This window comes from Dyella jejuensis, from assembly GCF_044904675.1.
Lineage (GTDB): Bacteria > Pseudomonadota > Gammaproteobacteria > Xanthomonadales > Rhodanobacteraceae > Dyella_B > Dyella_B jejuensis.
This window is the reverse complement of sequence record NZ_JADIKJ010000001.1, coordinates 341,970-390,176: the sequence shown is the minus strand read 5'-3', so window position 1 is coordinate 390,176 and position 48,207 is coordinate 341,970. Positions and strand designations below refer to the sequence as shown.

The window sequence follows — 48,207 nt, the reverse complement described above, 5'->3', positions numbered from 1 at the left end:
GCCAGCTCATGGGTATCTTGCAGGTAGGCTTCCAGTAGCATCGGTCTGCCTTCGGCATCGCGTGCCGCTCTATCAACAGACTCATACTCTACAAAACAGCAAAGGCCCCGCAGGGCCTTTGCTTAACTGAGCGGCATTGCCCAGAAGGGCGGCTTTTCTGTGTGAGGCGGGTTTAGTTGGCTGCCGGCAGGCGGGCCAAGCCGTCCTTCGGATGAGGGAATGACAGGGATGCAGAAAAAAACAGCCGGTCCCCGAGGAGCGGGACGAACCAGGGGTGGGCCATTTTCCGGCGTGGTAGACTTCGGCCCAGCAGCCCAGGGCTGGCCCGGTGCCGGGCAAGTTGGTCCGACTTCGACAGCGCACACGAACACCCCTTGCGACCTCCATTGCGTCGGCCACAGGGACCTTAAACGGACCGTACCCGCCGGCTGACTCGTGGAGTTCCCGTGTACGTCAAGAAACTTGTCGACGACATTCGTCTCGATTTCGACTTCAACCTTTCCCTCAACCGTTATCGCGATCTCATCGCACGGATCATCTTCGGTCGCCCGTACTCGGCGGCCATGGCCGCCGAGCAGGCGGGCAAGCTGGCAACCTCCAAAGTCGATGATGAACTCGTAGAGTCTCTTAGGGAGGACTATGGGCGCGCCGTATCGGATCTTGCTCGCGTGGCGCATCGCCATGTCAACGCGCTGACCTTTGCGTTCTCCTATCTGCGTCCCATCGCCGTGTTTGAAATCGCCTCGATTTCCGCTCAACGAGCGGCAGTTCGTGCCCCGGATGAATACCGAATCGATGACTATTTCAATGCGCCTCCTGATTCGCCATTTGCCCAAAAAGGCCGACTGGGAGACGACCTGGAGGAGCGCATTGCTCAACTGGATTACGACGCCCAGTTGGAGTTGCAGGCGTTGATGTTTCTGGGCCGTGGAGACAGCGGCGACGACTACGCAGGCGCCTTGGAATACGCCAAGAAGATGCGCGACCGACATATTCCCGACTATCTGGCGGCAAAGCAGACGCTTCACTGGATGCTTGCCGATGGCTTGCGTATGGTCGGGAAGCCCGGAGAAGACATCTTGGCCCTCTACCCAGCGATGCAGCAGTGGTCGCGCTATCACGCCACGGAAGAAGAGGATGACGAATCTCTTGGGCTTCAGCCCATCGGCTCACTCCTCTGACGCTCTTTTACGAATCGGTGGTGTTCTCGATCTGGATCAGTACGCCTGGTCCAGATTGAAGAAGTTGTCGTGCTGTTGGGTGCCCCAACCTAAGTCAACGTGCTGGCCCATGGCCGTTCGTTTCTTACGCGCGATCTTCCAGTTCCCCAATGGGAGATCCAACGGACGCTGGATCGCATCGAGAAGATCGCCGATGGGCCGCACGGCCGGCCCGGTGGCCATGGCATCTAGGTTTGTGGTTGCGGGGTTGCCCTTGCGTATGTATAGCAATGTATGATGAGGCTAATCGTCTCAACCGGCGCTGCGATCAGGGGTTTGGGAATTTCGAACTTTTCGGGAATTTGTATCCTCGACCTAGCCAACGAATGAGGATCTCGTTCTTCTCGATGGCAATTGTCGGCAGGAAGTACGGGCGGCATCATTGAAGATGCCGCTGGTGCGGGCGTCTTCGAAGAGGTCCTGCCGAGGACGTTGACCTAAACGGACGAGATGAGATGGATTTACCCAAGCGCGATAAAAACCATTCGTTGGAAGCAAAGGCGGAAGCCGCATTCGAGAAGCTCATTGCGGATTCGGAATGCTTTTTTGTTCAGAGCCGAGACCGCAAGGATTACGGGGTCGACTTCCAAATCGAGGCGGTCCGGGACGGTTCACCAACAAACGTGCGAGTTCATGTCCAGCTGAAGGGGACCGCGAAGGCCATCAATGCGGATGGTTCGATCAGCGTGGACATCGCAATGGCCAACCTGAACTATCTCATGATGCAGGCGTATTCCTTTTACGTCTGCTATCACCAGCCCACAGGGAGTCTGAAATTCAGGTCTGCCGAGGCCGTTACGCGGCAATACCAGCATGGCGAAGGTGACTGGGCGCAGCAAAAGACGATCACGGTGAACTTCACCGATCCTTTGACGCTTTCGGTGCTTGAACGCCTGGCTGGCCTGGCAAGCGCGACTGCGTTCGCACAACACGACCATCGGTTTAGCCAACTATCAGCTCAATCGAAGGACTTGCCAGAACTCCTTAGAGCTACCCCGTCGAGTGTCCATGTGCCGGACGACAAGAAGGAAGCATTTGACGTGCTGAGGAGCCTATCTGATTGTGGAATGGATGCTCACATCAGCGCGGCATTCGAACGGTTCGCTGGCGTATTTGGGCCCGATGATAACGCCATGCTGATGTGTTACTTGGCCGAGATCAATCTGGGTATGGACGGCCGTAGTCACAATCCAGGACGTGTGGAAGATGCCATCGCGTATTTGGTCACGCATCTTGATAAAGGAATTTATCATCCCGGATCGCTTCATTACTGCATTGGCAATGGACTGGCGGCGCTGAATCGGCACGACGAGGCTGTGTCCGCTTATCAATTGGCCATTCCCCACCTGGCGCAACCTGATGACAAGCTTCACAAAGCTCGGTGCCTAAAAAATTTAGGGTCGAGCATCGAAAATCTAGGTCGTGAAGATGAGGCTACAAATTGCTACAGAGAAGCACTCTCTTGCGATCCCGGACTTGCCGAAGCTCATTTGGCGATCGGGCGTGTCCATCACCGCAAAGGGGAATACAGCGAGGCGCTCAAACATTTTGACGAGGCCATATTTTTGGAGCAACGCCCTGGTGCTGTTTCAACCGTCGATGGATGGAGAATCAACGTTCTGTTCAACCTGGGCGATGGTAAGGGCGCCTTCCGCCAAATCAACGCGCTTCTTAACAGCGCCGAGACCGAAAAATGGATATGGCCCTGGTGTGGCCGTCAGGTCGCCATGTTCGGGCGAACGTCGCTGGATAATGCACGTCAAGCTGTGACCTTTTGGAACCGGTTTCTTCGCGTGCATCCTGATAACTCGGTTGGAGTCCGTGAATCCTTGTTGGCAACGCTCTACGTGCGGTCAAATGGCGGGGACATTGGTATGTCCTATGCGAGCTTTAAGGAAGAGTTTGAAGCAGGCATTGTGTATGTAGACCAAGATGCGCAAGCTCATCTTTGGGACAGGCTTGGGCACTGGGCCCAGGACGAAGAGGACTGGGCAGAGGCCGAGGTTTGTTATCGACATGCTTATAACCTTGAAGGCGGCGACTATGGCTACTGCCTTGGGGTTGCACTCAACCAGTTGGGGCGATTTGAAGAAAGCCTGCCCATCCTTATGGTCCAGGCCAAAGAGATTCAACCCGATGCTTTGAGTTGGTATCACGTTGCTACTGCGCACGAGAATCTGGGGCAGGCGTCTAGTGCTATCAGCGCCTATGAACAGGCTATTGCCTTAGATCCCGATTATGCGCCTGCCTGGTTCGACCTCGGTGGCATTCATTGGAACAGTGGGGATCAAGCCAGTGGTGTCAATATATGGAAAAAGGCGGCCGCACGCTTTCCTGAGCATGAACTGACATCCGTGCTTCGTCGGGATTTTTCAATTCTGTTCGATGAGCCAAAGTCTCGCGATTTCGAATAGCCATGGGTTTAGGCCTATTCAAGCATGCGATCACCCCAGCAGATCCATCAGCACCGGCACCAGTCCATCAAGCCAGCCGAGATCAAACTCTTGCTGGAGCAGGCATCCTAAGGCATGCCCGCCGCGGCATGTGGGGGCATTTCCATCAACGAGTCCAAAGGGAGCAGAGGGAATGACGGTCACTCGAAGCCAGCACTACGTATGGCGCTATTACCTGCGCGCATGGGCGCCCCAGGAAAAAGTGTGGTGCTTGCGGGACAAAGAGCCTTTTTCGGTCAGCTTAATGAACATTGCCCAAGAGAGCTATTTCTACGAGGTCAAGGAGATCTCCGACGACGAGGCCAGTTTTCTCGAAAAGGTCTTTGAGCAACCGAATCAGTCACCGGTGCTCAAACAGATCAACCAAAGCTGGGTCAAAACTTATAAGCAGCTTTCAACGCTCAAACGCGAGTTGGAAAGTAGGCAATTGCTCGAAGGCGAAATTGCCCAAACGTTGAAGGATGCCTGCCGACAAAGCGGAGAAAATCTTCAAGGTGCTATCGAGAATATGGGGAAGCCTGGCCTCGATGCGTTGAAGAATGGTGATGTTTCGTTCTGGAACAACGAGGACGACCGAATGGCGTTCCAGATCTTTCTGTGTTCACAGTATTTTCGAACCAAGAGAAGGCGCGAAGCGGTCTTAACTCAAACCAAGGACGCCGCGCCAAGCTATGTCAACGTCGAAAACATTGTGGACCCTCTCATGCATATGGCCGCCACGACGTTGGCGTTTTCCATGTTGCGAAAGCCTCTCGACGCATACCTGCTGCGCAACGCGACCTCCGAACCGTTGATCACTGGTGATCAACCCGTCATCAATACCCATGCGAACGATTTAGGTGACGATGAGGAGGTTACGCAGCTGGAGCTCTATTACCCCATTGCCCCCACGCTCGCTGTCCTGCTTTCGGAAAAAGCCCCGGATAGTTCGGATCTGACTTTGGAACAGGTTCGTGACTACAACCGGCAGATGCACATCCAGGCCCACTCTCAAACGTTTGCGAACTCCGGTGCGGCGTTGTTGCCCTTCAAAGGCGTGGAGCGACAGGGTGTCGCCGGAGCGGCAGCCTAAGCCTGATCCTGAGGGAGGGCTACCCCAGCCAGGTATGGACGGGGACGGCGCCGTGGGCGCATACCAAGGGGCCGGCCACTAGGGCGGCTCCTGCGGAGGGCCTCCCTGGGGCTGTGCCCGACACGAGGGCTGGTTCGACGTCCCCCCGGTTTTGAGTAGCGCAACGATTTGGAGTCCAATCCCTCAACGAACGGAGATTGGACGTGAAGAAGCGGTTTACCGAAGAACAGATCATCGGCTTCCTGCGTGAAGCCGATGCCGGCCTGCCGATCAAGGAACTTCCACCTTGGCGTAAACCATCCAGATAGTCTGCCCAGGCTTGCGTCATACGCTTTCGCTCATCTAAGTATTGCGCTCGGTTATAGGCAGCGCGCACTTTGTTCTTTTCGGTATGAGCTAACTGGCGCTCGATTACATCCGGTGTCCAGCCCATTTCGTTGAGACGGGTTGAGGCCATAGCTCGAAAGCCGTGGCCGGTCATGGTGTTCTTGTCAAACCCCATTCGGCGTAAGGCAGCATTGATGGTGCCGTCTGACATGGGGCGTGCGCGACTACGCTCGCCAGGGAATACGTATTGTCCGCGTCCGGTCAGTGGGTGTAACTCGCGCAATATGGCTACAGCTTGAGCGGGTAAGGGGACGATATGCTCTCCACGCATCTTCATCTTTTCGGCCGGGATGCGCCACTGCGCGGCGTCTAGGTCAAATTCAGTCCACTCGGCTTGTCGAAGTTCGCCAGGGCGTAGGAACACGAGCGGCGCCAGCTTCATGGCAGTACGTACTACAAAGCTACCGGTATAACCGTCGATGGCATGCAAAAGCTCACCGATCTTCGCCGGATCGGTAATGGCTGCACGATGGGTCACCTTTACCGGAGTTAGCGCGCCACGTAGATCTGCGGTGGGATCATGCTTTGCACGACCAGTGGCAATCGCATAACGGAAGATTTGTCCGCAGCGCTGCTTAGTGCGGTGAGCGGTCTCATGGGCACCGCGATCTTCTATACGGCGCAGCAATCTCAGCATTTCTGGAGCATCGATTTCGCTGATGGGGCGGCTGCCGATCCAAGGGTTAACCAGGTCATCCAGTGTCCACTGCGCTTTTTCCATCGTGGCGGGCGCCATACGCGCTGTCTGTTTGGCTAGCCATTCTTGCGATTACGGCAAAAACTGTTAGCTGCGCGCTCCTCCCCAGCGGCCTTCGCAACTTTGCGTTGCACGCCGGGATCAATGCCTGTCGCAAGTAGTTCTCGGGCCTTATCGCGCCCTTCGCGGGCCTTGGCTAGGCTTGTGTCTGGGTAGAGCCCAATGCCAGCCGTTTTTCCTTGCCTTCAAACCGATACTTGAGCCGAAACAGCTTGCCACCTGAAGGAGCGACTTCTAGGTACATCCCTTTCTCGTCATACAAGCGATATGGCTTGTCAGCGGGCTTGGCCTTTTTGATCGAAATATCGCTCAGGGGCATGGTTGTACCTTTGGGGGCATCGAAATTCACGATGGGCTATATGCCCCCAAGAATGCCCCCGATAAGGGCTGGATTGCAATGGATGCCCCCGGACATCATCGGACACAAAAAAAGCCGGAACCTTTGCTAATGCTAGGGTTTCCGGCCTTCGTTGGACTTGCTTGGACTACTAACTGGTGCCGGAAATAGGAATCGAACCTACGACCTACGCATTACGAATGCGCCGCTCTACCAACTGAGCTATTCCGGCGGAGCCGCTTAGTTTAAGGGGAGGTCCGCGAGGCTGCAAGGTACCCATGGGCGGGTGGGATTCGGACTACGTGGCGGGTGGATGGCCGACTGGCGTGGGCAGCTGCGGCGGGCCAGAGTGCTTGCGGGATCACAGGGAACGTCCTCCATGCTGCCTGGACCGCGCCAGCGGGGTGTTACGTTGATCGAAGTGCTGGTGGCCATGCTGGTATTCGGCATCGGCCTGCTGGGAGTGGCCGGCCTGCTGTTGCTGTCGGCGCGCGCCAATCATGCGGCCTATCTGCGCACGCAGGTCACTTTCCTGGCGCAAGGCATGGCCGATCGCATGCAGGCCAACCCGGTTGGTGTCTGGAATGGGGATTACAACGGCGTTTATCCGGATACGGCGGCGCAGGATTGCGCGGCCGGCTGCACGCCGCATCAGCTGGCCTTGCACGACCGTGGCCGGTGGAGCAGCCAGCTTGCCACGTTCCTGCCGCCCGATGCGAAGGCGGATATCGCCTGCGATAGCCACGGTCTCGCCTATGTGCCGAGTGCGGAACAGCGGCTCCTGCGGCCGCCTTTCGGCGGCAACTGCGCCATGACGATTACCTGGACCGAGCAGGGCGTCGGCGCCGGAGCGTCCGAAGCAGGCGACCATGCGCCGCAGACCTTCGCCTGGACGTTCCAGCCATGAATGGCCGCCGCCAATACGGCCTTTCGCTGGTCGAATTGCTGATCGCGATGGTGATCGGGCTGCTGGTCAGCGCGGGCATCATCGGCGTATTCATTGCCACCTCCAAGGCCGAGCGCGCGCAGGCGCAATGGGCGCGGCTGCAGGAGGAAGGACGCTACGCCATCACGCAGATCAAGCACGACCTGGCCATGAGCGGCGCCCAGTACTGCACCAATACGGGTGGCGACGTCCATGCCAGCGCCAGCGGCCTGTATCTGGACGCATGGCGTGCGCCGACTGTCTATGCCAGCGATCCTGGCGTACTCATGTCCGCGCTGAACGACGTGACCACGCCGTGGGGCCATGCCTATCCGCCGCCGAACCGGCCTTATTCATGGCCATCGTTCCTGGTGATGCGCGGCTACGACTGCACGGTAGAGCTTTGCACGCCGATGGATCCCAGCAATAAGCGCGATGCGAATGGCTTCGGCATTCCCGCCATGGGTACGGCCGTCGACGATCGCGTGGTTGGCGCTTCGGTGATCACCGTGCGTTATCTCGATCCCGCGTCTGGCTGGACGATCGCCACCGAAGAGGGTGAGCCGGGCAGCACGCTCGAACGCCATGCGGATGGTTCGCTGAGCATCGCGCTGAAGCCGCAGCCGGGCGAGCCCGATAATTTCGATCTTGGCGATCCGCTGGCGATGTTGGCCGATTGCTCGAATGCACAGATCTTCGCGGTGTCAGGGCAGAAAACCTCTGTGCTTGTTTCGACCGGAAACAATTTTATCCAGCCCGATGTTTTCCAGCATGGCGCGGCGCCCAGGCTGTTCGATCTCAGCCGCGATATGCAGACTGTTACCTATTTCCTGAAAGTGGTGGATAACGGCGACGGCATGGGACATACCACGGGCGCGCTGGTGCGCCGGGTCAACGGCGGCGATACCAGGCTGCGCAAGGGCTCGTCGGAGGAAATCGCCCGCGGCGTGGAGCGCCTCGATTTCAGGTACGGCGTGCAACGCGCGGACGGCACCTTGCGCTATTACACGGCGGCGCAGGTCGATGACAGCACGCGCGCGGATTGCACGAGCGTGCCCCTGCCGATTCCAGGCAGCGACGATCGCGGTTGCCTGTGGCGTTCGGTCAGCCTGATCGAGGTCAGCCTGCTGATGGACGGCCAGGAGCCGCTGTATACGCTGAGCCCGGATGAACTGGCGTATGCCTACACCGTCGATCAAGCAACCGGCGGCGCAAGCAGCGTGCAAGCGCCGAACGCCCCGAATCGCCATGTGACACCGCTGCAGCAAGGCTTTCCGTTGGCGCTGTTGCGCCGCGAATTCAGCGCGGTGGTGGCGGTACGCAACGTCAACCCATAAAAGGACGAATGGCAGGGAAGCCCCTATGCACAGCTATCGCAACATGCCACGCGCGCATCGCAACGCGACGCGCCACAACCAGCAAGGCTTCGCGCTGCTGGTTGCACTGATCTTCCTGCTGCTGATGACGATGCTCGCCGTGGCCGCATCGGAACATTCGCTGTTGCAGGAGCGCATGGCCGGCAGCTTGCGCAATGCTCAGCAGGCACGGATGAGCGCCGAGACCGCCTTGCGCGGGGCGGAATACAAGTTATGGTCCATCGCGAGCCGTGCTGGCGCCACGCTCCATTGCCAGCAAGACCGCCTTTCGCAAGACGATGGCTGCGTGATCTATCGACCGCTCGGCACACCCTATGGCGACCATGGCGAGGTAACGCAATTCCGCTCGGCACCTGGCTGGATATCCGGCATGGGAGTGCCTTATACCGGTCCCGCGCATGCGGGATATACCGGCCAGGTCAGCCAACCGACGGCGGCGTTGGCGGAAAATCCCAGGTACATCATCGAAGACCTAGGCAGCGAGCGTCCGCCGTTGGCAGGTAGCCTGCATGAATCGGGCAATACGGGTCCGAACAACCGTGGGCAAGGCGAGGCCGACATACACGTTTATCGCATTACCGCGCGAGCCACGGGTGGCAACCCGAACGTGGTGAGCGTGATGCAGAGTACGTTCGATGCACCGGCCAGCCGCTGACCGCATCCGCATGGCCCCGCGCATGTCCACCGTGCTGCTGTCGTTTGCACTCTTGCTGATGCTTGCCAGCCATGTCCAGGCATCCGCTCCGGCAGGAACGGTGGAATTGAGCCCGGTGCCGCTGGATCGAGCGCAAGCCGTACCGCCGCTGGCCGTATTGGGCTTGAACAGCAGCGTGCTCGGCCAAGGCTCGCTTGCTTTCGAGGGCGGCTATGACGCCGCCGACTGGTCCGGCGTGCTGAAAGCCGTCGCGCTGAATGCGGATGGCACGGATGGGGACGTCATGTGGAACGCCGGTGCCATGTTGTCCGACGCGGCCACATCGCCACCAGCCGGCCGCCGCATCCTTAGCGCGAGCGCGGATGCAACGGGCAAGGTCTTGGCCATCGCCTTCGAACCCGAGGCCCGTTTCGATGCCTTCGAATCGAAAGGACTGATGACGCCGGCATCGGAGCATCCGTCCGACATGCTCGCGGCGCGTGTGAACTATCTTCGCGGCGAGCGTGCGCAGGAGCGCGACGGCACCATGCGCGTGCGCGGCAGCCTGTTGGGAGCGATCGTCGATGCGCAGGCGGTCTATGTCGATGCGCCCACCGGAACCTATCGCGACAGCTGGCCGGCCATCAACGGTGTATCCGCAACGGCGCCCGAGTCCGCTCCCAGCGCGCAGACATACGCCGCGTTTCGCGCCGAGCATGCCGATCGCCCGCCCATGCTTTATGTCGCGGCCAACGATGGCATGTTGCATGCGTTCAACGCGCCGGTGCCGGTGTGCAGACAGCAAAGCCCGGCAGGCGATTGCCTTGTCTACGACGCCGGCGCGAACGCCGGCAGGGAACGATGGGCCTACATACCGCGTGCCGTGTACGGCAACCTTGGCCGTCTTACCAGCCTGAGTGGATTCCAGTTCGAGCCGAGCGTGGACGCCACGCCGGTCGTCCGCGATGTGTTTTTCAGCCAGCGTGGCAGGCACGAGTGGCATACGGTGTTGGCGGGCGGGCTGCGCCTGGGAGGCCGCGGTGTGTACGCCTTGGATATCACGCATCCGGATGCAGTCAGCGAGAACTCGCCCGAGAATACTGTGCTGTGGGAATTCGATGCCGATGCGCCCGCCGGTGATGCAATGGCAGGAGGCCGCTACGATCCGGCCGACCTGGGATATACCTACGGCCAGCCCGCGGTCGCGCGGCTCGCGGATGCACGCTGGGCGTTACTGGTTCCCGGCGGCTATTTTCCCGATTGCAACCAATCGGATCGGCCCACGCCGTGCGATACGGCAGCAACGCCGCCTGGCTATAGCGCGTTATTCGTACTGGATGCACAAACCGGCGCCGTTATCCAGGAATTGAAAACGCCAACCAGCATGGAAGGCGTAAGCAGTTATGGACTCGCCACCCCCGTCCTTGGCGATTACAACGATGACCAGATCGACGATGTTGCATTCGCCGGCGATCTGGCAGGCAACCTGTGGCGCTTCGATCTTTCCTCGCCAAGGCCGGCCGAGTGGAAAGTGACGCTTGCCTACCGGCCCGCTGTGCAGGGCACGCAACCGGTCACCGTGATGCCGCGTCTTTTCCCCGATCCGGCTACCGGCCGCTTCATGGTCGTGTTCGGCACCGGTAAATACCTGGGCGAGGGAGATAAGGCCGTGACCGGCATGCCGACGCAATCGGTGTATGGCATACGGGATATGGTCGATGGCAATGGGCATGCTGTTACCGTCACGCACGACAGCTTGCAGTCGCAGGCGCTGCGCCAGGAAACCGTGGATGGCGCGATCGTGCGCACGCTTACGGATCGTCCGCTGTCGGACAGCGCGGGAGGCTGGCGTATCGATCTCGACGTCGTGCCTGGCGAACGTGTGGTCACCACGCCGATGGCATTGTTCAACAGCAACACCGCGCTGGTCAGCACGCTGGTACCGGCCGGCGATGCGCCATCCGGCGCAGTGCTGGCGGTGAATGCGGCGAATGGCGGGCCAGGCAATGGCTTGTCGTTCGGTGGGCATGTGTATGCGGGCGCCATGGTGGAAAAGCCGCTCACTGCCGGCAGCTTGCCCGCGGCAAGCGTCATCGGTGGCGGCAAATTGGTGCTGCCCGGCGTTGCCCTGAAAGGCAAGCACAGCGATCTGGCGCTGCCGCTTTCTTTCGGCAGCCTGCTCTGGCGCCGGCGTTCGTGGTCGATGCTCACACCGGATAATTGAAAGGAGAGATGCGATGGAACGCTGCCGTGGCTTCAGCCTGCTTGAGTTGATCATTGTCACCGCGATCATCGCGATCCTGGCGGCACTTGCCACGCAGTCGTATGCGCGCTACGCATTCCGCTCGCGCCGCTCGGACGCGCAGCAGATGCTGATGGCAATCGCCCATGGACAGGAGCGCTGGTACGCCATCCATAATCGCTATACCGATGACCTGAGCAAGTTCGGCTACAACGATCCGGCGATATCGCCGCACGGCTATTACGAAGTAACCCTGGCGGTGGCCGGCTCCAGCGCGCAAGCATTTATCGCAACGGCAGCGCCGATCAACAGCCAGGTCGGCGATGTGTGTGGCAGCCTGTCGATCGACAATGCCGGCAACAAGAAACCAACCCGGACGGATGGGATGGCGAATGCGAATGGCGGTTGCTGGTAGGCACGACGCGGTTCCGCTGGAAATGCGGAGCCTGCTTCGCAGCGAGGCAGGCCGCTGGAAATCGCCAGGCTCACTATGGGGCGTTGCCCATCGACAGCAAGCGCTCGGCAAGGCCTGAATAACGCCGCGTGCGTTGCGCCAGCGCCTGTTCGATGCTGGCCCGCGTGCCGATCAGGCTCAGCCAGCGGCGCGCGCGGGTGATGCCGGTGTAGAGCAGTTCGCGGGTCAGGATGGCCGACGTGTCGTCCGGCAATACCAGCGCCGTGTGTTCGAACTCCGAACCCTGCGACTTGTGCACGGTCATGGCGTATACGGTTTCCACGTCGCCCAGGCGAGAGGGCAGGACGCAGCGTACCTGCGCGTCGTGTCCTGCCGCGCTATCCTGCGTCGCGCCGCGCGTCAGCGGAAACGCGACGTAGAGCCGCAGCGCATGGTCTGTGCCGCGCATGCGCAGCGCGATACCTACATCGCCATTCATCAGGCCGAGGCTGTAGTCGTTGCGAGTCATCATTACCGGCCGGCCTTCGTACCAGCCGCGATCGCTATCGATCAATCCCGATTCCAGCAATTTGGCCGCGATCTCCCGGTTGAGGCGCTCCGTTCCGGCCGGGCCTTGCCGTACCGCGCACAACACCTGGAAATGGTTGAAGGCGTCGAGCACGGCCCGCGCCCATTGGCGATAGGCTTGGGCGTCGGATGCCAGCGTGGGGCGATGCCGGTTCAGATATTCCAGATAAAAGCGAAATCCCCGCGGTGCATCGCCAGCGGCGGTTGCCGCGAAACATTCGGCATCGCCAGATACCGCCAGATCGGCAACGGAAGTATCCGCGGCACCGAGCCAAACGATGTCGTGCGAGTGTGCGCCGAGCATGGCGCTTACCTGCGCCACGTCGCCCAGGTTGACAGCGGCCGCCAATCGACCGATGCCGCTGGCGGCATCGAAGCGATGGCTGGTGCGCAGCATTGCGATGTGCTGGTCGAGCGGCTGCGCATCGTCGCGCACCAGGGCGCTCACATCATCGCCGCTGGTCGCGCGCAGCCACTGTGCCGTCGCCGCGCTGTAATGGCCCTGTTCCGCGCGTTGGCCGAGATCGCCCAGTACTGCGCCGGCCTCCACCGACGAAAGCTGGTCCTTGTCGCCAAGCAGGATCAGCCGCGCATGCGGCGGCAGGGCGTCCAGCGCCGCCGCCATCATTTCCAGGTCGATCATCGAGGCTTCGTCGATCACCAATACATCCACGTGCAGCGGGCGCCGGCGGTCGTGGGCGTAGCGGCGGGTGTCCGGGCGTGCCCCCAGCAAGCGGTGCAGGGTTTCCACTTCGAGGGGAATGGCCGCGCGCACCTGGTCCGCCACGTCCAGCAAGGCAAGATGCCGCGCTATCGATGCATTGAGTCGTGCCGCGGCCTTGCCGGTTGGCGCGGCCAGCCGCATACGCAAGGGAAGGGGATGCCCGCGCAGATGCAAGGTTTGCAGCAAGCCGAGCAGGCGCACGACCGTGGTGGTCTTGCCGGTGCCGGGGCCGCCGGTGATCACGCTGAAGGCGCCGCGCGCGGCCAGCGCGCAGGCTGCTCGTGGCCAATCGATGTGATCGAGCACCGTGGGAAACAACCGCTGCAGTTCCTCATGCAGGTCCGTGGCCGGCGCGGCGTCGTGATGCAGCCGCATGGCGATGCCGCGCGCCACGCGGCATTCGTCGTGCCAGTAGCGGCGCAGGTAAAGCCGATGCCGATCCAGCACCAGTGGCGCATTGGCGGGCAGTCCATCGGCGGCCGCCAATAACGGCGAGGCGGGCGGCGGTGCGTTCTCGAGCATTGGCAGCCAGGATTCGGGCCACTGCTGCGCCTGCGCAAGCGCACCAAGGGCGTGCATGTCCAGGCAAGGATGGCCGTCGCCCAATTGCCGGCTGGCCAGCGCCGCCATCAACAGCAAGCAGGGTTCGGCCTGCGGATCGCGTTCGGCGATAAACCGGGCGAAGGCCAGGTCGAGCGTGCGCAACAGGCGTTGCGAAACGGCCTCGGCAAGCATGCCCAGCATGGCGTCATGCGACATCGGCATGCGCCCCGTGTGCGAACAGCCGGTCCATGGCATCGACCAGTGCGAACGGCAAGCGTTCGGCATGCACGCCGTGGCCGGCCCGGTCGATACCGCGCAGGTAGAGATAAAGCACGCCGCCGACATGGCGTTCGTAGTCATAGTCGGGCAGCCGCGCGCGCAGTTGACGATGCAGCGCGAGCGTGTAGATGGCGTATTGCAAATCGTAGCGGGACTGCAAGGTGGCCTCGCGCATGGCGTCTGGCGTGTACGCGGCAGTGGTATCGCCGAGCCAGTTGGATTTGTAGTCGATCACGTAATAGCGGCCATCCTGTTCGACGATCAGATCGATAAAGCCCTTGAGCATACCGTTGACGTGATGGTGCGGCAGCGCCGGACGCGGCGCGCCACCGAGCGTATGGCGGCTGACCAGCTGATCGAGCTGGCGGGTATCGACCCGGATGGCTTCGAACCAGAATTCGAGTTCCGCCTGATAGCGCCTGCGATCATCCAGCCGCGCCAGTATCAGCGATCCGCCCCACGGCAACGCCAGCGGCGTATGCAGCAGCGCCGGCAACCATTGGCTCAACGGCATGATCCACGCCTGCCAGCCACGTCGCTGGCAGCGGCGCGCGATCTCCCGTTCCAGTGCATGGGTATCGCGTGCACTGGAAGCGAAGCCGGTTTCCGCCAGCCATTCGAACAGGTCGTGCAGGAAAGTGCCGGGTTCTGCGCCGCGTGGGAACGCATGGATGCCATAGTCGGTAGCGGTCGCAGGCCCTTCGCCGGATTCGCGCGTCGCTTCGGCGAGCACATCCTGGGTGGCGGTTTCGGGCGCGGCCTGACGCGCCGTGTCGTTCGCGCCGTGCGTCAGCGCGCTGTAGCTGGCAATCCACCATGACTCTGGCGGCGTCAGTGTATAGATGCGCGCCCGATCGGCATGGCGCGCGGGTTGCGCCGGGCGGTAGATATGCATGCCGGCGGGTTCCTCCGGCCGATGCACATGGATGTCAGGCAAGCCGTTGCGAAGTGCTTCCATGCGCGGCGCCAGTTCACCGGGTTCGATCGGTTCGCCGCCGGCCAACACATAGCCGAACGCCGAGCGATGTAGCAGCGGCGCCTTGCTGCGGCCATCGGCAACATAGGCCACGCCCAGCCAGCAAGCGTGCTCGGCGCGGGTCAGCGCGACGTAGAGCAGGCGCAGGTCTTCCTGCAGGCGTTCGCGTTCGATGCGCGAGGAAGCGTCCGCGTTCGGCTGCAAGTCGATCCAGCTTCGTCCCTGATCGTCGTGCCAGGACGGACAACTGCCTTGCGACGCTTCCTGGAAGCGGCATACGAAAGGCAACATTACCAGCGGATATTGCAGGCCCTTGGACTTGTGGATGGTAACCACCTTGACCAGGTCGGCTTCGCTTTCCAGCCTAAGCACCAGGTCTTCGGGGGTCTCCGTATCGCGTTCGATAGCGCGCGCGATCTGCTGTGCAAGGTAGCGGATCAACGCATATTCGCCATCGAGGCCGGCGGCGGCATGCTGCAGCAGTTCGGCCAGGTGTTGCAGGTTGGTCAGCACGCGCTCGCCATGTGCCTTTGCCAACAGGCGCGCGGGCAGGTCGAACGCATGCAGCAGGTTGTGCAGCATCGCCAGTACGCCGTGCCGTTGCCAGGTTGCCAGCAGCTTGCGGAACTGCTCGCCGCAGTGTTCCCAATAAGCTTCGTCGTGGTTGAGCCGGTCCAGTTCGTCCAGGCTGCGGTCCATGCTGAGGCTGGCGAGCGCTGCGCGCATGCCACGATCTGAAGCCGGCATGGCGCAGGCTTGCAGCCACAGCAGCACATCGGATGCTTCGCCGGTGGCGAACACCGAATCGCGTTCCGATAGATAGACGCTGGCCACGCCGCGCACGCCGAGCGCGCGACGGATGCAGGCAGCCTCGCGTCCGTTGCGTACCAGCACAGCGATATCATGGGGACGCAGTGCCGCGCGTGCGCCATCCGTGCCGACGAACGCGCAGCGGTCCGCCTGGGCGGCATCGAGCAGCGCCACGATGCGCGCCGCTGCGTGGTCGCTCGCGGTTTCCATATAGGCGCCGGCGGCCAGCGGCGCACCGTCAGCCAGCACATCGATCTGCATCGCGGTAACCGGCTGGCCATCGCACACCAACGTGCGCGCGGTGCCGGCTGCGTGCACCGGCGTAAACGAAAGCGCATGCGCGCCATGTCCAAACGCAAAAGCGCCGGGCGGCCAGCCATCGGCATGCTGGAACACGCGATTCACGGCATCGACCAGCGCCGGCGTGGAACGATAATTCGTGGTCAGCGTCCAGGTGGGCGCATCGGCCTGGTCGCGCGCCTTCAGGTAGGTGTGGATATCGGCGCCGCGGAAGCCATAGATCGCCTGCTTCGGGTCGCCGATCAGCAGCAATCCGGTAGACGCCCGGTTGGCGTAGACGCGCTGGAAAATACGCCATTGCAGCGGATCGGTATCCTGGAACTCGTCGATCAGCGCGACCGGATATTGCGTGGCGATGGTGTCGGCAAGCTGCGCGCCATGCGGGCCGTGCAGGGCGGCATCGAGCTGGCGCAACATGTCATCGAAACCGGGTGTGGCCTGGCGTTGGCGAATCTGTTCGATGCGTGCGCCAATCCACGGTAGCGCATGGGCCAATAGCAGGGGAGCGAGTGGCGGTTCGGCCGCCCACGCATCGAGCAGCCGCTGGATGGCGGCGAACGCCTCGTGCGAGGGCGGTGCATTGCCTTTGCTGGTAGCCGCATCGAGCTTGGCTTGCGTGTAGCGCGCCAGCAGCGCCTGCTCGGCGGGCGCGCCATGCGCCCACGCGCGCAATGCGCTCAGCTCGCGTTCCACGCTATCCGGCTTGAAGATATTGTTCTTCAGCGCCTTGGTCCGTACTGCTTCGCGCAGACGTTGTTCGATTGCGTCTACATCGCCGCGCCACAGTGCGCGTGCGGCCTGCTGCGCATCGCATCGTGGCGCTTCGTGCTGGTGCAACGCCCGGGTCAAATCGTCCACCACTGGGAGCGGCTTGCCGTCTACGCGCACTTGCTGGATCGGCTGGCGCAGCAAGGGCCTGAGCCAGCGCTGCAAGGCTTGCGGATCACGCCATTGCGCAGCGACGCATGCCGCCTCGGCCGGCTCGAGCTGGGTATAAAAGCGGCGCCAGTAATCGCGCACGGCTTCGGCCAGGCGCGCGTTTTCATCGGCGACGTCGTCGCTGGATTCGCTGCCTTCGAACGCATGCTGGGCGAGCATGCGCTGGCACCAGCCGTGAATGGTGTAGATGGCCGCTTCATCCATCCATTGCGCGGCAAGTTCCAGCTGGCGCGCAGCGGCGGCGCGTTCATCGGGATTCGCGTACTCGCCGATCAATCGTTGCAGCAACGCATCGGCCGCTTGCTGGCCGCGAAAAGCCGCTGCCGCGGTGGCGAGACGTTCGCGAATACGCTCGCGCAGCTCGGCCGTGGCGGCGCGCGTGAAGGTGACGACCAGGATCTGCGCCGGCAACTGCGGCGCTTGTCCGCCGTGCCCGAGCACCAGCCGCAGGTACAGTGACGCCAGCGTCCAGGTCTTGCCGGTACCGGCGCTGGCCTCGATCAGGCGAATGCCTTGCAGCGGCAAGGACAGCGGATCGAGCGGAGCCATCGCGCTCATGCGGAGCCTTCCAGGGTGGCGGCGTCGAGCAGCGGACGATACAACGCCAGCCAGCGTTCGAAGCCATCGGCGTACAACGCATCGAAGCTTCGCCAGGTGCGTGCGAGGCCCGGTTCGCGGTCCATCTCGCCGGGCGGCGCCATCGGCGCGTCGCTGCCTTCGTAGCAGGTCCGTGCGGCATCGTGAGGGTTTTTGTCGTTGCGCTCGGCAAGCAGCCACGCATAGGCGGTTTGCCGCGCGATCGGCAGCGGTGCCTGCATGCCTTCATGCCACGCATCCAGCACGGCGCTCAACTGCGCGGACGCTTCCGTGGATGCCTGGGCTTTCAGCATGACGGTAACGTCGGTGCCGAAAATATGCGTGGCGAGCGCGATCCCGCCGGCATTGGCGAACAGCTGCAACAACCATGCTTGCAGCAGTTTGTCGTAGCGGATCGCCTTGCCCTGGCACAGGTTGCCGGCGATCGGCAGCAATCGCGCCGGGGCCTGTCCGGGACCGTTGCGCACATCGTCCAGCCAGCCTTCGACCCGCACGCCGGCATGCGCGAAGTGCAACTCTTGCGCATCGCTACCGTGCGGCCAGCGCGCGATGGCCGTTTGCCAGCGAGCAAGGATATGGCGAACGTCCGTGCTGACCTCGTCCAGGATCAGTGCACCGAAGCCACCGGAAGGCAGCACGCCTTGCTGGCGCAAGCGTTGGGCTGCCTCACCAAGCGCACTGGCATCGTCGGCCGCCAGGGCATGGTGCAACAGGGCGGAAGTCGCCGCATGGTTTTCCAGCCGGTCAAGTGCGAACGGCTCGTCGTCATCGGGGCCGGCATCGGTTTCGCCGAAGCGTACCTTCAGCCGTTCCGCGTAGAAGCTGGCCACAGGCCGCGCCAGGAAGCGTTGCAAGCGGGCGATGTCCAATACTGCCGGCGCTTGCCAGGGCGATAGCGGTAGCGACGCGGCAGCCGGAAGGTCGCGACGCGCGCGCGCCCACTCCGAGGCATAGGTAAATAGCCGCGCATGTCCACCGCCGAGGAAGTAGCGAGAACTGAATGCCTGCAACGGATGGACGGTGGTGACCGCGGCGAGCAGGTGCTTGCGTGCATCGGCATCGTCCATTGCGGTACCCGGCGGTCGCCAGCCCGCTGCCAGATAGTCGCGCAGTTGGCCGACCAATACCGACGGCGGCAGCTCGCTATTGTCGCGCACGCTATGGCCGACCCAGCTGATGTGCAGCACGTCGCGCGCGGACAGCAACGCTTCCAGGAACATGTAGCGATCGTCCTCGCGCCGCGAGCGGTCGCCTGGCCGATGCTGGCCGATGCGTGCCATCAAGTCGAAATCGGGCGGCGACACGCGGCGCGGATAGTCGCCATCGTTCATGCCAAGCAGGCAGACCACGCGAAACGGAATCGCGCGCATCGGCAGCAAGGTGCCGAAATTCACCGCGCCGCCCATGAAACGTTGCGACAGGTGGTTCTGGTCGATCGCCTGCAACCATTCCTCACCTACGATGCATATTGGAATGGCTTGGGCGAAGCCGGCTTCGCCGCACGCATCCAGCCAGGTATCCAGCGCGTCTTCGAGGCGGCCAAGCCGCAGCGTGTCGGCTTGGTCGTCGCGCGTATCGAAGCAATCGCGCAGCAGGCGGCGCAGGCGTTCGCTCCATTGACTCGGCGTGGCCGGCGTGGCGAACCATTGCCAATAGCGTCGCAAGGTTTCCAGCAGTTGGCTGAGCGGCCCAAGCAGCGCAGCGTCGAGTCCGCCGATTTCCGCATACGGTGCGATGCCGTCCAGGGCGGGGCCATCGCCTACCGCATAACCGAGCAGCATGCGGCGCAGGCCGAAGCGCCAGCTGTTCTGCTCGTCGGGCGGCAGTCCAAGCGTCTGCTTCTGTTCGCCATCCAGCGCCCAGCGGATGCCGGATTCGCCGATCCAGCGGCGCAGCATGGGCAGGTCGTCTTCCGCAATGCCGAAACGACGGCGCAGCGATGGCACGTCGAGCAGGTCGAGCACGTCGCTGGCGGTGAAGCGCGATTCGGCCAAGCCGAGCAGGCGTTCGAGCGCCACCAGCATCGGCGACGCGCCACGGCCGGGCTGGTCGGCCACGCTATAGGGCAGGTAACGCGGGTCGTCCGGCGCCATGCGGCCGAACACCGCCTGCACATGCGGCGCATAGGTGCGGATATCCGGCACCATCACCATCACATCGCGCGGCGACAACGGCTGCCCTTCGCGCGCGGCGCGCTCGAACAGATCGAGCAGTTGGTCGTGCAATATTTCGACTTCGCGCTGCGGACTGTGCGCGATGTGGAAATGCAGCGAGCGATCGCCGTCGCGCAACCGCTTACGCCGCGACGGATCGGCAGGGATCGGCTCCAGGTCCAGCACGGCCTGTTGCACTTGATGCAACAGCGCACCGTTGCCGATATCCCGGAACACATCGATGCTGCGCTTGATCGACGCGAAGTGCTGGCGATAGCGTTCGGGCTGGTCGAATGCGTCAAGCTGGCGGATGAAGTCGCGACCTTGCTTGCCCCAGGCGGCTAGCAACGGGTTCGCGTGCAGGTGCAGGTCTTCGTAACGCGGTTCGGGCGGAAGCCCGGGCTTGCCGGCATGGCGGCGCTGCCCGGCCATCAGCAGTTCGCGGTCTTCGATGATATCGGCCCAATAGTGCCGGCACGGATTGGTGACCAGCAACAGCACCTGGCTGCAACGCGCCAAGGCCGTGAGCGCTTCCAGCACCTGCTGCGGCAGCGAGGTAATGCCGAACACCACGATGCGGCGGGGCAGCGTATCGGCGTGAAAATCCGGCGCCTGCAACTGCTGCATGAAACGCTGATGCACGCCCGCGCGATGACTGTCGCGCTGCGCCGCCGGAACGTCCTCCAGCAACAGGCGCCAGAGCTTCGGTTGCCAGCGTTGCGCGGCGGGAAGTTCGACCACCCGGTGGCGCAGGGTGTCGCGCAATACGTCGTTGCGATGCTGCCAGTCGTCCAGCCAGTCGGCGCGGAACACCTGGTACTGGTCGAACAAATCGGCCACCTGCAGCGCGAGCCGGTAGCGCCGGCGCCAGTCGTCGGCATCGCCCAGCAGGTTGCGCAGCGGCGCGAAAACCGCATCGCCCAAATGCTGCGGCAGCAGCCGCAACAGCCGCCACGCGAGGCGCGATTTGTCGAACGGCGAGGTAGCCGGCACCGCGGTCTCGCCAAGTACCGCACGATACGCCTGCCACAGGAAGCGACCCGGCAGTTGCACTTCCACCGCGGCACTGACGCCCAGGCCGTCGGCCTCGATCGGCCGCGCCAGCGCCAGCTTCAGCCACTGCGCAATGCCGTTGCTCTGCACCAGCATCACTTCGTTTTCCAGCGGGTGCAGCGGGGTGCGCCGCAACCACGCCACCAGCAGATCGCGCAGATCTTCCTGGCGATTGCCATGGATCACCATCAGGCCGGGCTCGATCGGATTGGTTGAGGGCGTGATATCCAGTGCGGTCACGATCGGTTGCGTCGGCAGGCAGTCATGGATGTCGCGCTTCACATGAGACGATTTGGCAAGTTTGCCCGATTCGCGTCGCAGCGGGTGCGACGCTCGGGATCGGATGACCCGCTTTCGTGTGGCGAAGTAGAAAACGTTTCAGGTACTCATTGACACTAGGCGCTACACCGATACTGCAAAGAAGATGGTGTGCATCAAAGCAAACAGCGCTTCACGCACGAGGCGTAAAGCGGTTCGTGCGTGTCTGGGAAACTCTGACCGGTCCAGCACATGCGCAGCTCTGACCGTGGCCTGGCTTTTGTCTATTTCTGAATGACCATTGCCCCAAGTTATGTCACGTATACGTGACATTGATATCAAATGTCGTATATTTGAGACATGAACGTGACCGCAAAGACCGATCCCCTGCAGGAACTCGGCGCCACGCTAAGGGCCGGGCGGGAGCGCATGGGCCTCACTCAGGCTGCCGCGGCCGCCTTGGCGGGTATCGGCCGCCAGAAGCTCATCCAGATTGAGCAGGGACGGCCGAGCGTAGCTATAGGTGCCTACGCGGCCGTGATGCGGGCGCTGAATTTGGCGCCGGCCGTCAAAGAGCCGACCGTGGCAATCGACACGTACCCCCAGCTAAAGCTCGTGGCATGGAACCGACCGGGCAAGCGGACGATTCCCGAACGGGAAGCCCTGGCCCTCTATGAGCGCAACTGGCCGCTGATCGACGAGGCCGCCATGGATAGCCAGGAGCGTGCGCTGCTCAATGACCTGGTGAAGCGTTACGGGAATGGAGTGCTGCATGTTTAAGCGCCCGCACCACCAGCGCATCGCGCAGGTACTCCGTGCGATCGACGGCGACCTGCTACGCCGGGCGAAGTGTTATTTCGCCGGCGGCACCGCCATCGCGCTGCAATGTGGTGAATACCGCGAATCCGTCGACATCGATTTCCTGTGCGCGGATGTGCACGGTTACCGCATGCTTCGCGAAGCCATTGCGTTACCCACCTTGGGTCATCTAATGAGCTACCCCGTCAAATATCTGCGCGACGTGAGAACCGACAGGGACAAGATTTCGACGATACTTGAGGTCGATGGAATTCCCATAAAGTTCGAACTGGTTCGTGAAGCGCGCATCGAGCTGGACGACAGCAATCAGGATCTGCTCGGCATTCCCCTGATAGAGCCGGTCGACGCCTATGCTGAAAAGCTGCTCGCGAATACCGATCGAGGTCTCGATAAGTCGACACTCAGTCGCGACATGGTCGACCTGGCTATGATGATCGATAAATGGGGACCCATCCCGCCGCGTGCGCTCGAAAAGGCGGAAGGGGCCTACGGTGCATCCATCCTCAAGGCGTGGAACAAGAGTGTGGAGATGTTGTCCGACGACGCCTATCTTGCAAACTGCCTGCAGGCAATGTCCATGGACATCGCCTTGGCAGGGGATATCAAACATCACTTGGAACATCCATGGGATGACAGTGCACTCGCGATGAAGCCATAGCAAAGGCTGTGGACGATAGGGCCGCGGAACCAGCGTGTCATGCGCACCCTCCGACGACGTCAAGAGGATTTGGTCGTAAGGTCGGCAGCATCCGCAGTGATGCGTCTCGTTGCCCGCATGCATTGGCGGGATATGCTTCTCTATGCGAACGCACGATCTTCGCGATGGGTTCGCCGGGTGTACGCGCTCGCGAAGTAATAGCCTCTGATCCGGCGTGGCGGCCCCGGCAATCTCCGCTGGCATCGCCAATGTCTTTTATCGCCAATGTCTTTTATTGTCGCTTCATGTGTCAGTTCAGATCGTGATGAACCTTTCTCACTGAAACGCAGATATAAAACGCGCGCCTTAACTTCAGGAAGGTGGAGTTCTTCGCGTAGCGATCGTCGTAAGTCGTTAACGAGTTCGTCGACTGATGCCTCACTGTCTTGGGCCATGTCGTGGGCGAATTGTCTCGCTAGATGGACTTGTGCTGGGGACCCAGGTAGCTGGATGTCCGCGATGGCACTTTCGAGCGTTTGCCTGTGGCTAATCGGGTCTTCGCGGTTTGAAGCACCTTTCGTGCGTCGATACGCCTCGAGGGTGAAACCGGATGGATTTGCGGTGAATCCCCGTCTGATGCAATTGCAATTTGTTGAGAATGCCTGTCTGGGGTATCGGCGATAAGCGAGCGCTCAATCGTCCGGTCGATGGCACAAATTTGGCACACCGCTAGTGCCAAATTGCGCCAAACAAAAACAAAACAGCGGCATACGATGCAATCGTACGCCGCTGCTTTTAAGGGATGAATTGGTGGAGCGGAGGAGGATCGAACTCCCGACCTTCGCATTGCGAACGCGACGCTCTCCCAGCTGAGCTACCGCCCCACGTGAGCTGCGCATGTTAGCAGCGCCGTGGGGCGCGGCCAAGCCCTGGTCAGTCGGGCAGCAGGCTTGCCAGGCGCTCGTGCAATATGCCGCGGCGCCAGCCTTCCAGGGCTTCCGGCCAGTTGGCGGTGACCACGTATTCCTCCAGCACCTTGCGCGAGCACAGCAGGCCGGGGGGCAGGTCGAGTTCGGTGGCGAGCGTGTCCACGGCCAGTTTCATGGCGGACAAGGCTTGCTTGGCCTTGCCTTGCGGGTGTGGGGGAATGGCATGGGTGGCGGCGATCTCCTCGTCGCTCACCGCCGGTTGCAGCAGCTCGAACAATTCCGTGCGCTGCGCGGAGCGCAGCGCACGCTGGCCGCTGCTGCGCTGTTCGAGCGCGGCGAGAGTGGCCGGCGGTTGCTGGGCGATGCTGAGCATCAGCGCATCTTCCAGCAGCCATGGGCGCGGCTTGTCCAGGCGCCGGGCAGTGGTATCGCGCCAAAGCAGGATACGGCGCAGCAGCGCCTGCTGCTCGCGTGGCCATTCCGCGGCGCCGCGATAGACGAGTTGCGGCTGCGGATCACCCTCGCGCGAGCAGCTTTTGCGTTTGAGCCGTTCGCAATCTTCCGCATGCCATGCCGCGCGGCCACGTTGCAGCAGGCGCTCGGCAAGTTGTTGGTGGATGATCTGCAGATAAACCACGTCCAGCGTGGCGTAGTCGCGCTGGGAGGGGGTGAGCGGGCGCTGCATCCAGTCGGAGCGCGTCTCGCCTTTGTCGAGTTCGGCGCCGGCCAGTTCGGCAACCAGGCCGCGATAGCTGATGCCCAGGCCCATGCCGACGAAGGCGGCGGCGATCTGCGTGTCGAACAGGACGCGCGGCCCTGCGGGCAGCCATGGCGAGAGTGTTTCCAGGTCTTCGCTGGCGCTGTGCATCAGCGTGACGACGTGCGCGCTTTCCAGCGGCAGCAGTGCGCCGGCGATGTCGAAGGCGAGCGGATCGACCAGCGCGTAGCGCCCGTTCCAGCCCAGCTGTAGCAACGCGAGGCGCGAATAAAAGGTATCGCGGCGCATGAACTCGGTGTCTAGGCCGAGCACCGCGCCGGCAGCAAGCCCGGCCAGCCACTGCTCGAGTTCGCTGCGTTGTTCGATCCAGTCTGCCTTGGGCGGCGATACGGGCAGGAGCATGAGCTTTCCTTGGGGCGACGAAAAAGCAATTCGCGATTGCCCCATCATCGGTGGTGCCATATGGTAAGCAGCGAACCATAGCAGGCCAGTCACGGAACGCCCACATGCCGAGCAAGGAAACCGTACAACGCCAGCGGGCATTCGGTGGGGCGCTCGGCGTGCTGGTGCTGGCGTTCGGCCTCACGTATCACTTTTTTCCCGAGCTATTCCACGTCAGCCCGGAAGAGGTGGCGAACCCGAGTTCATCCAGCGCGGGGCGCCCCCGGACTTCTGCTCCGGCCAGGGCAGGGAGTGCGCAATCGGCCGCGCAGGACGCGATCAACGCTGGACCGCCGCTTACCCTGGCGCCCACTGCGGTGATCGCGGCGCGCCTGAATCGCAAGGCGGTGCTGCTGCCGGAGCAGTTGGGGGCTGATCCGCCAGAAGTGCGGGCCTTGCTGGAGCGTGCCAACAAGGCCTTCCTCGCCGGCCAGGTAACGGGCGACAAGAACAGCGCGGCCGGCCTGTACGAGCAGGCGCTCAAGCTCAAGCCGGACAGCCGTGCCGCGGTCCAGGGGCTGGACCAGGTACGCACGCATCTGATCGCCGCCATCACGCAGGACATTGCCATCGGCGACTCCGAATCGGCGGGCGCGTTGCTGGACAATCTCAAGGCCTTGCCCAACAGCGCCAATGACGTGGCGCCGCTCGAAGCCAGCATGAAAACCCTGCTGCAAGTGCGGCCGATGCTGGCGCAGGCGGCCGATCTGCTGCAGCAAGGCAGGGTGGACAAGCCCGCTGCCGACAACGCCCTGGAATTGTATCGGCAGGTGCAGCAACTGGATCCGGACAACGCGGTGGCGGTGCAAGGCATCCTGCAAGTGCAGCGGGTAGTGCTGGACCGTGCGCTGGCAGCGGTGGCGCAAAACGATTTTGCGGGTGCGCAGGCGGCGATTGCCGAAGCGCAGTCGATCCAGCCGGGCTCCGCGCAGTTGCAGACGGTGCGCGAGCAGGTCGATGGCATCCGCCAGCAGCGTGCGGAAGGAGTCCTGGCGCAGGCGCGCTCGGCGCTGGACGCCGGCAATATCGCGCTCGCCAAGCAACTGGCGGGACAGGCCCAGTCGATCAGCCCGCAACTGGCCGGCGTCGCCGAGTTCCAGGAGCGGTTGACCAATGCACGCCTCTACGCCAGCTACCGGCCTGGACAGGTGTTCACCGATCACTTCGTGGATATGACCGGCCAGTCGCCGACCATGTTGGTCGTACCAACCGGCAACTTCATGATGGGGGCGCCGGACGGCGAGCCGGGTCGCGCGGACGCGCAGCTGCCGCAGCACCAGGTCACCCTTGGCAAGGGCTTCGCGCTGTCGCAGTCTGACATCACGATCGGCCAGTTCCGGGAGTTCGTGCGCGCCAGTGGATACAAGCCCGATTCGATCAAGCTGGGCGGCGCCAGCATCTACGACGAGCGCACCGGCGTGATGCGCGACGATTCAAACGCCAACTGGGAAGACGATTATGTCGGCCATCCCGCTAACGAAGCTCTGCCGGTGGTGAATATTTCCTGGAACGATGCCAACGCCTACGTGCAGTGGCTGAGCCAGCGCACCGGCAAGAAATACCGCTTGCCCAGCGAAGCGGAGTTCGAATACGCACTGCGCGCCGGCAGCACCACACGCTATTGGTGGGGCGCCGGCACGCCTAAGAGCAAAGTTGAAAACCTCACCGGTTCGCTAGACCGCTCGCCGAGCGGGCGCCGCTGGAGCCATGCATTCGAAGGTTACGGCGACGGCTACTGGGGACCGGCGCCGGTGATGTCGTTCGCGCCCAATGCGTTCGGCCTGTACGACATGGATGGCAATGTATCGGAATGGATGGCCGATTGCTGGCACGACAACTACGTGCGCGCACCGGTGGATGGCAGCGCGTGGATCAATCCGGGCTGCTCCACGCGCGTGGTACGGGGCGGTTCGTGGGGCAGTTCGCCGGAGCAGGCGAATTCGGCCTATCGGCAGGGTGCGGATGCGAGCGTGCGCAGCGGTCGCGTCGGCTTTCGCATCCTGCGTGAGTTGTAATGTCGGCATGCGGAATGAAAGCCGCTTCGCGGCGGCGCTCATTGGCATCCGTAGTGTTCGGGTCCGTCAGGCAAAGATGGCATTTAGAGGCCCAGATCGCCCAGCCCTGGGTGTTCGTCCGGGCGCCGGCCCTGCGGCCAATGAAACTTGCGCTCGGACTCCTTGATCGGCAAGTCGTTGATGGATGCGAGCCGGCGCCGCATCAGGCCGTCTTCGTCGAACTCCCAGTTCTCGTTGCCATAGGACCGAAACCAGTTGCCGGAATCATCGTGCCACTCGTAGGCGAAGCGCACCGCGATCCGGTTGCCGCCAAAGGCAAATAATTCCTTGATCAGGCGATAGTCGAGTTCCTTTTTCCACTTGCGTTCGAGGAACGCCTTCGCCTCGGCGCGGCTGGTGGCGAATTCCGCGCGATTGCGCCACGCCGTATCTAATGAATAGGCCAACGCTACTTTCTCCGGATCGCGGCTGTTCCAGGCATCTTCTGCAAGCCTGACCTTTTGCGTGGCCGTTTCCAAGGTAAAGGGAGGAAGCGGTGGGCGACGTTCTTGGTGTGCCGACATCTCAATCTCCTTGCCTGGATGGTGCGAATCGGATCTCGCCCAGGGATGGGAGGGCGCTCAGGTGTTGGTTCGTTCGCCTGGAAAGCTGCGTTCGCGCAGACGTGCAAAAGTCACACGTCTATCGCACAGCTCTTGATCGCCACAGGATACTGCGAATGGCCACGGCGATGCCGAGCACGCCGATGGAAATTCCGTATCCGCACAGCGACGGCTTGACCTGGTTCCATATATCCCCGCTTTGCCGGCCGAAAACGCCGGCGGCTGGGCTGGAGGATGCCGCGTGGAAACTTGTCGTCGCCCAAGCGCATGCCATGACGGTGAGCAGCGTGACGACAAGGTTGTAAAGAAGACGCCAGCGATTGCCGAGCCCGCCTTTTGGATAGACCCAAAATAGCCATAGCAGGACCAGCAACAAGGGACTGAGCAATAGCAAAGGAAGGTGGCGCATCGGCGTGGCCTTATTGAACAAACAGAGGAGCTGCTTCGAATGCGCCTGGGAAATCGATCATGGCTGGTGTCTGGCGCAGCCGTGATCGTTGGCATCGGCGGCATGGTGACGTTGGCATTGTGCATGACTGGTGGCGCGCCCGCGACGACACGTTGTGCGACGCATGAAGCGGGCGCGTTATTCTGCTCATCGCGATGGCTGTTTGCGCTGGAAATCGTGAACGGCACTGACCGCCGCAAAGCATGGACGCTCGCGATCGATCCGCAGTGCAGAAGTGATGTTCCCCTGTAGGCTGTGCCGTCGCGCGCGCTTACGGGTATGTGGCATGGTGGCGCACCATGTTGGCCAGTACACACGTTTTGGTATGCGCTTCGGCGGTGCATGCGCGAAACATCTGCGCAGAGGCGGCTCGCCATGCCGTGGATACGGCCATTGAATCCGTCGAGGGGAGATGATTCACGCGCCAGAAACGAAAAAACCAAGGCTTTTCAGCGCCTTGGTTTTATGTTGGTGCCCAGGAGAGGACTCGAACCTCCACGGTTTTACCCGCTAGTACCTGAAACTAGTGCGTCTACCAATTCCGCCACCTGGGCAGGTGTCGCGCGAACCTTTCGGGCTGCGCGAGCCGCGTAGACTAGGCATGTACGGACATGTTGTCAACTCTTTCTTCACCGCAATTGTCGCATTGGCTGGCGTGGCGAAGAAACGTTTATCGAATGCTCCATCAAGGCGATACTAGGCCGTGACCCAGAAAAAAAAGCCCAGCAAGGATAAGGCCCCGCGCGTAGCGGCCAAGCCCACGAAAGCCCGCCAAGGCGAGCTCAAACCCACACGCCGCGGCCGTGCCGGTGCGCCGGCCGAGCCTCCCTCGGGACAGCCGGCCGACCCATTCGCCAAGCGCGAGGCGGAGCGTTACGAACGGCCGATTCCCAGCCGCGAGGCAATCCTTGCGTTGCTGGAAGAGCGCGGCGAATTGCTGACCGAAGCGCGCATCGCCGAGGCGCTGCACCTGGACGACGAGCACAGCATCACCGCGCTGGCGCGGCGATTGTCGGCCATGGTGCGCGACGGCCAGTTGCTGCTTGGCCGGCGCGGCGGTTATGCGCCGGCACGCAAACTGGACCTGATTCCCGGCGTGGTACTGGCCAACGCGGAAGGCTACGGTTTCCTCCGCCCGGATGAGGGGGGCGACGATCTTTACCTCTCGCCGTATCAGATGCGCAGCGTGATGCATGGCGATCGCATCCTCGCCAGCGTGGTCGGCGTGGACCGGCGCGGGCGCAAGCAAGGCTCGGTGGTGGAGGTGCTGCAAAGGCGGTCGCCGCGGCTCGTCGGCCGCGTAGTGGTCGAGAACGGCGTCACCCTGGTGGCCCCCGACGACCGTCGCCTGCACCAGGACGTCATGATCGTGCCGGGCCAGGAACAAGGTGCGCGTTCGGGTCAGATCGTGGTGGTCGAGATCACCGATCCGCCGACGGCCTATCGCGGTCCGATGGGGGCGATCCGGGCCGTGCTCGGTGAGCGCTTGCAGCCTTCGCTGCTGGTGGAAATGGCGATCGCCAGCCACGATCTGCCGCACGTATGGCCGGCGGAAGTGCTGCGCGAGGCGGCACAGATCGAACCGGAAGTGACCGCCGCCGAACGTGAAGGCCGCATCGACCTGCGCAAGCTGCCGCTGGTAACGATCGACGGCGCGGACGCGCGCGATTTCGACGACGCCGTGTACGCCGAACCCAGGCGTGGCGGCGGCTGGCGCCTGGTCGTGGCGATCGCCGACGTATCGCATTACGTGCGCGTCGGCAGTGCGCTGGACCAGGAAGCCTACGAGCGCAGCACGTCCACGTATTTTCCCGGCTTCGTGGTGCCGATGCTGCCGGAGACCTTGTCCAACGGCATTTGCTCGCTCAATCCGAAAGTGGAGCGCCTGTGCATGGTCTGCGACATGCAGGTTGACGCCACCGGCGAGGTGACCAAGGCCAAGTTCTACGACGCGGTAATGCGTTCGCACGCGCGCCTTACCTACGACAAGGTGTGGCAGGCGATCGGCCTGCGCGACGCGGATGCCCGGCACGAAGTGGCGGACGTGTTGCCGCAGCTGGAGAACTTGCATGCGCTGTACCAGGCAATGCTGGAGCAGCGCCGTCGCCGCGGCGCCATTGATTTCGAAACGCCGGAAGTGAAATTCCGCCTTGACCAGACCGGTGAAGTGGAAGCGGTGGGCGCGGTCGAACGCAACGATGCGCACAAGCTGATCGAGGAATGCATGATCGCCGCCAACGTGCAGGCGGCGCTGTATCTGGAGAAGCGCAAGATTCCCGCGCTGTACCGCGCCCACGAACCGCCGCCGGTGGAGAAGTACGAGGACCTGCAACAATTCCTGCGCGAATTCAAATTGCGCATGCCGCCGCTGGAAGAGGTGACTCCCGCTGATTTCGCCGATGTACTGCGCATGGTGCGCGACCGTCCGGAGCGCGAACTGATCCAGTCGGTGCTGTTGCGTTCGCAAAGCATGGCGGCCTATCAGCCGGACAACCGTGGTCATTTCGGGCTGGCGCTTTCCGCCTATGCGCATTTCACTTCGCCGATCCGCCGTTATCCCGACCTGCTGGTGCATCGCGCGATCCGCTACGCCCTGAAGGGCGGCAAGCCGGCCGCCTATGACTACACCGACGCGGCGATGGCGGCGATGGCCGTGCATTGTTCGCAGCGCGAACGCCGTGCCGAGGAAGCCGAGCGCGATGTGGACGAACGTTTCCGCTGCGCGTGGATGGCCAAGCATGTCGGCGAGGAATTCGCGGGCGTGGTGACCGGCGTAACCTCGTTTGGCTTGTTCGTCGAACTGGACGAATCGAAAGTGTCCGGCCTGGTGCACATCAGCCAGCTTTCCAACGATTACTACCATTTCGATCCTGTGCGCCATCTGTTGAAGGGCGAGCGCAGCGGCGCGCAGTTCCGCCTGGGCGATCATGTGCAGGTGCAAGTGCTGCGAGCCAGCCTGGAAGATCGCAAGATCGATTTCCGCCTGGTCCAGCAGGCGCGGCATGCGGCTGCGCCGAAAGCGTCCGAAGCGCCGGCGCCGGCCACGCCGCGGCATTACGATTACGCCGCGGCGGGCGAGCGTTATTCACTGCCTTCCGGTCGCAAACCGTTGCCGTCCTTGCCGCCGTTGCCGGCGCGCGACGACAAGTCGGCCAAGCAGGGAGCGACGCGCCCGGCCAGGAAAACCTCGGCAGGCAAGGGCAGCGTGGCATCCGCATCCAGGGGTAAATCCGCCGGTGGCGCGGCAGCAGGCAAGGCCTCGAAAGGCCGCGTACAGAAACCGAAAGGCAAACGATGAGCGAGAGTTGGATCGTCGGGATCAACCCGGTGGAAGGCGCGCTGAGCAATGACGCCGAGCGCGTGCGCGAAGTGCTGGTGGAAAATGGCCAGCGCAACCCGCGCGTGCAGGCGTTGGCCGAGCGCGCCAAGGAGTTGAAGATTCCCGTGCACCATCGTCCGCGCGAGCAGCTTGATCGTGTGGCGGGCGAGGCGCGGCATCAAGGAGTGGTGGCGCTGTACCAGGCGCCACCGCTGGCCGGCGAGAACGATCTGCCCGACCTGCTCGAACAGGCTGGCAACGATGCCTTGGTGCTGGTGCTCGATGGCGTCACCGACCCGCACAATCTTGGCGCATGCCTGCGTAGCGCCGCCGCGGCGAACGTTACGGCGGTGATCGTGCCGAAAGATCGTGCCGTTGGCCTCACCCCGGTAGTGCGCCGGGCCTCGGCCGGCGGCGCGGATCGCGTGCCGCTGATTGCCGCTACCAACCTCGCGCGGGCTTTGCGCAGCTTGAAGGACGCCGGTGTCTGGATTACCGGACTGGCCGGCGACACGGAGCAGTCCATCTACGACATCGACCTCAAGGGTCCCGTGGCGCTGGTGCTGGGCAGCGAAGGCGAAGGGATCCGCCGGCTGACGCGCGATACCTGCGATTTCGTCGCCAGGATTCCGATGCCCGGTGCGATGGAAAGCTTGAACGTGTCAGTGGCCTCCGGCATCGTCCTGTTTGAAGCATTGCGTCAAAGGAGAGTGCGATGACGTTCTATTGGCACGATTGGGCGGGCTACGTGGGTGTGGCACTGGTGTTGCTGGCTTACCTGCTGCTGCAGGCGCACAGGTTGCATGGCAACGGCCTGGTTTATCAGCTGATGAATGTGCTGGGCGCGCTCGGCGTGATGCTTTCATTGATATTTGGCGCGTTCAATGCGCCGGCATTCTTCATGCAGGTGGCATGGCTGCTGATCGGTCTTTACGGCATCGCGCGCGGCATGCGGCTACGGCGCGAGGCGCGCGCAGCGGGACGCCATGTTCCATCCTGATCGCTTTGTCGCCAATGGCCCATGGCGGCGAGCATGGTTCGAACCGCATTTTTTGTAAGCCGCCGCGCTTGGTGCCGATTCCCCCTCCGGTCGTGCACGGAAGGACAGAAAGCAATCCGGGTCGAACCGTCAATCAGGCCGATGGCCCAGCTTCACCGGCTCCGGATTGGAAGTGAGATCGCGCTTGTCGCGCTGTGCGTTGAGCGGCTCGCCCTTGACCTGGAACCACACGTTTTCCGCAATGTTGGTGGCGTGGTCGCCGATGCGCTCGATGTTCTTGGCCATGAACAGCAGATGCGTGCAGGGGGTGATCACGCGCGGATCTTCCATCATGTAGGTAAGCAGTTCGCGGAAGTAACCGGTATAGGCTTCGTCGAGCTGCACGTCGTCCTGCCATACCTTGAAAGCAAGTTCGGCGTCGCGGTCACGATAGGCGCGCAGCACCTCGCGCACTTCCTCGGCGGCCAATTCGGCCAGGTGCGCCAGGCCGCCGGTGGGCGTCATCGGCGCCGCCATCGACAGGGGAATGGAACGCTTGGCGACGTTCGCGGCGTAATCGCCAATGCGCTCGATATCGGCGGCGATGCGCAGGGCGGCGAATACATTGCGCAGGTCGCCGGCGATCGGTGCGCGCAAGGCGAGCAGGCGCACCACGTCGTGGCTGATGTCCTGTTCGAGCTGGTCGATCGCCTCGTCGTTGTTCACCACGTGCTGCGCGGCACGCTCGTCGCGGCGGTCCACGACATCGATCGCGGCTTCCAGCTGGCTCACCGCCAGCTCGCCCATGCGGACCAGTTCGCCGGTGAGGCGAAGCAGTTCGTCGTCGTAGCTCTTGATGATGTGTTCCTTGCTGCTGCCGCTCATGGGTGTGGTCTCGTCATGTTTTTGGTGGAGTGGACATTCGCGGAAGCTGATTCCAGATTTCGCGAGGCTGGCCCCTCACCCTGCTCTCTCCCCGGAGGGGAGAGGGGAATTAGTGGCGCATAGCGCCGATTATCCAAAGCGCCCGGTGATGTAATCCTCGGTTTGCTTCTTGCCCGGCTTGGTGAAGATCTTTTCGGTATTGTCGTACTCGATCAGCTCGCCCAGGTACATGAAGGCGGTGCGGTCGGAGCAGCGTGCCGCCTGTTGCATGTTGTGGGTGACGATGACGATCGTGTATTCGTGCTTGAGCTCTTCCACCAGTTGCTCGATGCGGCCGGTGGCGATCGGGTCCAGCGCCGAGGTGGGCTCGTCCAGCAACAGGACATCGGGGCGCAGCGCGATGCCGCGCGCGATGCACAGGCGCTGTTGCTGTCCACCGGACAGGCCGAGCGCGCTTTGCTTGAGTTTGTCTTTCACTTCATCCCATAGCGCCGCGCTGCGCAGCGCCTGCTCGACGCGCACTTCCATGTCGGCCCGCGACAACCTTTCATGATGGCGGATGCCATAGGCCACGTTCTCGAAAATGGTCATCGGGAACGGCACCGGCTTCTGGAACACCATGCCCACCTTGGTGCGCAGGCGGTTCATGGAGTAGGCCGGATCGAGGATGTTCTCGCCGTCGAGCTCGATCGAGCCTTTCGCTTCCAGCTTGGGATAGATCGCATAGATGCGGTTGAAGATGCGCAGCAGGGTGGATTTGCCGCAACCGGAAGGCCCGATGATCGCGGTAACCTGTTTCTCCGGAATATCCATGTCGATGCCTTTCAGCGCATGGTATCCGTTGTAATAGAAGTGCACGTCGCGCACCTTGATCTTGGCGGGCGACGCGGCGCCGGTCAGTGGCGCCGCGGTAGCGGCGGCGAGGTCATTCATAACTCACCTTCTTGCGCGAAAACAGGATCCGGGTCAGCAGGCTGAGCGCCAGCACGAACAGGGTGATCAACAGCGCGCCGGCCCAGGCGATCGCATGCAGCGCCGGATTTGGATCGTTGGTGTATTGGTAGATCGTGCCCGGCATGCTGGCCATCTTGTCCAGCGGGTGCACGGTCATGAAGTTGTTGCCGAAGGCGGTAAACAGCAGCGGCGCCGTTTCGCCCGCCAGGCGCGCCAGCGCCAGCAGCACGCCGGTGAGGATGCCGGAGAACGCCGCGCGCATCAGCACCTGCACCGTAAGCTTCCACTGCGGAATACCCAGCGACAGTGCCGCCTCGCGCAGGGTGCCTGGCACCAGCTGCAACATCTCGTCGGTGGTGCGCACGATCACCGGCAGGCCGATCAGGGCCAGCGCCACGCTACCGGCAAAACCGGAAAACGAAATGTTGCCATGGGTCAGGTTCGACATCGGCAACACGATGATCACGTACACGAACAGGCCCAGCACGATCGACGGCGCGGAAAGCAGGATGTCGTTGAGAAAGCGGATCGAGGCGCCCAGCTTGGTCGAACTGGCATACTCGGCCAGATAGGTGCCGGCCAGCACGCCGACCGGCGCGCAGATCAGCAGCGCGATCAGGTCCATGATCAGGCTGCCGACGATGGCGTTGGAGAGGCCGCCCTGGTCGGCGTAGGCGGTGATCCTGGTGAACAGCGTCGGCTTCAGCGCGCCAAGGCCATTCTGTACGGTAATCCACAGGATCCACACCAGGAACATCAGGCCGAGCAAGGTGGCGCAGCCGCTCAACACCAGCGCGACGATATTGGTCATGCGGCGGCGTGCGTAGACGGCGGACATCAGCGGCCCTCCTTGCGTGCCAGCTGGCGCAGCATCAGGCGCGCGATCAGCAGCACGATGAACGTCACCACGAACAACAGGAAGCCCAGCGCGATCAGCGCGGAGCGGTGCAGGCCGACCGCTTCATTGAATTCGTTGGCGATACTCGAGGAGATCGAGGTACCCGGCATCAGCAGCGAGGAAGTGATGTTGTAGGAGTTGCCCAACACGAAGGTGACCGCCATGGTTTCGCCGAGCGCGCGGCCCAGCCCCAGGAAGATACCGCCGATCACCGCCGAGCGCGTATACGGCAGCACGATGTCCCACACCACTTCCCAGGTGGTGGAGCCGAGCGCATAGGATGATTCCTTGAGCCGCGCGGGAACGGTCTGGAACACCTCGCGCATTACCGCCGAGATGAAGGGCAGGATCATCACTGCCAGCACGATGCCCGCGGTCAGCAGGCCCAGGCCCAGTGGCGGCCCCTGGAACAGCACGCCGATCACTGGAATGTTGCCGAGCGTGTCGTTGAGCCAGGGCTCGATGCTCGCCATGAACGGCACGAACACGAACAAGCCCCACATGCCGTAGATGATGGAAGGAATGCCAGCCAGCAATTCGATGGCCGCACTGACCGGACCGCGCATCCAGCCGGGAGCGATCTCGGTCAGGAACAGCGCGATGCCGAAACTGACCGGCACGGCGAGCACCAGCGCGATCAGCGAGGTGATGAGCGTGCCGGCGATCGGCGCCAGCGCGCCATACTGATCCTCGACCGGGTTCCAGTCGGCACTGAACAGGAAATGCAAGCCGTGCTTGAACAACACCTCGCGCCCGCCCCACAGCGTGGACAGCGCGGCGCCCAGCAGGGTCGCCAGTACCAGCAGTGCACAGAAGCGCAGCAAGAACCGGAACAGCCGGTCGTGGCGGGCATCGGTGCGCGAACGGTGTTCGGTGTCACGGGCGAGCGGTTCGGCACTGGTCGCTTGCATGCTGGGTTGTCATCCACGATCGGTTTCAATCAGCGCGACGCGCACAACGAAGGGTTGCGCGCGTCGCAGGTTACGGCTGCCGTTCTTGCTCTCCCGAAACATGGCGGAGAGCGGAAAAGTCAGCTTACATCTTGTATTCGCCGGACCAGTACGCTTCGATCTGCTGCACCAGCGTAGTGGGCAGCGGCACGTAGTCGAGCGCGCGGGCCGAATCCTGGCCGTGTTCGTAGGCCCACTTGAAAAAATCGAAAGTGACCTTGGCGTTGGCGGCGTTCTTCGGCGTCTTGTACATGATCACCCACGAGGTGGCGGTGATCGGCCATGCCTGGGCGCCGGGAGCGTTGGTCATCAACAGGTTGAAGTCTTTGGCGCTCTTCCAGTCGGCCGTGTCGGCAGCGGCCTGGAAGCTGGCGGTATTGGGCTCGATCACGTTGCCGGCGGCGTTCTTCAGCTTCGCGTAGCCGATCTTGTTCTGCAGCGCGTAGGCATATTCCACATAGCCGATCGAGTTAGGAATCTGCTTGATATAAGCCGACACGCCCTCGTTGCCCTTGCCGCCGATACCGGTAGGCCACTGCACGGCAGTGCCTTCGCCGACCTTCGATTTCCATTCCGCGCTCACCTTCGAGAGATAGTCGGTGAAGTTGAAGCTGGTGCCCGAGCCATCCGAACGGTGCACGACATAGATCTTCGCGCTGGGCAAATGCAGGGACGGATTGAGCGCGGCGATCGCCGGATCGTTCCAGGCAGTGATCTTGCCGAGATAAATGTTGGCCAGGGTCGGACCATCCAGCACCAGCGAACCGGCGGCCACGCCGGACACATTGAAGGCCGGTACGATGCCGCCGATCACGTCAGGGAACTGGCCCAGGCCGAACTTGGCCAGGTCCTCGGCCTTCAGCGGCATGTCCGAGGCGCCGAAGTCGACCGTGCCGGCCTTGATCTGCGCGATGCCGCCGCCCGAACCGATCGACTGGTAATTGACATGGTTGCCGGTTTTCTCTGCATACGCGGCCGACCACTTGGAAATGACCGGATAAACGAAGCTGGAGCCCGCACCGGTGATGTCGGTAGCGTGCGCCGTCAAGCCATACAGGGACGCGACGACTGCGATGGCGAGCGTGCCGAGACGAGACGGAAGTTTGAATGAGGTCAACACAAAGGCTCCTTTGGGAGGGTATGGCGCGTAAGGCCACATGTCCCCTCTATTGCAGAGGCTGGGTGTTGCAATGAGATGAGATGAATATTTCAGCTTGATGACAGTCGCAAAATCTTGAGGCTGTCCGGAGCGCTATGATTGTCCTGCAACGCCGGCGGGACATTGGAAAACCAGGTTTTTCCTCGCCTTTGCAACAGGGGAGATTCATCCGGGACCAATGCCGAGCCCCGGCCAGCGCGTGCGTTCAAAAGGCGGACGCTCGCATTGCCAGCGAGACGCGGCCGGCGGCTCAATGAACGCCAGGAGCGCCACGATGGCGCATTTCAGGGCAGGATAGCGCCCACACGTTCGAGCTCCAGCACTTCCAGCGTGCGCAGGCGATTGACGATGCGACAGAACAGCAGCGCGGTGCGCTCGGCGTCATAGACCGCCGAATGCGCTTCCCGCGAATCGAAGGTATAGCCGGCCGCCAGCACTGCCTTGCTCAAGACGGTTTGCCCGTAGGCGAGGCCGCTCAGTGTGGCGGTATCGAAACAGCTGAAAGGATGGAATGGATTGCGCTTGTGTCCGGTGCGACGCACGGCAGCGTTGATGAAGCCCAGGTCGAAAGCGGCGTTGTGCCCGACCAGGATCGCGCGCTGGCATTCATGGCCGCGTACCGCATGGCGCACGGCCTGGAAGATGTAGTCCAGCGCGGCACGTTCGTGCAACGCGCCGCGCAGCGGATTTTCCGGATCGATGCCGGTGATTTCCAGTGAGCGCGGATCGATGTTCGCACCGGGGAACGGTTCCACATGCGTGGAAACGACCGGATGCGGATAAAGATGGCCATCCTGATCCATGCCCACGGTTACCGCTGCAATTTCCAGCAGCGCATCGCGGTCGGCATCGAAGCCGCCGGTTTCCACGTCCACGATCACCGGCAGGAAGCCGCGGAAACGATCGGCCAGCCGGGCCGCCAAGCTGTTGTTGAGTTGCTCCATCCGGCAAGCATATCAGTCGCTTCATTGCGCCAGATGACCGAACGTATGTTTTTGTCTTGGTTCTGTCACATAACATCCATCTAACGGTAAAGCTCCCGCTCGATCATGCGCCCAACCCGCAACGCCGCTCCAGGGGAAATATCTAGAGTGCCGACCGCGGTTCCATTGATATAGCGGAGACAACTACATGCGTTCCAAGATGCTCACGGTGGCGATCGCTGCCGGTTTGGGCTTGACCAGCGTTACGGCTGTGTCGGCACAGACGTCCAACAAGAAAGTGACCGTCAGCGCGGCCGAGCTGGCCCAGATGCAGGCCGAGATCGCAGCACTGGAGCAGAAGGTTCAGGACTTGCAGTCGCAGTCCGCCGCGCAAACGCAGGCGCAGCAGCAAACGGCGCAGAGCGTGCAGGCCACCCAGGCGCAGGTGCAAGCCACGCAAGTACAGGTGCAGCAGGCCGAGCAGCAGGCTTCGGCCAAGCTCGGCGACACGCTGGGCGGCAGCGGTGGCGTGAAGTGGACCTTCGGCGGTTTCCTGGCGGCTGAAACGGCGTACCGCTCGCGCGATACCGCCGATGACGTAGCCACCAAGTTCACTGCCATCCCGTTCCAGGGCGGCACGAGCACCGCGCCGATCAACACCGGCAGCGGCGCAACCACGAGCTATCCGGTCACCAACGCCAAGAATGATCAGTTCTTGTACAGCGCGCGCCAGAGCCGCCTGTCGGTCAAGGCGGAAGGCGACATCAACGACTCTACGCATGTGACGGGCTACTACGAGACAGACTTCCTCGGCGGCGCCCAGACGGCGAACATGAACGAGAGCAACTCGTTCAACATGCGTATTCGCCAGTTGTGGACCAATATCGATTGGAACGCCTACGGTCTGCACTTGCTGGCCGGCCAGGCGTGGTCGCTGCTGACGCTCGACAGCGTAGGTATCACCCCGACCAAGGAAGTGTTGCCCCCCACTATCGACGCACAGTACGCGGTGGGCTTTACCTGGGCGCGCCAGGCGCAGCTGCGCATCGTGAAAGACTGGGACAAGATGTGGTGGTTGGGCGTGTCGGTGGAAAATCCGCAGACCGCGGGTGTCGGTTCGCTCGCCGGTACGGGTACCAAGGGCTATGCGACGACCACGGCAACAGTCCAGGCCGGCTCGCTCTACGACACCCTCAATACGGTGTCGCTCAACCAGATTCCGGATGTCATCGTGAAGTTCGCGGCTGATCCGGGTTGGGGGCACTACGAACTGTTCGGTATTTCGCGCCAGTTCACCACTCGCGTTACGCCGACCACCGCCAACGGCGGTCCCGCAGGCACCAGCAATCAGACCGCGCATGGCGGTGGTTTTGGTATCGGCATGGTACTGCCGCTGGTTCCGAAGGTGCTGGACTTCCAGCTTTCGGGCATGAGCGGCAAGGGCATTGGCCGCTACGGCACGGCCGGGCTCAGCGACATTACCTACACGACGAGCGGCGCGCCGCATCCGCTGAAGGAAAACATGGCGCTTGGCACGCTGACCTGGCACGCCACGGATGCCTTCGATCTGTACGCCGCCGGCGGCCGCGAGCAGCAGGACAGCTACCTGACCTCCGGCGTAAACGGTTTGCCGCTCGGTTATGGCGCCGCTGTACTGGGCTACAACAACAGCGACTGCCTGGTCTACGGCGCGCCCAGCGATTGCACCGGCCAGACCCGCAGTGTCACGGAACAGACGATCGGCTTCTGGTGGAAGTTCTACCAGGGCAAGTTCGGTCGCGTGCAGTTCGGTACGCAGTTCTCGCACGCTTCGCGCCAGCTGTTCACCGACATCCACGGCAATGCGCCGACCGCGTCGGACAACATGTTCTTCACCAGCTTCCGTTACTACCCGTTCTAAGCGGCGGATAACTGGATCGGTTATCGGAAGGGAGTTCGGCCTAAGGACGGAAAAACGGCGGGCATATGCCCGCCGTTTGCTTTTTTGGATGTGCAGCTTATTGCGCTGGGGTCTTGTCGCGATAACGGCACAAGTCGCGAATCGCGCAGTTCGGACAGTCGGGTTTGCGCGCCTTGCACACGTAACGCCCGTGCAGGATCAGCCAATGGTGCGCATCCTGCTTGAATTCCGCCGGCACCACTTTTTCCAGCTTGTCTTCCACCGCGCGCACGTCCTTGCCGGGCGCCAGGCCCGTGCGATTGGCGACGCGAAAGATATGTGTGTCGACCGCCATGGTGGGATGGCCGAACGCGGTGTTGAGCACCACGTTGGCGGTCTTGCGTCCGACACCGGGCAATGCCTCCAATGCTTCGCGGGTGTCGGGGACCTCGCCGCTGTATTGCTCGACCAAGATGCGGCAGAGCGCGATAACGTTTTTGGCCTTGGCATTGAACAGCCCGATCGTGCTGATGTAGCGCTTGAGCTGTTCCTCGCCCAGGTCGAGGATCGCCTGTGGCGTGTTCGCAACCGGGTAAAGCTTGCGCGTGGCTTTGTTCACGCCCACATCGGTCGCTTGCGCGGAGAGCACTACCGCAACCAGCAACTCAAAGGGCGTGGTGTAGACAAGTTCGGTGGTCGGATGCGGGTTGAGTTCGCGCAAGCGGGTGAACAGTTCGATGACGTCCGCTTTCTTCATGCCTTGGGTTCCTGTTTCCTGGCCCTGGCGCGGGCAAGCACATCGAGTACGTTCTGGCCAGCACTGGTGACTTGTGCCTTGCGCGACGCGAGTTCTGCCTCGCGTTGCGCATGCTGCGCGGCCAGGCGCGCTTCGCGGCGCTGGAAATGGGCGCGGGCGGCGTCGGCGTGGGCCGGATCGTCGGCCTGCGCCAGCGGCATGGGCTCGAGCACGATGCAATCGACCGGACATGCTGGCACGCAGCGTTCGCAACCGGTGCAATCGTCGGCGATCACCGCATGCATCAGTTTGTTGGCGCCCACGATGGCATCCACCGGGCAGGCCTGGATGCACTTGGTGCAGCCGATGCAATCGGCTTCGACGATGCGTGCCAGGGTACGCGGCTTTTCGGTGCCGTTATCCGGATTCAGCGGTATCGGCGTGCGGCCGAGCAGGGCGGCCAGCCGGACGATACCGAGCTGGCCGCCCGGCGGGCATTGATTGATATCCGCCGTGCCATCGGCGATCGCCTCCGCATAGGGGCGGCAACCGTGATAGCCGCATTGTTCGCATTGCGTTTGCGGCAGCAGGGCATCGATGCGATCGGTCAAAGAGGGGGTCATGACCGTATTTGCGCTCTCCCCAGAAGGCCGGAAAGTTCGGATCAGCGTACCGTCGCGCCCGGCTTCGCGCCCTGGCCCGCGTCGAGCAGGAACAAATCGCTGCCGCCATCACCTGCGGAAAGGATCATGCCTTCGGACAGGCCGAAGCGCATCTTGCGCGGTGCGAGATTGGCAATGAAGACCACATTGCGGCCGATCAGCTGTTCCGGCTCGCCGTAGGCCGCGCGGATGCCGGAGAAGATCTGCCGCTTGCCCAGCGGACCGGCGTCCAGTTCGAAGCGCAGCAGCTTGTCCGAGCCTTCCACGAATTGGCAGGTGAGCACCTTGCCGACGCGCAGGTCGAGTTTGGCGAAATCGTCGATGCTGATGATGGCGGCTTCTTGCGTGGTGGCAGGGGCTGCGGTGTCGGTCATGGCTTTGCTGTCTTTCTTGATGGGTTTCTTGGGGGTGCTTTCCGGTTCCGGCGCGGAGCCCAGCGATTCTTTCGAGGCTTCGACCATCGCTTCGATACGTTTGGGGTCGATGCGCGCAAGCAGCGGCTCGAAAGCCTGGATCGCGTGGTTATGCAGCGTGGTGCAGGCGGCGTCGAAGTCGGCGATCGGTGCGGCCATGAATTGCTCGGCCGCCGCGACGGTGGCCGGCAGCACCGGCTTGAGCAGGCCGCCGAGCAAGCGGAAGGCGGCCAGCGAGAAGGAACAGATCTGGTGCAGTTCGTCGCGCTGCGCTTCATGCTTGGCCATCGCCCACGGCGCCTTGGCGGCAATGTGCGCATTGACGAGGTCGGCCATCAGCACGAAGCGACGCATGGCCTCGGCGAATTCGCCGCTTTCGTAAAGTGCGGGTACGCCCTGGTAGTGCGAGAGCAGCACGCCCCACAATTCATCCTGTTCGGCCGAGAAACGCGGCGCCAGGCGGCCATCGAAATACTTGTGTACGAAGCCGGCGGTACGGCTGGCGATATTCACCCACTTGCCGATCAGGTGCGAATTGACGCGCTCCTCGAATGCCTTCAGGTCCAGGTCCACGTCGACCGGCGCATCGCTGAGCATGGTGGCGAAGTAGTAGCGCAGGCATTCCGGATGCAGTCCGGCATCCAGGTAGGTGCGCGCCTGGATGAACGTGCCGCGCGATTTGGACATCTTTGCGCCGTTCACGGTGAGGTAGCCGTTGACGTGCAGTGCGGTGGGCGTGCGCAACGCCGCGCCATGCAGCATCGCCGGCCAGAACAGGCCGTGGAAGTTGATGATGTCCTTGCCGATGAAATGGTGCATTTCTGTGCGGCTGTCCGGCGCGAGGAACTCGTCGAACTTCAATCCGCTTTTGTCGCACAGGTTCTTGAAGCTGGCCAGGTAACCCACCGGTGCGTCCAGCCATACATAGAAGAACTTGCCCGGTGCGTCCGGAATAGGAAAGCCGAAGTAGGGGGCATCGCGGGAAATGTCCCAATCCTTCAGTCCGCCATCCAGCCATTCCTTGAGCTTGGCGACCACGCCCGGATTGGCAACCGGCGCGCCGTCGGTCAGCTTGCCGCCGAACCACTCGCGCAGCAGTACGTCGAACTTGCCCAACTCAAAAAAGTAATGCTCGGAATCGCGCAACACCGGCGTGGCGCCCGAGACCACCGAATACGGATGGACCAGGTCGGTGGGCGCGTAGGTGGCGCCGCAGTTTTCGCAGTTGTCGCCATATTGATCCGGCGTGCCGCACTTGGGGCAGGTGCCCTTGATGTAGCGGTCCGGCAGGAACATCTGCTTGTCCGGATCGAACAACTGCTGGATGCTGCGCTTGGCGATGTAGCCGCCATCGCGCAGCCGCGTGTAGATCAGCGAGGCCAGTTCGCGGTTTTCCTGCGAGTGCGTGGTGTAGTAGTTGTCGTAGCTGAAATGGAAATCGGCGAAGTCCGCTTCGTGGCTGGCACGGATCCCGCGGATGAAGTCTTCGGGCGAAACGCCGGCCTTTTCCGCGGCCAGCATGATGGGAGTGCCGTGCGCGTCGTCCGCCGCCACGAAATACACCTCGTTGCCCATCATCCGCTGCGCACGGACCCAGATGTCGGTCTGCATGTAGCCCAGCATGTGACCCAGGTGCAACGGGCCATTGGCATAAGGCAGGGCATGGGTGACGAGGAGGCGTCGGGACATGGCTTCGGCGCTGGGGCTGGAGAGCTGCGCATTATGGCACGAGCCGCCATGAGCCTTCCGGTGATTGGCGCTCCAGGCAAGCAGGGATGGTCGGCGTAGCCGATGTTGCAGGAAGCGCCGATATCGGTGAATTGCAGCGACACGGAAATCGTGCGCGTACCGGCGGGAGGCTTGCCGGTCGCCGATGTCGCTACGAAATCGCTCGTGAGGTGCGCGCCTGGATGCGCGGGGGCCGGCTCGTGGCTGCCGGGAAGTCCAGGCGCGTCATGCGTTACTGCTGGCGAATCCAGATCTGGCTGCGGCCGAGCAGCGAGAAACCGACGTAGCCGTGCACATCGAGCTTCTGTCCGCCGTCGGCCATGGTCAGCTTGACCTTGTAGACGGTGCCGCTTTGCGGATCGAGGATCTTGCCGCCATCCCACACATCGCCGTCCTTGCTGACGCCCCACAGGATGGTCATGCCCTGGATCGGCTGATCCTTCTTGTCGCCGTCGCACTTCCTGCAAACCGGGTTCGGGCCGTCATCGGAAACCAGGATCTGCTGCACTTTGCCTTGCAACTGGCCGCCCTCGTCGGTGATCTGGATGATCGACTTGACCTTGCCGGTCTTGTCATCCACCTGTTTCCAGGTTCCCACTGGCGTATCGCTGGCGGCCCAGGCTGCCGCCGGTCCCAGCAGCAGGCAGGCGGCGATGGCGAATGACGATAGGCCTGATTTCGGCAGGTATTTCATCGTAAAGCACTCCCTACGTTGGCGTATGGAGAGCGTGCCGAGCCGCGCCGCATATGGTCAAGCTGCATTGCGCCATGAGCGGGCAAGCAGAACCTATCGATGCCTAAGTCGGTCGTATCGCAGCCGGCAGCCAGACGGGACTGGCATAATTGACGACCTTCTCAGCGATCGATCCCTCTCATGACGCAGGCGAATGAAGCCCTGGTCCGCCGTTTGCTCGGCGACCTTATCGATCCCCACACCGGCGCGCCGCTGGTCGACGCCGTTCGCGCGGTCGGCGTGGATGGAAACAGGGTGTCGGTGGATATCCAGCTGGGTTATCCGGCCGCTGGCGCGAGCGACTTGCTGATTGCGCAGGCCCGGCAGGCGCTGGAAGCCGACCCGGCGATCGATGCGGCAGCCATATCCCTGAGCAGTCGCGTGTATGCGCACAAAGTGCAGGGCATGCTGGCGCCGCTCGGCAACGTCAAGAACATCATCGCGGTGGCGTCGGGCAAGGGCGGCGTGGGCAAATCCACCGTGTCGGTGAACTTGGCGCTGGCGCTGGCGGCCGAAGGCGCGAAGGTCGGCATCCTCGACGCCGATATCTATGGTCCCAGCCAGCCGCGCATGCTCGGCATCCACGGCAAGCCGGAGTCGCCGGACGGCAAAAGCATCACGCCCATGACGGCGCATGGGCTGCAGGCCATGTCGATCGGCTTCCTGGTCGATGAGGAAACGCCCATGATCTGGCGTGGCCCGATGGTCACGCAGGCGATGATGCAACTGCTCGGCGATACGCGCTGGGACATGCTCGATTACCTGATCGTCGACCTGCCCCCGGGCACCGGCGATATCCAGCTTACGCTGTCGCAGAAAGTGCCCGTGGCAGGTGCGGTGATCGTCACCACGCCGCAAGACATTGCGCTGCTCGATGCGCGCAAGGCGCTGAAGATGTTCGAGAAGGTCGAGGTGCCGGTACTCGGCATCGTCGAGAACATGGCCACGCACCTGTGCAGCCAGTGCGGGCACGAGGAGCATATCTTCGGCGCGGGCGGCGGCGAGCGCATGGCCGCGCAATACCAAGTGCCTTACCTGGGTTCGCTGCCGTTGGACATTCGCATCCGCGAGCAGGCCGACGGCGGCACGCCCACGGTGGTGGCGATACCGGAGTCGGACCTGGCGGCGCGTTATCGCCAAATCGCACGCAATACCGCCGGCCGGCTCGCACGCCAGCCGCGCAATAAATCGCTGGGGTTGGGCAAGGTCATCGTGCAGGGCGCGCCGCCGGCCTGAGCGCCGTGGTCCATCCCTGGGCGCAGTTCGGACAAGGCGCCCATCGCTGGCACAGAGGCCCACAGACCATGTATTTTTGCCGCTTTGCGCCCGGGCAGCCGGGCGCGGCGTGAGCACCGGAGTCCGCGTGAGTATCAAATCCGACAAATGGATCCGCCGCATGGCGGAACAGCACGGCATGATCGAACCGTTCGAGGCGGGGCAGGTCAAGCTGCGCGATGGCAATAAGCTGATTTCTTACGGCACGTCCAGCTACGGCTACGACGTGCGTTGCGCGCGCGAGTTCAAGATCTTCACCAACATCAATTCCACCATTGTCGATCCGAAGGCGTTCGATCCGACCAGCTTCGTGGATGTGCAGGCGGACGTGTGCATCATTCCGCCCAATTCGTTCGCGCTGGCGCGCACCGTGGAATATTTCCGCATCCCGCGCCAGGTGCTTACCGTGTGCCTGGGCAAGAGCACCTACGCGCGCTGCGGCATCATCGTGAACGTGACGCCGCTGGAGCCGGAATGGGAAGGTCATGTGACGCTGGAGTTCTCCAACACCACGCCGCTTCCCGCCAAGATATATGCCAACGAAGGCGTCGCGCAGATGCTGTTTTTCGAATCCGACGAGGAATGCGAAACCAGCTACAAGGACCGCGGCGGCAAGTACCAGGGCCAGCAAGGCGTGACCTTGCCGCGGACCTGAACGCAGTGTTCAGTCACCTTATCCACCCTTGCGGGGCGGCGCTACACTTCGCTGGCCCCACCGATATTCGCAGGAGATCCACATGATCCGCTTTTCCACGCTGCCGGCCCGCGGCGCCGCCGTGCTTCTGCTCGGCAGCCTGCTGGTGCTCGGTGGTTGCCATCGCAACGCTGCCAAGGACACGGTGAAATCCACCCAGATCCAGAACCAGTTCGACATGACGGTCCAGGCATACAAGAGCGGCCAGTTCCTGATCGATGGCGCCGTGCTCTCCGCGCTCGACGCCGGCAGCCACTTCGCCTATCTGAAGGACACCGGCAAGTTGCCCAAGACCGTGCTGCTGGTACCCAGCGACGACTCCAAGATCCGCAAGCAGCACCTGCAATACATGGCGCGCCTGGAGCTGGACTACGGTTTTGTCGCGTACTACGACGATGGCGGCAAGCTCGCGCGCATCAACCCAATCGAAACCAAGGCCCGCGCATTGGAGGACTACCACGCTCCCACCGCGGCACCGAGCAGCGACACCAACAAGGATGCCAGCGGCCATTCCTACGGCGGTGGCGATGATGCCGGTGGCTCGGGTAGTCCGGGCCACTGAGCCGGCACGTAACGTAAAAAACGCCCGCACTCATGCGGGCGTTTTTTTACGAATTGCCATTCCTGCGCAAGGCGGAGGAAGGGCGCAACGTTCAACCGGCCAGGGCAGCCAACCGATCGCGCAGCAGGGCGATACGTGCCCGTCGTTCCAATGCTTGATAGGGCTCCGCGCGGCCATGGCCCCATACCGGTCCGGGCCAAGCCGCATCGCCCTCTACCCGTGCGATCACGTGCACATGCAATTGGCGCACGCTATTGCCCAGCGCGCCGATATTGAGCTTGTCGCAGGCCACGACATCGCGCATTACGGTAGCGACCAGGCGGATTTCTTGCCACAAGACCAGTTGCGCCTCATCGGGCAGATCGAGTATTTCCACCAGGCCGGCGCGACGCGGTACCAGGATCAACCAAGTAAACCGTGCATCATCCATCAACAGCACATCGCACAGTGCTAGCGACGTAACCGGATGCGTGTCCGCCTGCAAGCGCGGATCGAGTGCGAATTCGGCCGCCCTCATGCGCCCGCCAGATGATCGAAGAAAGCCAGCGTGCGTTTGAGGGCCAGCTCCGCGCTTTCCCGGTGATAGTGGCTGGGATCGATATCCCGATTGAAGGCATGGCCTGCGCCCGCGTAGGTATAGACGTCCATGTCCGGCAGCATCTGGCGATGCTTGGCGACCATGTCGGCAGAAATGGAAGGGTCTTTCTCGCCGAAATGGAACATCACCGGTGCCTTGAGCGTTTCACCGAGGAACGGCACGTTGCGAGCGCCGTAATAGCTTACCGAAGGCAGCCCCAGGCGGATCGCGGACAGGAACGCCACGGTACCGCCCCAGCAATAACCGACGGTCCCGATCTTGCCGGCGGAAGCGATGGCATCCGCAGCACTGGCTACATCTTCCACCGCGCGGTCGAGCCCTACCTCGCCCACCAGTTGCTTGCCGCGCTGCATGCCTTGCTCGGAGTAATCCAGCTCCACGCCGGTTTCCAGATGATCGAAGAAAGCCGGCGCGATAGCCGTGTAGCCCATCGCGGCGAAACGGTCCACCACGTTGCGGATATGCTCGTTGACGCCGAAGATCTCCTGGATCACCACCAACCCGCCCTTGGGTTTGCCTTCCGCCTCGGCCACGTAGGCGCCGATGCATTGAGTGCCGTTGGTCGGGAGATTGATGTGCTTGCCCATGATGCGGTTCCTTCTGGTTGTGCGGGGATTTTAGGGGACGATTAGGGAGGGTGAAGCGGCGCGGCCAGCATGCAGTGCGCTGTGTGCGAACGACGCGATAAAAACGTGTAAGGGGTGAGTGCCCGCGCTATTTCCTGGATCCCGCTATAATTCTCGGTTTATCGCTTATTGAGCGGTCCGACAGGCCAGGTCCCAGGCTACCCCCAGCCTCGGCCGCCCTAAGTGCACTGGATATATATATCTATCTTGCGAGCTGGCATCTAGGCCGCATGGGGCGTGTAACTGTCGTCCCGTGGTCAAAAGTGTTCGCTATTCCTGTCCTTTATTCGTGCGGGCTTTTCGCAACGAGTAATGTTGGTCTGTATGCCTTTCGGCACTCCATCAAAGCCGTTTCGACCGCTATGTATTTGCTTTTAGTTGGCCCGAACGGCCACGGGGGATGACATGGATTATCCGGTTCGCGCGTCACGAGCTGCGCTGGCAGCTGTCTTGTTGCTTGGCCTAGCTCCCTTGGCTACCGCTTCGGGAACATCGCCGTTCACCGCTTCTGCCGATCAAATCATGTCTCGCTTTACAGCACAGGATGGTCCAGGGGTTTCCGTGGTGGTCTCCAAGGACGGTAAGGTGATTTACCGGGCTTCGCGCGG

The 48,207-nt window shown here is 62.5% G+C and carries 39 protein-coding genes, 3 tRNA genes and 2 pseudogenes (1 of these 44 cut by a window edge); 21 read left to right on the top strand and 23 right to left on the bottom strand.

Translation table 11 applies throughout. The features are described from left to right. Nucleotides 1-446 precede the first annotated feature (446 nt). Entirely contained in the window at nucleotides 447-1,181 is a 735-nt protein-coding gene (locus ISP15_RS01610; RefSeq protein ID WP_404544346.1) for a DUF3775 domain-containing protein, read from the top strand. Between the two features lie 36 nt (nucleotides 1,182-1,217). Here ISP15_RS01610 and ISP15_RS01605 read toward each other — a convergent pair whose 3' ends face one another. After that, on the bottom strand, nucleotides 1,218-1,403 hold the full coding sequence (locus tag ISP15_RS01605; protein ID WP_404544344.1) for a hypothetical protein: 186 nt from the start codon (nucleotides 1,401-1,403) through the stop codon (nucleotides 1,218-1,220). A gap of 272 nt (nucleotides 1,404-1,675) precedes the next feature. On the opposite strand from ISP15_RS01605, the gene ISP15_RS01600 reads away from it, so the two are divergent. The 3 genes and pseudogenes from ISP15_RS01600 to ISP15_RS18605 all read left to right on the top strand — a co-directional run. Beyond that, nucleotides 1,676-3,634, top strand: a complete 1,959-nt coding sequence (locus tag ISP15_RS01600; RefSeq protein WP_404544342.1) for a tetratricopeptide repeat protein — start codon at nucleotides 1,676-1,678, stop codon at nucleotides 3,632-3,634. 172 nt (nucleotides 3,635-3,806) lie between these two features. Continuing rightward, nucleotides 3,807-4,745 carry a DUF4238 domain-containing protein gene (locus ISP15_RS01595; RefSeq protein ID WP_404544340.1) on the top strand — a complete coding sequence of 313 codons (939 nt, stop codon included), beginning with the start codon at nucleotides 3,807-3,809 and terminating at the stop codon, nucleotides 4,743-4,745. 203 nt (nucleotides 4,746-4,948) lie between these two features. Further along, a pseudogene (locus tag ISP15_RS18605) lies at nucleotides 4,949-5,026 on the top strand (transposase); the annotation flags it as partial. Here ISP15_RS18605 and ISP15_RS01590 read toward each other — a convergent pair. Further along, a pseudogene (locus ISP15_RS01590) lies at nucleotides 5,020-6,208 on the bottom strand (tyrosine-type recombinase/integrase); the annotation flags it as partial. The pseudogenes ISP15_RS18605 and ISP15_RS01590 overlap by 7 nt on opposite strands. A 174-nt stretch (nucleotides 6,209-6,382) precedes the next feature. Then, nucleotides 6,383-6,458, bottom strand: a tRNA-Thr gene (locus ISP15_RS01585). Between the two features lie 147 nt (nucleotides 6,459-6,605). Between ISP15_RS01585 and pilV the strand changes: the two genes are divergently transcribed. Genes pilV through ISP15_RS01560 form a run of 5 tightly spaced genes read left to right on the top strand, consistent with a single transcriptional unit; the run spans nucleotide 6,606 to nucleotide 11,818 of the window. Further along, complete coding sequence (gene pilV / locus ISP15_RS01580; protein WP_404544338.1) at nucleotides 6,606-7,133, top strand: type IV pilus modification protein PilV; 528 nt, start codon at nucleotides 6,606-6,608, stop codon at nucleotides 7,131-7,133. After that, on the top strand, nucleotides 7,130-8,488 hold the full coding sequence (locus ISP15_RS01575) for a PilW family protein (protein WP_404544336.1): 1,359 nt from the start codon (nucleotides 7,130-7,132) through the stop codon (nucleotides 8,486-8,488). Before pilV ends, ISP15_RS01575 begins: the two co-directional genes overlap by 4 nt. 25 nt (nucleotides 8,489-8,513) lie before the next feature. Next, nucleotides 8,514-9,182: a pilus assembly PilX family protein gene (locus tag ISP15_RS01570; protein WP_404544334.1), complete on the top strand. Its 669-nt coding sequence runs from the start codon at nucleotides 8,514-8,516 to the stop codon at nucleotides 9,180-9,182. A 22-nt stretch (nucleotides 9,183-9,204) separates the two neighbouring features. After that, nucleotides 9,205-11,385 carry a pilus assembly protein gene (locus ISP15_RS01565; protein ID WP_404544331.1) on the top strand — a complete coding sequence of 727 codons (2,181 nt, stop codon included), beginning with the start codon at nucleotides 9,205-9,207 and terminating at the stop codon, nucleotides 11,383-11,385. A gap of 13 nt (nucleotides 11,386-11,398) precedes the next feature. Beyond that, a complete protein-coding gene (locus tag ISP15_RS01560) occupies nucleotides 11,399-11,818 on the top strand; it encodes a type IV pilin protein (protein WP_404544328.1) in 420 nt (139 codons plus the stop codon). A gap of 73 nt (nucleotides 11,819-11,891) precedes the next feature. On the opposite strand, the gene recD is transcribed toward ISP15_RS01560, so the two are convergent. From recD to recC, 3 genes are read right to left on the bottom strand one after another with little or no spacing between them, the layout of a single operon-like run. Beyond that, nucleotides 11,892-13,868, bottom strand: a complete 1,977-nt coding sequence (gene recD, locus ISP15_RS01555; RefSeq protein WP_404544326.1) for an exodeoxyribonuclease V subunit alpha — start codon at nucleotides 13,866-13,868, stop codon at nucleotides 11,892-11,894. Next, a complete protein-coding gene (gene recB / locus ISP15_RS01550; protein WP_404544325.1) occupies nucleotides 13,858-17,514 on the bottom strand; it encodes an exodeoxyribonuclease V subunit beta in 3,657 nt (1,218 codons plus the stop codon). The genes recD and recB overlap by 11 nt, the downstream gene beginning before the upstream one ends. Next, on the bottom strand, nucleotides 17,511-20,999 hold the full coding sequence (gene recC / locus ISP15_RS01545; RefSeq protein WP_404544323.1) for an exodeoxyribonuclease V subunit gamma: 3,489 nt from the start codon (nucleotides 20,997-20,999) through the stop codon (nucleotides 17,511-17,513). Before recC ends, recB begins: the two co-directional genes overlap by 4 nt. 378 nt (nucleotides 21,000-21,377) lie before the next feature. Between recC and ISP15_RS01540 the strand changes: the two genes are divergently transcribed. Both ISP15_RS01540 and ISP15_RS01535 read left to right on the top strand, forming a co-directional pair. Next, entirely contained in the window at nucleotides 21,378-21,797 is a 420-nt protein-coding gene (locus tag ISP15_RS01540; RefSeq protein ID WP_404544320.1) for a helix-turn-helix domain-containing protein, read from the top strand. Beyond that, a complete protein-coding gene (locus ISP15_RS01535) occupies nucleotides 21,790-22,494 on the top strand; it encodes a nucleotidyl transferase AbiEii/AbiGii toxin family protein (RefSeq protein ID WP_404544317.1) in 705 nt (234 codons plus the stop codon). The genes ISP15_RS01540 and ISP15_RS01535 overlap by 8 nt, the downstream gene beginning before the upstream one ends. Before the next feature lie 787 nt (nucleotides 22,495-23,281). Here the strand turns inward: ISP15_RS01535 and ISP15_RS01530 are convergent. After that, nucleotides 23,282-23,357, bottom strand: a tRNA-Ala gene (locus ISP15_RS01530). 49 nt (nucleotides 23,358-23,406) lie between these two features. Further along, nucleotides 23,407-24,522, bottom strand: coding sequence for a ribonuclease D (locus ISP15_RS01525; RefSeq protein ID WP_404544315.1), 1,116 nt, complete (start codon nucleotides 24,520-24,522; stop codon nucleotides 23,407-23,409). Nucleotides 24,523-24,626: 104 nt separating this feature from the next. Here ISP15_RS01525 and ISP15_RS01520 point away from each other — a divergent pair, with 104 nt between their 5' ends. Further along, a complete protein-coding gene (locus tag ISP15_RS01520) occupies nucleotides 24,627-26,576 on the top strand; it encodes an SUMF1/EgtB/PvdO family nonheme iron enzyme (RefSeq protein WP_404544312.1) in 1,950 nt (649 codons plus the stop codon). 83 nt (nucleotides 26,577-26,659) lie between these two features. Here the strand turns inward: ISP15_RS01520 and ISP15_RS01515 are convergent, their stop codons facing one another. Both ISP15_RS01515 and ISP15_RS01510 read right to left on the bottom strand, forming a co-directional pair. Next, complete coding sequence (locus ISP15_RS01515) at nucleotides 26,660-27,139, bottom strand: nuclear transport factor 2 family protein (protein ID WP_404544309.1); 480 nt, start codon at nucleotides 27,137-27,139, stop codon at nucleotides 26,660-26,662. Nucleotides 27,140-27,257: 118 nt separating this feature from the next. Then, entirely contained in the window at nucleotides 27,258-27,587 is a 330-nt protein-coding gene (locus ISP15_RS01510; RefSeq protein ID WP_404544306.1) for a hypothetical protein, read from the bottom strand. On the opposite strand from ISP15_RS01510, the gene ISP15_RS01505 reads away from it, so the two are divergent. Further along, nucleotides 27,579-27,878: a hypothetical protein gene (locus ISP15_RS01505; protein ID WP_404544303.1), complete on the top strand. Its 300-nt coding sequence runs from the start codon at nucleotides 27,579-27,581 to the stop codon at nucleotides 27,876-27,878. The two genes, ISP15_RS01510 and ISP15_RS01505, sit on opposite strands and share 9 nt — an antisense overlap. 217 nt (nucleotides 27,879-28,095) lie before the next feature. Here the strand turns inward: ISP15_RS01505 and ISP15_RS01500 are convergent. Next, nucleotides 28,096-28,180: transfer RNA gene (locus ISP15_RS01500), tRNA-Leu, on the bottom strand. 149 nt (nucleotides 28,181-28,329) lie between these two features. Between ISP15_RS01500 and rnr the strand changes: the two genes are divergently transcribed. Genes rnr through ISP15_RS01485 form a run of 3 tightly spaced genes read left to right on the top strand, consistent with a single transcriptional unit; the run spans nucleotide 28,330 to nucleotide 31,945 of the window. Beyond that, entirely contained in the window at nucleotides 28,330-30,924 is a 2,595-nt protein-coding gene (gene rnr, locus ISP15_RS01495) for a ribonuclease R (RefSeq protein WP_404544301.1), read from the top strand. Next, nucleotides 30,921-31,664: a 23S rRNA (guanosine(2251)-2'-O)-methyltransferase RlmB gene (gene rlmB / locus ISP15_RS01490; protein ID WP_404544298.1), complete on the top strand. Its 744-nt coding sequence runs from the start codon at nucleotides 30,921-30,923 to the stop codon at nucleotides 31,662-31,664. Before rnr ends, rlmB begins: the two co-directional genes overlap by 4 nt. Continuing rightward, complete coding sequence (locus tag ISP15_RS01485) at nucleotides 31,661-31,945, top strand: CBU_0592 family membrane protein (RefSeq protein ID WP_404544296.1); 285 nt, start codon at nucleotides 31,661-31,663, stop codon at nucleotides 31,943-31,945. Before rlmB ends, ISP15_RS01485 begins: the two co-directional genes overlap by 4 nt. A gap of 129 nt (nucleotides 31,946-32,074) precedes the next feature. On the opposite strand, the gene phoU is transcribed toward ISP15_RS01485, so the two are convergent. The 6 genes from phoU to rnt form a co-directional block, all read right to left on the bottom strand. Continuing rightward, nucleotides 32,075-32,809: a phosphate signaling complex protein PhoU gene (gene phoU / locus ISP15_RS01480; RefSeq protein ID WP_404544293.1), complete on the bottom strand. Its 735-nt coding sequence runs from the start codon at nucleotides 32,807-32,809 to the stop codon at nucleotides 32,075-32,077. A gap of 129 nt (nucleotides 32,810-32,938) precedes the next feature. Then, a complete protein-coding gene (gene pstB, locus ISP15_RS01475) occupies nucleotides 32,939-33,742 on the bottom strand; it encodes a phosphate ABC transporter ATP-binding protein PstB (protein ID WP_404544292.1) in 804 nt (267 codons plus the stop codon). After that, entirely contained in the window at nucleotides 33,735-34,601 is an 867-nt protein-coding gene (pstA, locus tag ISP15_RS01470) for a phosphate ABC transporter permease PstA (protein ID WP_404544290.1), read from the bottom strand. The genes pstB and pstA overlap by 8 nt, the downstream gene beginning before the upstream one ends. Next, entirely contained in the window at nucleotides 34,601-35,572 is a 972-nt protein-coding gene (gene pstC / locus ISP15_RS01465) for a phosphate ABC transporter permease subunit PstC (protein ID WP_404544287.1), read from the bottom strand. The genes pstA and pstC overlap by 1 nt, the downstream gene beginning before the upstream one ends. A 124-nt stretch (nucleotides 35,573-35,696) precedes the next feature. Further along, a complete protein-coding gene (gene pstS / locus ISP15_RS01460) occupies nucleotides 35,697-36,728 on the bottom strand; it encodes a phosphate ABC transporter substrate-binding protein PstS (RefSeq protein WP_404544369.1) in 1,032 nt (343 codons plus the stop codon). Nucleotides 36,729-37,054: 326 nt separating this feature from the next. Next, nucleotides 37,055-37,714, bottom strand: coding sequence for a ribonuclease T (gene rnt, locus ISP15_RS01455; protein WP_404544280.1), 660 nt, complete (start codon nucleotides 37,712-37,714; stop codon nucleotides 37,055-37,057). Between the two features lie 187 nt (nucleotides 37,715-37,901). Between rnt and ISP15_RS01450 the strand changes: the two genes are divergently transcribed. After that, nucleotides 37,902-39,593, top strand: coding sequence for a hypothetical protein (locus ISP15_RS01450; RefSeq protein WP_404544278.1), 1,692 nt, complete (start codon nucleotides 37,902-37,904; stop codon nucleotides 39,591-39,593). Between the two features lie 97 nt (nucleotides 39,594-39,690). On the opposite strand, the gene nth is transcribed toward ISP15_RS01450, so the two are convergent. The 4 genes from nth to ISP15_RS01430 form a co-directional block, all read right to left on the bottom strand. Next, a complete protein-coding gene (gene nth, locus ISP15_RS01445) occupies nucleotides 39,691-40,329 on the bottom strand; it encodes an endonuclease III (protein ID WP_404544276.1) in 639 nt (212 codons plus the stop codon). Then, entirely contained in the window at nucleotides 40,326-40,931 is a 606-nt protein-coding gene (locus ISP15_RS01440) for an RnfABCDGE type electron transport complex subunit B (protein ID WP_404544273.1), read from the bottom strand. Before ISP15_RS01440 ends, nth begins: the two co-directional genes overlap by 4 nt. A 41-nt stretch (nucleotides 40,932-40,972) precedes the next feature. Beyond that, nucleotides 40,973-43,072: a methionine--tRNA ligase gene (metG, locus tag ISP15_RS01435; RefSeq protein ID WP_404544270.1), complete on the bottom strand. Its 2,100-nt coding sequence runs from the start codon at nucleotides 43,070-43,072 to the stop codon at nucleotides 40,973-40,975. 271 nt (nucleotides 43,073-43,343) lie between these two features. Then, nucleotides 43,344-43,805, bottom strand: a complete 462-nt coding sequence (locus ISP15_RS01430) for a DUF2147 domain-containing protein (protein ID WP_404544267.1) — start codon at nucleotides 43,803-43,805, stop codon at nucleotides 43,344-43,346. A gap of 180 nt (nucleotides 43,806-43,985) precedes the next feature. Between ISP15_RS01430 and apbC the strand changes: the two genes are divergently transcribed. The 3 genes from apbC (at nucleotide 43,986) to ISP15_RS01415 (ending at nucleotide 46,375) form a co-directional block, all read left to right on the top strand. Beyond that, a complete protein-coding gene (apbC, locus tag ISP15_RS01425) occupies nucleotides 43,986-45,080 on the top strand; it encodes an iron-sulfur cluster carrier protein ApbC (protein WP_404544264.1) in 1,095 nt (364 codons plus the stop codon). Nucleotides 45,081-45,207: 127 nt separating this feature from the next. After that, nucleotides 45,208-45,774 (top strand): dCTP deaminase, encoded by a 567-nt coding sequence (dcd, locus tag ISP15_RS01420; protein ID WP_404544261.1) that lies wholly within the window; start codon nucleotides 45,208-45,210, stop codon nucleotides 45,772-45,774. An 82-nt stretch (nucleotides 45,775-45,856) separates the two neighbouring features. Continuing rightward, on the top strand, nucleotides 45,857-46,375 hold the full coding sequence (locus ISP15_RS01415; protein ID WP_404544258.1) for a hypothetical protein: 519 nt from the start codon (nucleotides 45,857-45,859) through the stop codon (nucleotides 46,373-46,375). Between the two features lie 91 nt (nucleotides 46,376-46,466). Here ISP15_RS01415 and ISP15_RS01410 read toward each other — a convergent pair whose 3' ends face one another. Next, complete coding sequence (locus ISP15_RS01410) at nucleotides 46,467-46,892, bottom strand: HIT domain-containing protein (protein ID WP_404544253.1); 426 nt, start codon at nucleotides 46,890-46,892, stop codon at nucleotides 46,467-46,469. Then, nucleotides 46,889-47,560 carry a dienelactone hydrolase family protein gene (locus ISP15_RS01405; RefSeq protein WP_404544250.1) on the bottom strand — a complete coding sequence of 224 codons (672 nt, stop codon included), beginning with the start codon at nucleotides 47,558-47,560 and terminating at the stop codon, nucleotides 46,889-46,891. Before ISP15_RS01405 ends, ISP15_RS01410 begins: the two co-directional genes overlap by 4 nt. Before the next feature lie 444 nt (nucleotides 47,561-48,004). Between ISP15_RS01405 and ISP15_RS01400 the strand changes: the two genes are divergently transcribed. Continuing rightward, nucleotides 48,005-48,207 carry the beginning of a serine hydrolase domain-containing protein gene (locus ISP15_RS01400; protein WP_404544247.1) on the top strand. It continues 1,180 nt past the right edge of the window, so 203 of the gene's 1,383 nt are visible here — the first part of the coding sequence; it begins with the start codon at nucleotides 48,005-48,007; the stop codon falls past the right edge of the window.

What these genes read in the sequence shown, in the direction of transcription:
- ISP15_RS01605 (WP_404544344.1), bottom strand. Translation starts at nt 1,403, where the DNA reads ATGGCCACCGGGCCGGCCGTGCGGCCCATCGGCGATCTTCTCGATGCG.
- ISP15_RS01600 (WP_404544342.1), top strand. Translation starts at nt 1,676, where the DNA reads ATGGATTTACCCAAGCGCGATAAAAACCATTCGTTGGAAGCAAAGGCG.
- ISP15_RS01595 (WP_404544340.1), top strand. Translation starts at nt 3,807, where the DNA reads ATGACGGTCACTCGAAGCCAGCACTACGTATGGCGCTATTACCTGCGC.
- pilV (WP_404544338.1), top strand. Translation starts at nt 6,606, where the DNA reads ATGCTGCCTGGACCGCGCCAGCGGGGTGTTACGTTGATCGAAGTGCTG.
- ISP15_RS01575 (WP_404544336.1), top strand. Translation starts at nt 7,130, where the DNA reads ATGAATGGCCGCCGCCAATACGGCCTTTCGCTGGTCGAATTGCTGATC.
- ISP15_RS01570 (WP_404544334.1), top strand. Translation starts at nt 8,514, where the DNA reads ATGCACAGCTATCGCAACATGCCACGCGCGCATCGCAACGCGACGCGC.
- ISP15_RS01565 (WP_404544331.1), top strand. Translation starts at nt 9,205, where the DNA reads ATGTCCACCGTGCTGCTGTCGTTTGCACTCTTGCTGATGCTTGCCAGC.
- ISP15_RS01560 (WP_404544328.1), top strand. Translation starts at nt 11,399, where the DNA reads ATGGAACGCTGCCGTGGCTTCAGCCTGCTTGAGTTGATCATTGTCACC.
- recD (WP_404544326.1), bottom strand. Translation starts at nt 13,868, where the DNA reads ATGTCGCATGACGCCATGCTGGGCATGCTTGCCGAGGCCGTTTCGCAA.
- recB (WP_404544325.1), bottom strand. Translation starts at nt 17,514, where the DNA reads ATGAGCGCGATGGCTCCGCTCGATCCGCTGTCCTTGCCGCTGCAAGGC.
- ISP15_RS01540 (WP_404544320.1), top strand. Translation starts at nt 21,378, where the DNA reads ATGAACGTGACCGCAAAGACCGATCCCCTGCAGGAACTCGGCGCCACG.
- ISP15_RS01535 (WP_404544317.1), top strand. Translation starts at nt 21,790, where the DNA reads ATGTTTAAGCGCCCGCACCACCAGCGCATCGCGCAGGTACTCCGTGCG.
- ISP15_RS01525 (WP_404544315.1), bottom strand. Translation starts at nt 24,522, where the DNA reads ATGCTCCTGCCCGTATCGCCGCCCAAGGCAGACTGGATCGAACAACGC.
- ISP15_RS01520 (WP_404544312.1), top strand. Translation starts at nt 24,627, where the DNA reads ATGCCGAGCAAGGAAACCGTACAACGCCAGCGGGCATTCGGTGGGGCG.
- ISP15_RS01515 (WP_404544309.1), bottom strand. Translation starts at nt 27,139, where the DNA reads ATGTCGGCACACCAAGAACGTCGCCCACCGCTTCCTCCCTTTACCTTG.
- ISP15_RS01510 (WP_404544306.1), bottom strand. Translation starts at nt 27,587, where the DNA reads ATGCGCCACCTTCCTTTGCTATTGCTCAGTCCCTTGTTGCTGGTCCTG.
- rlmB (WP_404544298.1), top strand. Translation starts at nt 30,921, where the DNA reads ATGAGCGAGAGTTGGATCGTCGGGATCAACCCGGTGGAAGGCGCGCTG.
- ISP15_RS01485 (WP_404544296.1), top strand. Translation starts at nt 31,661, where the DNA reads ATGACGTTCTATTGGCACGATTGGGCGGGCTACGTGGGTGTGGCACTG.
- phoU (WP_404544293.1), bottom strand. Translation starts at nt 32,809, where the DNA reads ATGAGCGGCAGCAGCAAGGAACACATCATCAAGAGCTACGACGACGAA.
- pstB (WP_404544292.1), bottom strand. Translation starts at nt 33,742, where the DNA reads ATGAATGACCTCGCCGCCGCTACCGCGGCGCCACTGACCGGCGCCGCG.
- pstA (WP_404544290.1), bottom strand. Translation starts at nt 34,601, where the DNA reads ATGTCCGCCGTCTACGCACGCCGCCGCATGACCAATATCGTCGCGCTG.
- pstC (WP_404544287.1), bottom strand. Translation starts at nt 35,572, where the DNA reads ATGCAAGCGACCAGTGCCGAACCGCTCGCCCGTGACACCGAACACCGT.
- rnt (WP_404544280.1), bottom strand. Translation starts at nt 37,714, where the DNA reads ATGGAGCAACTCAACAACAGCTTGGCGGCCCGGCTGGCCGATCGTTTC.
- ISP15_RS01450 (WP_404544278.1), top strand. Translation starts at nt 37,902, where the DNA reads ATGCGTTCCAAGATGCTCACGGTGGCGATCGCTGCCGGTTTGGGCTTG.
- nth (WP_404544276.1), bottom strand. Translation starts at nt 40,329, where the DNA reads ATGAAGAAAGCGGACGTCATCGAACTGTTCACCCGCTTGCGCGAACTC.
- ISP15_RS01440 (WP_404544273.1), bottom strand. Translation starts at nt 40,931, where the DNA reads ATGACCCCCTCTTTGACCGATCGCATCGATGCCCTGCTGCCGCAAACG.
- metG (WP_404544270.1), bottom strand. Translation starts at nt 43,072, where the DNA reads ATGTCCCGACGCCTCCTCGTCACCCATGCCCTGCCTTATGCCAATGGC.
- ISP15_RS01430 (WP_404544267.1), bottom strand. Translation starts at nt 43,805, where the DNA reads ATGAAATACCTGCCGAAATCAGGCCTATCGTCATTCGCCATCGCCGCC.
- apbC (WP_404544264.1), top strand. Translation starts at nt 43,986, where the DNA reads ATGACGCAGGCGAATGAAGCCCTGGTCCGCCGTTTGCTCGGCGACCTT.
- ISP15_RS01415 (WP_404544258.1), top strand. Translation starts at nt 45,857, where the DNA reads ATGATCCGCTTTTCCACGCTGCCGGCCCGCGGCGCCGCCGTGCTTCTG.
- ISP15_RS01410 (WP_404544253.1), bottom strand. Translation starts at nt 46,892, where the DNA reads ATGAGGGCGGCCGAATTCGCACTCGATCCGCGCTTGCAGGCGGACACG.
- ISP15_RS01405 (WP_404544250.1), bottom strand. Translation starts at nt 47,560, where the DNA reads ATGGGCAAGCACATCAATCTCCCGACCAACGGCACTCAATGCATCGGC.